Annotated in this window: 48 protein-coding genes and 2 pseudogenes (1 of these 50 only partly in view); 22 read left to right on the top strand and 28 right to left on the bottom strand. The window is 61.9% G+C overall.

Annotation, left to right across the window (positions count from 1 at the left end; all coding sequences use genetic code 11):
* A protein-coding gene (locus C5748_RS13115; RefSeq protein WP_280953482.1) for a recombinase family protein crosses the window boundary here: on the bottom strand, positions 1–810 show its 5' portion. Its footprint begins 762 nt before the window's first position; 810 of the gene's 1,572 nt are visible here — the first part of the coding sequence; the start codon lies at positions 808–810; its stop codon lies off the left edge, out of view.
* A 133-nt stretch (positions 811–943) separates the two neighbouring features.
* Between C5748_RS13115 and C5748_RS13120 the strand changes: the two genes are divergently transcribed.
* The 4 genes from C5748_RS13120 to C5748_RS13135 all read left to right on the top strand — a co-directional run bounded on the left by C5748_RS13120 (position 944) and on the right by C5748_RS13135 (position 4,181).
* A complete protein-coding gene (locus C5748_RS13120) occupies positions 944–1,303 on the top strand; it encodes a hypothetical protein (protein WP_105742380.1) in 360 nt (119 codons plus the stop codon).
* A 201-nt stretch (positions 1,304–1,504) separates the two neighbouring features.
* Positions 1,505–1,744, top strand: a complete 240-nt coding sequence (locus C5748_RS13125; RefSeq protein ID WP_105742381.1) for a DUF4160 domain-containing protein — start codon at positions 1,505–1,507, stop codon at positions 1,742–1,744.
* A complete protein-coding gene (locus C5748_RS13130) occupies positions 1,737–2,141 on the top strand; it encodes a DUF2442 domain-containing protein (protein ID WP_105742382.1) in 405 nt (134 codons plus the stop codon). Before C5748_RS13125 ends, C5748_RS13130 begins: the two co-directional genes overlap by 8 nt.
* Before the next feature lie 573 nt (positions 2,142–2,714).
* Entirely contained in the window at positions 2,715–4,181 is a 1,467-nt protein-coding gene (locus C5748_RS13135) for a hypothetical protein (RefSeq protein WP_105742383.1), read from the top strand.
* An 87-nt stretch (positions 4,182–4,268) separates the two neighbouring features.
* On the opposite strand, the gene C5748_RS13140 is transcribed toward C5748_RS13135, so the two are convergent.
* The 7 genes and pseudogenes from C5748_RS13140 to C5748_RS13170 all read right to left on the bottom strand — a co-directional run bounded on the left by C5748_RS13140 (position 4,269) and on the right by C5748_RS13170 (position 13,550).
* Complete coding sequence (locus tag C5748_RS13140) at positions 4,269–7,403, bottom strand: AAA family ATPase (protein ID WP_105742384.1); 3,135 nt, start codon at positions 7,401–7,403, stop codon at positions 4,269–4,271.
* Positions 7,400–8,095 (bottom strand): ABC-three component system middle component 1, encoded by a 696-nt coding sequence (locus C5748_RS13145; protein ID WP_105742385.1) that lies wholly within the window; start codon positions 8,093–8,095, stop codon positions 7,400–7,402. The genes C5748_RS13140 and C5748_RS13145 overlap by 4 nt, the downstream gene beginning before the upstream one ends.
* Positions 8,092–9,636, bottom strand: a complete 1,545-nt coding sequence (locus C5748_RS29315) for an ABC-three component system protein (protein ID WP_342588360.1) — start codon at positions 9,634–9,636, stop codon at positions 8,092–8,094. Before C5748_RS29315 ends, C5748_RS13145 begins: the two co-directional genes overlap by 4 nt.
* 3 nt (positions 9,637–9,639) lie before the next feature.
* Positions 9,640–10,049: pseudogene (locus C5748_RS13150) on the bottom strand (aminotransferase class I/II-fold pyridoxal phosphate-dependent enzyme); the annotation flags it as partial.
* Positions 10,046–11,044 carry a biotin synthase BioB gene (gene bioB / locus C5748_RS13155; protein ID WP_105742386.1) on the bottom strand — a complete coding sequence of 333 codons (999 nt, stop codon included), beginning with the start codon at positions 11,042–11,044 and terminating at the stop codon, positions 10,046–10,048. The pseudogene C5748_RS13150 and the gene bioB, both read right to left, overlap by 4 nt.
* A 257-nt stretch (positions 11,045–11,301) precedes the next feature.
* Complete coding sequence (locus C5748_RS13160) at positions 11,302–11,928, bottom strand: GntR family transcriptional regulator (RefSeq protein ID WP_105742387.1); 627 nt, start codon at positions 11,926–11,928, stop codon at positions 11,302–11,304.
* A gap of 503 nt (positions 11,929–12,431) precedes the next feature.
* Positions 12,432–13,550: an NAD(P)/FAD-dependent oxidoreductase gene (locus C5748_RS13170; RefSeq protein ID WP_105742464.1), complete on the bottom strand. Its 1,119-nt coding sequence runs from the start codon at positions 13,548–13,550 to the stop codon at positions 12,432–12,434.
* 209 nt (positions 13,551–13,759) lie between these two features.
* Between C5748_RS13170 and C5748_RS13175 the strand changes: the two genes are divergently transcribed.
* The 4 genes from C5748_RS13175 to C5748_RS13190 are packed head-to-tail and all read left to right on the top strand — an operon-like array spanning position 13,760 to position 19,525.
* Entirely contained in the window at positions 13,760–15,847 is a 2,088-nt protein-coding gene (locus C5748_RS13175; protein ID WP_105742389.1) for a hydantoinase/oxoprolinase family protein, read from the top strand.
* Positions 15,848–15,852: 5 nt separating this feature from the next.
* Positions 15,853–17,841: a hydantoinase B/oxoprolinase family protein gene (locus tag C5748_RS13180; RefSeq protein WP_105742390.1), complete on the top strand. Its 1,989-nt coding sequence runs from the start codon at positions 15,853–15,855 to the stop codon at positions 17,839–17,841.
* The gene (locus C5748_RS13185; protein ID WP_105742391.1) at positions 17,838–18,161 is read left to right on the top strand and encodes a (2Fe-2S)-binding protein; all 324 of its coding nucleotides are present in this window, start codon (positions 17,838–17,840) and stop codon (positions 18,159–18,161) included. Before C5748_RS13180 ends, C5748_RS13185 begins: the two co-directional genes overlap by 4 nt.
* Positions 18,158–19,525 (top strand): FAD/NAD(P)-dependent oxidoreductase, encoded by a 1,368-nt coding sequence (locus C5748_RS13190; RefSeq protein WP_105742392.1) that lies wholly within the window; start codon positions 18,158–18,160, stop codon positions 19,523–19,525. The genes C5748_RS13185 and C5748_RS13190 overlap by 4 nt, the downstream gene beginning before the upstream one ends.
* A gap of 28 nt (positions 19,526–19,553) precedes the next feature.
* Here the strand turns inward: C5748_RS13190 and C5748_RS13195 are convergent, their stop codons facing one another.
* Positions 19,554–20,459, bottom strand: coding sequence for a LysR family transcriptional regulator (locus tag C5748_RS13195; RefSeq protein WP_105742393.1), 906 nt, complete (start codon positions 20,457–20,459; stop codon positions 19,554–19,556).
* 62 nt (positions 20,460–20,521) lie between these two features.
* The gene (locus C5748_RS13200) at positions 20,522–21,847 is read right to left on the bottom strand and encodes an NAD(P)/FAD-dependent oxidoreductase (protein ID WP_105742394.1); all 1,326 of its coding nucleotides are present in this window, start codon (positions 21,845–21,847) and stop codon (positions 20,522–20,524) included.
* 235 nt (positions 21,848–22,082) lie between these two features.
* Between C5748_RS13200 and C5748_RS13205 the strand changes: the two genes are divergently transcribed.
* The gene (locus tag C5748_RS13205; protein ID WP_105742395.1) at positions 22,083–22,559 is read left to right on the top strand and encodes an Lrp/AsnC family transcriptional regulator; all 477 of its coding nucleotides are present in this window, start codon (positions 22,083–22,085) and stop codon (positions 22,557–22,559) included.
* A gap of 40 nt (positions 22,560–22,599) precedes the next feature.
* On the opposite strand, the gene C5748_RS13210 is transcribed toward C5748_RS13205, so the two are convergent.
* The 7 genes from C5748_RS13210 to C5748_RS13240 form a co-directional block, all read right to left on the bottom strand.
* Positions 22,600–24,252 (bottom strand): ABC transporter ATP-binding protein, encoded by a 1,653-nt coding sequence (locus C5748_RS13210; RefSeq protein ID WP_105742396.1) that lies wholly within the window; start codon positions 24,250–24,252, stop codon positions 22,600–22,602.
* Positions 24,253–25,101 (bottom strand): ABC transporter permease, encoded by an 849-nt coding sequence (locus tag C5748_RS13215; RefSeq protein ID WP_425350246.1) that lies wholly within the window; start codon positions 25,099–25,101, stop codon positions 24,253–24,255.
* Positions 25,098–26,048: an ABC transporter permease gene (locus tag C5748_RS13220; protein ID WP_105742398.1), complete on the bottom strand. Its 951-nt coding sequence runs from the start codon at positions 26,046–26,048 to the stop codon at positions 25,098–25,100. The genes C5748_RS13215 and C5748_RS13220 overlap by 4 nt, the downstream gene beginning before the upstream one ends.
* 150 nt (positions 26,049–26,198) lie before the next feature.
* Positions 26,199–27,809 carry an ABC transporter substrate-binding protein gene (locus tag C5748_RS13225; protein WP_105742399.1) on the bottom strand — a complete coding sequence of 537 codons (1,611 nt, stop codon included), beginning with the start codon at positions 27,807–27,809 and terminating at the stop codon, positions 26,199–26,201.
* A gap of 81 nt (positions 27,810–27,890) precedes the next feature.
* Positions 27,891–28,604, bottom strand: coding sequence for an HAD-IA family hydrolase (locus C5748_RS13230; RefSeq protein WP_105742465.1), 714 nt, complete (start codon positions 28,602–28,604; stop codon positions 27,891–27,893).
* 250 nt (positions 28,605–28,854) lie between these two features.
* Positions 28,855–30,231 (bottom strand): aspartate aminotransferase family protein, encoded by a 1,377-nt coding sequence (locus tag C5748_RS13235; protein ID WP_105742400.1) that lies wholly within the window; start codon positions 30,229–30,231, stop codon positions 28,855–28,857.
* 13 nt (positions 30,232–30,244) lie between these two features.
* Positions 30,245–31,084, bottom strand: coding sequence for a GNAT family N-acetyltransferase (locus C5748_RS13240; RefSeq protein ID WP_105742401.1), 840 nt, complete (start codon positions 31,082–31,084; stop codon positions 30,245–30,247).
* Positions 31,085–31,413: 329 nt separating this feature from the next.
* Here C5748_RS13240 and C5748_RS13245 point away from each other — a divergent pair, with 329 nt between their 5' ends.
* Entirely contained in the window at positions 31,414–32,082 is a 669-nt protein-coding gene (locus C5748_RS13245; protein ID WP_105742402.1) for a haloacid dehalogenase type II, read from the top strand.
* A gap of 15 nt (positions 32,083–32,097) precedes the next feature.
* Positions 32,098–33,372, top strand: coding sequence for an NAD(P)/FAD-dependent oxidoreductase (locus tag C5748_RS13250; protein ID WP_105742403.1), 1,275 nt, complete (start codon positions 32,098–32,100; stop codon positions 33,370–33,372).
* A 93-nt stretch (positions 33,373–33,465) separates the two neighbouring features.
* Here the strand turns inward: C5748_RS13250 and C5748_RS13255 are convergent, their stop codons facing one another.
* The 6 genes from C5748_RS13255 to argE form a co-directional block, all read right to left on the bottom strand.
* Positions 33,466–34,923, bottom strand: a complete 1,458-nt coding sequence (locus C5748_RS13255) for an NAD-dependent succinate-semialdehyde dehydrogenase (RefSeq protein WP_105742466.1) — start codon at positions 34,921–34,923, stop codon at positions 33,466–33,468.
* Between the two features lie 23 nt (positions 34,924–34,946).
* Entirely contained in the window at positions 34,947–35,987 is a 1,041-nt protein-coding gene (locus tag C5748_RS13260; protein WP_105742404.1) for a tartrate dehydrogenase, read from the bottom strand.
* 13 nt (positions 35,988–36,000) lie between these two features.
* The gene (locus tag C5748_RS13265) at positions 36,001–37,464 is read right to left on the bottom strand and encodes an aldehyde dehydrogenase family protein (protein ID WP_105742405.1); all 1,464 of its coding nucleotides are present in this window, start codon (positions 37,462–37,464) and stop codon (positions 36,001–36,003) included.
* A gap of 172 nt (positions 37,465–37,636) precedes the next feature.
* Entirely contained in the window at positions 37,637–37,987 is a 351-nt protein-coding gene (locus C5748_RS13270) for a cupin domain-containing protein (RefSeq protein ID WP_105742406.1), read from the bottom strand.
* Positions 37,988–38,010: 23 nt separating this feature from the next.
* Complete coding sequence (locus tag C5748_RS13275) at positions 38,011–38,934, bottom strand: 2-hydroxyacid dehydrogenase (protein WP_105742407.1); 924 nt, start codon at positions 38,932–38,934, stop codon at positions 38,011–38,013.
* A 31-nt stretch (positions 38,935–38,965) separates the two neighbouring features.
* Positions 38,966–40,090, bottom strand: a complete 1,125-nt coding sequence (gene argE, locus C5748_RS13280; RefSeq protein WP_105742408.1) for an acetylornithine deacetylase — start codon at positions 40,088–40,090, stop codon at positions 38,966–38,968.
* Positions 40,091–40,325: 235 nt separating this feature from the next.
* Here argE and C5748_RS13285 point away from each other — a divergent pair, with 235 nt between their 5' ends.
* A complete protein-coding gene (locus C5748_RS13285; RefSeq protein ID WP_105742409.1) occupies positions 40,326–41,225 on the top strand; it encodes a GNAT family N-acetyltransferase in 900 nt (299 codons plus the stop codon).
* Positions 41,226–41,284: 59 nt separating this feature from the next.
* On the opposite strand, the gene C5748_RS13290 is transcribed toward C5748_RS13285, so the two are convergent.
* Genes C5748_RS13290 through C5748_RS13305 form a run of 4 tightly spaced genes read right to left on the bottom strand, consistent with a single transcriptional unit; the run spans position 41,285 to position 45,851 of the window.
* Positions 41,285–42,124 (bottom strand): alpha/beta hydrolase, encoded by an 840-nt coding sequence (locus C5748_RS13290; RefSeq protein ID WP_105742410.1) that lies wholly within the window; start codon positions 42,122–42,124, stop codon positions 41,285–41,287.
* Positions 42,125–42,143: 19 nt separating this feature from the next.
* Positions 42,144–43,607, bottom strand: a complete 1,464-nt coding sequence (locus C5748_RS13295) for an NAD-dependent succinate-semialdehyde dehydrogenase (protein WP_105742411.1) — start codon at positions 43,605–43,607, stop codon at positions 42,144–42,146.
* An 18-nt stretch (positions 43,608–43,625) separates the two neighbouring features.
* Positions 43,626–44,825 carry an iron-containing alcohol dehydrogenase gene (locus C5748_RS13300; RefSeq protein WP_105742412.1) on the bottom strand — a complete coding sequence of 400 codons (1,200 nt, stop codon included), beginning with the start codon at positions 44,823–44,825 and terminating at the stop codon, positions 43,626–43,628.
* A gap of 21 nt (positions 44,826–44,846) precedes the next feature.
* On the bottom strand, positions 44,847–45,851 hold the full coding sequence (locus C5748_RS13305; RefSeq protein WP_105742413.1) for an Ldh family oxidoreductase: 1,005 nt from the start codon (positions 45,849–45,851) through the stop codon (positions 44,847–44,849).
* 96 nt (positions 45,852–45,947) lie between these two features.
* Between C5748_RS13305 and C5748_RS13310 the strand changes: the two genes are divergently transcribed.
* From C5748_RS13310 to C5748_RS13330, 5 genes and pseudogenes are all read left to right on the top strand, one after another.
* Complete coding sequence (locus C5748_RS13310; RefSeq protein WP_105742467.1) at positions 45,948–46,640, top strand: GntR family transcriptional regulator; 693 nt, start codon at positions 45,948–45,950, stop codon at positions 46,638–46,640.
* Positions 46,637–48,212: pseudogene (locus C5748_RS13315) on the top strand (sugar ABC transporter ATP-binding protein). Before C5748_RS13310 ends, C5748_RS13315 begins: the two are co-directional and overlap by 4 nt.
* Positions 48,178–49,173, top strand: a complete 996-nt coding sequence (locus tag C5748_RS13320; RefSeq protein ID WP_105742414.1) for an ABC transporter permease — start codon at positions 48,178–48,180, stop codon at positions 49,171–49,173. Before C5748_RS13315 ends, C5748_RS13320 begins: the two are co-directional and overlap by 35 nt.
* A gap of 28 nt (positions 49,174–49,201) precedes the next feature.
* Positions 49,202–50,170, top strand: a complete 969-nt coding sequence (locus C5748_RS13325; RefSeq protein WP_105742415.1) for a substrate-binding domain-containing protein — start codon at positions 49,202–49,204, stop codon at positions 50,168–50,170.
* 62 nt (positions 50,171–50,232) lie between these two features.
* Positions 50,233–50,820 carry a DJ-1/PfpI family protein gene (locus tag C5748_RS13330; RefSeq protein WP_105742416.1) on the top strand — a complete coding sequence of 196 codons (588 nt, stop codon included), beginning with the start codon at positions 50,233–50,235 and terminating at the stop codon, positions 50,818–50,820.
* A 178-nt stretch (positions 50,821–50,998) separates the two neighbouring features.
* On the opposite strand, the gene C5748_RS13335 is transcribed toward C5748_RS13330, so the two are convergent.
* The gene (locus C5748_RS13335) at positions 50,999–51,901 is read right to left on the bottom strand and encodes a GntR family transcriptional regulator (protein ID WP_105742417.1); all 903 of its coding nucleotides are present in this window, start codon (positions 51,899–51,901) and stop codon (positions 50,999–51,001) included.
* Positions 51,902–52,024: 123 nt separating this feature from the next.
* On the opposite strand from C5748_RS13335, the gene C5748_RS13340 reads away from it, so the two are divergent.
* From C5748_RS13340 to C5748_RS13360, 5 genes are all read left to right on the top strand, one after another.
* Positions 52,025–53,047 (top strand): ABC transporter permease, encoded by a 1,023-nt coding sequence (locus C5748_RS13340; RefSeq protein ID WP_105742418.1) that lies wholly within the window; start codon positions 52,025–52,027, stop codon positions 53,045–53,047.
* 77 nt (positions 53,048–53,124) lie between these two features.
* On the top strand, positions 53,125–54,021 hold the full coding sequence (locus tag C5748_RS13345) for an ABC transporter substrate-binding protein (RefSeq protein WP_245429091.1): 897 nt from the start codon (positions 53,125–53,127) through the stop codon (positions 54,019–54,021).
* A 72-nt stretch (positions 54,022–54,093) separates the two neighbouring features.
* Positions 54,094–54,864: an ATP-binding cassette domain-containing protein gene (locus tag C5748_RS13350; RefSeq protein WP_105742420.1), complete on the top strand. Its 771-nt coding sequence runs from the start codon at positions 54,094–54,096 to the stop codon at positions 54,862–54,864.
* A gap of 29 nt (positions 54,865–54,893) precedes the next feature.
* Positions 54,894–55,889: a zinc-binding alcohol dehydrogenase family protein gene (locus tag C5748_RS13355; protein ID WP_425350251.1), complete on the top strand. Its 996-nt coding sequence runs from the start codon at positions 54,894–54,896 to the stop codon at positions 55,887–55,889.
* Positions 55,890–56,212: 323 nt separating this feature from the next.
* Entirely contained in the window at positions 56,213–57,394 is a 1,182-nt protein-coding gene (locus C5748_RS13360; RefSeq protein ID WP_105742422.1) for a Fic family protein, read from the top strand.
* Positions 57,395–57,671: the final 277 nt, after the last annotated feature.

The following is a 57,671-nucleotide window of genomic DNA, read 5'->3' on the forward strand; positions in this document are numbered from 1 at the left end:
GTATTTTTCGTTGATCAGGATTTGGTGCACCGTGCCTCTTGTCCAAGGTCGGCCAAGATCCGTGACGATGCCGCGGGCGTTGAGTTCGTCTGCGATCTGCCGCTCGGGGATGAGGTCTTCGACGAAGCGTCGATAGATCTTACGCACAACGGCGACCTCGGCGTCGGGGCCGGCAATCAGAACGACACGGTCAGTCTGGATGCTCTTGTGTTCGCCATGAGCAAGCTCGGCCTTGAAGGCGCCATTCTGGTCAATCAGTGCGCGGCGCAGCCCGTATCCTGCGGGCCCACCTTGGCGATGGCCCAACTCGATCTGTCGGCCCTGACCGGCAAACACCTTGACCGAGAGCTCACGGCTGTGTTCTCCGGCCATCGCCCGCTTGACGCCTTTGACGATTGTCGCGATCGGGCTGCCGTCGTTCTCGAACTGCTCCGCGCAATATTGAACGCTAATTCCGGCCCGCTTGCAGATGTACTCGTAATAGGCGCCTTCATCTGCGTCCTGAAAGCGGCCCCAGCGACTTACGTCATAAACGAGGATAGTGTTGAACTCGGCCTGTCCGCTTTCGACATCTTCTATAAGCCGTTTCAGTGCGTCACGCCCGTCGAGGCTAAGGCCGCTTTTACCTTCATCGGCATAGGTTTTTACAATGTCGATTGCTCGAGCGGCTGCATACTGGCGGATCGCGTCGGCCTGATTTTGGGTCGAGTATTTCTGGTGGTCGGTCGACATCCGGACGTACTCCGCGGCGCGGACGCGTTTTTCTGGCTGCGCCTCGTTATCGGAGTGATGTCCATTCCGTTCGGCCACGACGTTGCGTCCTCACTCGGCTTTGGTTCCGAGGAAACGCCACGCGACACCTCGACTTGCCACAATGATGGCGGCCAGGGTCGCGCCTGCCGCCTCCGCATCGTCATCAGTCTAACTGCTGAGGAGCGGAAATATGTTTCCGAAAAAGGGCAAGAAGTTGCACCGTGGTCCACAAAGGCAGGGCAGGGACGATGAATTCAGGCAAGCTGTGGCCGCGGCGTTGAAAAACGAACTCGGGACAACACATCAGGCAACCAAGACTGTGATGCGCTGGACCGGTGCGAGCGAGAGGACCGTGAAACACTGGTTTGCAGCAAGTCATGCTCCCAGCGGCTATCATCTGGTAGCCATTGCGCGCCATTCGGATGCGGTGCTGATGTGCTTTCTGCTCGCGGCAGGTCGTCCTCAACTATCGGTAGGATTGCGCTGGAACAGCGTACGACCAATGCTCGTTGAATTGCTCAATGCGATAGATACAAATGGCGCACTGTGAAATACCCAGTCGATAGAGGCGTTCCTGCTTCGTGTCGCTCAGCCGAAAAATCCTTAGGCTTTTCTGCACCGGCAGCAGAAGGGTGCCAAGGCGGTGCTTAAGAACAGTGTGTCGGAGCAATCCATGCCACGATCCTCCGGAGAATCAGCTATTTTTCCGATGAATCCTTGAAAAACCCATCATGATAGGTTATTTGGTTTCATGGTCACGATTTACCGTGCGTACGGCCTGCGCATCGTCATCTTCACCGACGACCATGAGCCGGCCCATGTGCATGTGTTTGGCGACGGTCACGCCAAGGTCAATCTGATCGGTGCCGATGGCGGGCCGGAACTGATCTGGGCCGAAGGCATGAAACGCAATGAAGTACGCCGCGCGATGAATGTGGTGGCCGAGCAGCAGGCCGATTTTTTGGCTCGTTGGAGAGACATACATGGCTGAACTGACTGATACCGCAATCGACACTGCCCTGGAGCGGGGCCGGGCAGCGCGCGCAAACGAGCCGCGTGCTGCCGCAGCGCGCTATGATCGGGTCTCCGGTCGTGTGATCGTCGATCTCGAGAACGGCTGCACCTTCGCCTTTCCGCCGCGTCTGGCTCAAGGGCTCCAGGATGGATCCGACGACCAACTCGCTGCCGTAGAAATCCTTGGCCAAGGCTATGGATTGCATTGGGAGGCGTTGGATGTCGATCTTTCCTTGCCTGGCCTGATGGCCGGTATCTTCGGCACTAAAGCTTGGATGGCCCGTCGCGCCGGACAGGCCAGGTCCGAGGCTAAGGCCGCTGCCGCTCGCGCGAACGGGGCGAAAGGTGGTCGCCCCCGTAAAACGGCAAGCTAAGCTGAGCTTGATCGCTTACGCTGCCAGTTTTGGTATCTCATGTTCGATCAATCGCAGGAATCGGGTGTTGCGAGCCCCCGCAACCACTCTAGAGCACGCCAGACCGCTCTATTCTACGATCCTCTACGACACGCTATCCCCTTGAATCGGTAGGTTCAAATCAGGTTTGGACCGTTTCTAGGCAGCCGCCGACCGACCTCTTGCGTGACCCGGGTGATGGTAGCTCCTCCAAAAAACGAGAACGCCTGACCGCCTCCGCTTTTTCGCCCGGGCCGACGGCAGCTTTGCGCCCAATTTCGGTCGTTCGTACCACAGTAGGCTAACCTCGAAAGCTGCCCTAGGTTCGGCTGGCATCGAAAGTCCAACATTGATGGATTGCGACAGTGTTGGTCGGGGGGCGATTGAGATCGACCGGAATTCCGGTACCCAACCCGTGGGCGATGCCTAGGGCGTAGGCTTACATCGCTGGCGCTGGGCCTGCGTGCGTGCGAATATCACTATATGGGGAGACTTGGTCGGGACATATATCGCAGGAAGCTCGGTCGGTTAATTTCACAGAGCCTTGATGAAGACATGATCTCGCTCATCTCGGCCGTGGTGGCTGTCCAATCGGGCAACCAGAAGGCGCTTCGCGCTGTCCGCGACCTTCCCCCCGAAGCTGTCAGCGCGGAGCTGGGCTCGCCCTACCACATTCCGCTGTGGTCGCTCGAAACGCTGGTCAATGAATTACTAGCGACGCCGAAGCCCAAGGGGTTCGGTGTAGGTCGAACCAGGCTCCTCAACGCGAAATTGTTCCGCACACTCAAGACCCTGCATTCCGTCCTCGTCCATCTCGAGAACGCCGAAGACGGTATATTCCTCGAGAGCCACGATGTGTTCTCCGAGATGGCCCGCATAGCCCAACGCCAGTTCCCATGGCAGCGCGGCGTGGTCAACGCACCACATCTCTACCGCTCGATCCTGCTCTACGGGACTGGGACTGCCCGCGAGTACTTCGAGGTCAATGCCGGCACCTCGCTGCCCGACTTCGTGAAGACCGCAACCTACCTCTACGCAGCTCTGAGCAAGAACGGCTTCATCGACCGCTCCCGCGACTTATCTACGATCGGCGTCACGCCTGCCATGCGCGAGGCGGCGTTAGCGAGGACTGCGATTCTGCACGCTGAGGCGCGCACTCTCACAGCCCGGATGCGACGGGGGAAGCGCCATACTGCCTATAGTCCCAGCATCCTGCGAGACTTCCCGATCCTAGCGTTCGGGGATCAAGGTGAGCGACTCCGCGCACCGATTCCCGACCTAATCATGCACCGCTACACCTCGGGGCTCTACCTTGATGTAGTGCAGGGGGGGCCGTCCGTCTGGACTGACATCGGCAGACGGTTCGAGACCTATGTGCTCGAATATCTGCAGGCGATGCTGGAGCCATATCTAGTCACGGGCGAGAAGGAATATGGCCCGAAGAAGGCGCGGCATAGAACGCCGGATATCCTTGTTGCCAGAGATACGGGAATCGTCGCCGCTGTCGAGTGCAAGGCCAAGCGGATGAGCTTCGACGCCCGGTTCGCGGACGACCCCGTCGCAAGCGCCGCGCTCGGGTTCGACGAGCTCGCGAAAGGCATGTTTCAACTTTGGCGCTTCTTCTCGCACGCAAGGCGCGGACTCACGGGCGACCTGTCGGTCGACCTCGCGTGCCAAGGCGTGATCGTGACAGCGGACAGCTGGCTGACGATGGCGGCGAAGCAGGCCGAGAAGGTCGTCGCTGCGGCCCACATCCTCGCCAATGCCGAAGGCGACATCGAGGATATCGACCGGCGGGACATAGCCTTCTGCCAGATCGACGATGTCGAATACTCATTGCAGAACGGGACCGCCGAAAGCTTCCTCGCGGCGTGCCGCGAAATCGCGTCGGGGGAGAAGAAATGGTTCATGCTTTCAGTCGCAAGCTCTGCCAACCGCGATATCCTGCGGGAATATCCCTTCAAACACCGCATCCCCGAGCTGCTGCCCTGGCTGGATGATCCGAGCCGCCCTTCAGGCTGAGCTGCGCCCGCGCCCCATCTCAGACACTCGGGCAACCTTTACCTTCTCCCGAAAGCGGACGTTCCGGCTCGGCTCGTCTTAGCCGTGTCAGGCGCTGCTGACGCTGGCGGACTGCGAATCCTTGCGCAATATTCGTGTCGCGGCCTTGTTATGTTCCGGCGTGTTCCAGACCACGCCTTTGTCCGAGGGCGCCGTCAACAGGACCGTGGAGCAGGGCAGACCAGCTGCATCGAATTTGCGCGCGATGAACTCACTCTCGCCACGATCATGGCTCGACATGATCAGCTGATAGCCGTTCAATTCGACCATATTGCGCATCACGTCGACAAAAGCGGCAGTGTGGATGATGTCATTATGCTGCAGCGGATCGTCGAGCAGCAGTGCGCGCCAGCGTGACCAAGGATAGGCGGTACTCGCCGCGCACAGGATGCTGAAACCGTTCGCGGCAAGCTGGCCTTCACTCAGCACGACCTGAGGCGGCAAGTCCTTTTTCGTCTCGATCGCATTGTCGACCTTCTCGCGGTAGCGCAGCGCCATGCCGAAACTGGTCGCATCGACCCTGGTGTCGGCCTTGAACTGAACGCTTTCACCGGGCGTGCTCAGCATCGCCTCATTAAAATCGTCGATCACCGTATTGAGCGGGTCTAGCACGCGTGCCGAAAAATCGTCGGCCTGCTTCTGAAGGTCTTCCGAGTAGCGCTTTACCGCACTGCGTGCCGTGGTGGTGAGTTTGACCGCCGCCCGCGCTGCCTCGAGCTTGGTCTTGAGCGCGGCCAGATAGGCCACCGGATCCCGAACACCATCGTCGCCTCCAGTCGCCCGCATCGAAGCGACGATTTCGTCGATCTCGCTCTGGAGAAGCGCATCCTCATTTTCGCGGGCAAGGACGAGCTGGCGTTCGGCCAGTGACCGCAAACCCGCAAGAATGGCGTCGATGGCGGCGAGCCCGCGGTCATATTCAGTCTGGCTCGGAATGTCGTTGAGACCAGCGCGGGTCCAGCGCTGCTGCATCTGCCGCGCCGCCAGTTCCGAGGTTGTGCGGGCTGTTTCGGCCGCGGCAAGGTCGCGCTGTGCGAGGTCGAGCGCGGCCTGCTCGCGCTGGACGTCCGCAGAGGCGGTGGTCGCCGCCTCGCCCAGCTGTGCCAGACGAGCCCGCGCGCCTTCGCCGCGCTCGCGCTCAGCCGTCAATCTCGCCTCAATGTCGCCGATCGTTGCGTTCGACAGATTGCGTGCGGCGATGCGATCGGCGCAGGCCTTGTCCTCTGCCTGATACTTTGCCAGCCGGGTGCCAAGCTGATTGTCTCGCGCGATTAGTTCGTCGAGATTAACCGCAATGCTCAGCCGCTTTTCGGTTGCTGCCGCCGCGTTCGCAGCCAGCGGTTCCAGCGCTGCCTCTGCCGCTGCCAATGCGGCATCCGCATCGCGTGCCCGGCTTGCCGCAAGCGCGGCAAGGTCGCTATCGGGGTTGGTAGCGAGGGTTTGGGCAACGCTGGAGCGTGCATTTGTCACGGCGTGAGCGGTTGCCCTCGCGTCCCGTTCAAGCCCCTCGACCGCCGCCACGATCCCGCGAAGGCGACGGATTTCGTCGCTGAGCGCGGATCGGTTGCTCCGCAACGCCTCCAGCGCGTCATCGGCTTGCGCGAGACGATGGTCGCTGCCTGATGCGGCAGCATCGGCTAGCGCCTTGAGCGCGCCCGGTTCGAACCGCGTCTGACACACCGGGCAGTCGGTATCTTCCTCATGGATATGGCTGGCAAGCTGCGACAAAGCCGCGCTGATCGCCGATGCATGGCGATCGGCCTCGGCGCGTTCGCGTTCGGCGTCGGCAATCTTGCTGTCGAGATCGGAAAGCCGCGCTTCGAGCGGCGCCAGTTCGATTGCTGCGTGCGCGGCGGCTTCGCGTCCCTGCGTCAGTGCGGCCTGGGCGGCCCCGGACTTGCCTTCGAGATCGAGACAATCCGCCATCGACTCGTTGAGCGCGCGGGCGGATGCGGCGAGGCTTCGCAGCCGCGCGACTTGGGCACTGGCCTCGCCATGCTGGCTGATCGCCCCGTCGGCTTCCGCGATCGTCATGCGGTGCGCCGAGATCGCCTCGGTGAGCGACGCCCGATCCTGCTGCTCGGTCGAAATCGATACGGCCAGCTGGTCACGGTAGGCGAGATCGATACGCGCGGCGTCAAGTACGGCGATATTCTGGTCGATCGCGGCGATCGCGGCGTTCTGCGCGGTCACCGCGTCGCTGGCCGAGCTTACCAGCGGAGAGGCCCGATCTAAGCGCGCCTGCGCATCGTTCACCACGCTGCGCAGCCGCACGAGACTCGGGTGATCTAGCCGACCTTCGGCCTGACTGACCAGGAACTGCACCGGCAGCGCCGAGAGCCCCTCCAGCTCTGCCTTGCGTTCGCCGGTGGTACGCAGCGCCTCACGGATCATATCGCCAAGCGCCGCGAGGCGCTGCCCGACGCCTTCTATGGTGACAACTAGCGGCTGGCGCGCTGCGAGTTGCTGAAGGTCATTCTCGAGCTGATCGATCCGCGCAGCGACCTCGTCAGCCGTCAGCACTCCGGTGGCGCGGGCAGCCGCGCGAAGCCGCTCAAGGCGCGTCATCCATCCCTGCCAGTCCGCGATCTGCCGATCGAGCGTGACGACGACGCCTTGTTCGGCGTCGAGCCGGCGCGTGAATGCAGCGATGGTCGGTCGCCCGCGCAGTCCCGCGCGAATACGCTCGAGTCGATCAATGCCACTCGGCCCCTTGAGCGCCTGCCACTGGTCCTGCGGGTCGCGGCTGGTGAACCGCTGCTGCGCTGCCTGGCCAAGGAAATGAGTGAGGGCGAGATAGGTCCCAAGATCGTTAATTGTGCGGCGGTCGGGCCGCGCAAGTTGCGCGACGATGTTCGCCATCGCCGTACCGCCGGTGGCGCTGCGCTTGACGGCGTTGCCGTCCGAGAAGGTCAGCGTGACGCTATGCGAATCCGGCTCGGCGCCCCGGCGCGTAAGATAGTCCTTCTCGACGAGTTTTTTGCGGCCGTTGCTAATATATGGTTCGAACCGCCGAATCTTACTGGTCAGTCCCCATTCGATCGCATCGAAGAAGCTGCTTTTTCCCAAGCCGTTGGTGCCGGTGAGCAGAACAAGACCGGGCGCCGCCGGAATGTCGATCGCAAAGTCGCCGAAGGTCCGGAAATCATGGATCGCGATGCGGGAGAGGAAAATATCGCTCATGCCTGACCCCTCCGCCCCCAGGACTTGACTAACGCCGCAACAATATCATCCGGCGTCTTCTTCTCGTTGAGCGCGATACGCTCCCATTCGTCCGCCGTTGTCCGCGGTAGACCCGGCGCCGTCGCACCGGTGCCGCTCAGCTCATCAAGCGCCACGTTCTCAAACTGACCTTCAGCATGAACCCATGGTCGGGCGAGGAAGGTGCGCTTGAGAAAGTCGGCGAAACTCTCGTCGTCATTCAACGGGTCTTCGGGTCGCAGCCACGCCAGCTTGCGAGCAACACGGTCATCGCGCTCGACCATCAACGCCATCGCGCGCCAGGCTTCCTGCCGCTCGCTCGCACGTGGTCCCAACAGCATCAGCTGGAGATCCAGCGTCTCGTTGGTCCCAAGGAACGAGCGCGCGACGACGCATTGGTTGCGGCAACGCCTCAGCGTCTCGATCACCGCTTCCATGGCAGCGACGTCGGGGAGGATACCCAGCACGATGTTGAAGCGATCGATCCGGATCGCATGGCTCTCCGCCGGCAGATCGGTCGGACTGAGCGTCGTCGACTTGGTCGATCCGCCGTTGAAGGTTGCGCTCGCCAGTTCGGGCCGATCCTCAACCTCGAGCTCGAGCGCCAGCGCCGCCTTGCGCAGCCGGTCAGAGAAATCCGCCAGCCCAGGTGACTGAGTCGCAGTATCCGTCATGCCGCGCCTTTCATGATCCTCTTTTCGAGCGCCTCGAAGTGCCGTGCCTCTACCGTTGCTAGCAGAGCGCGTAGCTCGGTGAGGCCCGCCGCCGCCGCGTCGATGAAATCGCGACTGATCGACATGATCACCGGACCAGAGCCATCCGTATCGCTGAGCCCCGGCTGGTCAGTTTCAATCTGCGCGAACGGCCGCTCGGCGACTCGGCTGATCTCAATGGCATTTTTAACGACGAGAATGACGAATTGGGTTTGCCACATGAACGATGCGGCACACAGTGACATCTCGTCACCGTTGATCATATCGGCCGCGCAGCCATGACCGGCCCATTCGCTGTCACCGTTGCGCAGACGAACCAGATTGCCCGGCCTCGCGCCTTTCGGCGATGTAGCGTCCCAGGCTGCAGCGATGGCTAGCGCGACCGCGGTACCGCGCAGGATCACTGGCCATTTGCTGGGTCCGACGAGAATCTGCGCCGCATCGCGATGATCGTCCTCATCGACCGCACAGATCATCAGGCGTAGGAAATGGTTCAACAGCGCCGGGTCGTCGGTGAACGACGCATGCCATACCGCCCAGGTTGCGGCCATGGCCGCCCGAAGATCCTGCGCGATCTTCACGTTGATTGGCCGGCCGGGATCGGCATTGCTGGCGAAGAACGGCTGGAGATGCGCGTCCAAACGTTCTAGCAGCCAGCTGTCGAGCGACCGGTGGATACGACGCGCAAGAATATCGGGCGGCAGCGAAACCGGATCTTGGGCTGCACCGCCGGGATTGCCGTCGACGATCGCCGGCATCGCCATGCCTTCGGCATGCGGCGATTCTAGGCTGAGCTCGCGGACAAGCTGACTCCACAGGCCAGGCGCGGCGTGGAGCCGGCAATTGCTGCTGTGGCATGCGACCCGCAGCGCAGCACCGGCGACAGTACCAAGCGCCTCGGGACCATCCGGCAGGATGATCTCAAAAGGCTGTTGCTCGCTCCAAGATCGTATGAGCTGGTCCGCCGCGATCGCGCCCGACCAGCGAATGTTGGCGCCTTCGCGTAACAGCTGCACCGATATGGGAAGCTGGTTGGCCGCCAGTCGCTGCAGCCGCGGCGCGAGGACATTCGCGCTACGCGCCGCCTCCCGGAACAAAGCACGTGCCGGTCCTGACAATTTCGGGACAAGTGTCGCCTCGCCGTGTCGAGCGAGCCATTCCTTATGCGTCACATCAAAGCTGGCCAAGTGCGGCGCAAAGGGTGCCCGCACCACATCCCGCTGGGGACCGCGCCGAATGATCACCGCATCCGCCGCTACCGTCTCCCCGGCGCAATCGAGCCAGAAGGGGGCGACCACCGGTGCTGGATCCGGCGCGTCAATCCGGGCGACGACACCGCAATGCAAATGCCGGAAGGAGCGCCGGGCGTCGCCCGCACAAGCCTTGATGGTGAGATAGGCGGCGAGCCTGTTGATCGTTGCGGTGGAGACGTCGAACAGCTCTGCATGCTGGGTCTGAAACGTCAGCTGCACGCCGGGACGGAGTTGCTGCGCAACCTCCACGACGTCGGCCCGGCCGGCACGCGCGCCTTCATGGGCGCTGGCGTGGATCAATTCGTCGAGCACGATCAAGTCGCCCTTCTGAGGCAGGGTGGTCAGCACGGCGAAGTTGGCGAGATAGCCGCCGCCGAAGAACAACGCGCGCTCGGAGCCGAAGAAGCCGGCGGCCTTGGCCTCCAACGCCTCGTGCTCGGGGTCGTTGCCGCGCAGCAGGCGCGAGCCGGTGGCGCCGACAGGCGTGCCGTTGGCGATGCGGTTGCAACCGCATCGCCCATGCGCTCGCTGCTCGCCAGGGCGAGATAATCGTTGGAAGCGAAATCGAGCCCGGCGCGGCGGCTCAGCGAACGCAGCCGGTTCTTGCGGGCCAGCCCGCGCAGGCTGACCTCGTAGCGGTCGAGCAAAGCTTGCCTGTTCACTGGGCGTCGCGCTCCATCGGCTGGATGCCGAGACGGCGGAACAGAGCGCTGTCCTTGTCTTCCTCGGGGTTTTCAGCGGTCAAGAGCGTGTCGCCGACGAAGATGGAGTTGGCGCCGGCGAAGAAGCACAGCGCCTGCATCTCGTCGCTCATCGCCGTGCGCCCGGCCGACAGGCGCACATGCGACTTCGGCATCGTGATGCGGGCAAGCGCTATGGTGCGCACGAACTCGATCGGCTCGATCGGCTCGGCCGCGCCCAGCGGCGTTCCTTCGATCGGGATCAGCATATTGATCGGCACGCTGTCGGGGTGCTCGGGTAGGTTGGCCAGCGTCACCAGCATGTCAATGCGGTCAGCCTTCTCCTCACCCATGCCGACGATGCCGCCGCAGCAGACCTTGATGCCGCTGTCGCGGACATTGGCGAGTGTGTCCAAGCGATCGGCGAAGGTGCGGGTGGTGATGATCTCGTTGTAATAGCGCTCAGAGGTATCGATATTGTGGTTGTAATAGTCGAGGCCAGCCTGCTTCAGGCGCTGCGCCTGGCCGAGATCCAGCATGCCGAGCGTCATGCAGGTCTCCATGCCGAGATCCTTGACACCCTCGATCATCGCGACCACGGCATCCATGTCGCGGTCCTTGGGGCTGCGCCAGGCGGCCCCCATGCAGTAGCGCGTGGCGCCGGCGGCGCGCGCTTTCCTGGCTTCGGTCAGAACGCGCTTCACTTCCATCAGCTTCGAGGCCTTGAGGCCGGATTCGTGATGCGCCGATTGGCTGCAATATCCGCAATCCTCAGGGCATCCGCCCGTCTTGATCGAAAGCAGGCGAGATAGTTGCACCCGGTTCGGATCGAAATTCGCGCGATGGATGGTCTGCGCTCGAAAGATCAGGTCGTTGAAGGGCAATTCATAGATCGCCTCGGCGTCCTCGCGGCTCCATTGGCGTCGTGTCCTATTGAGCGGTTCTACGTTGGGGTGCGGGTCCAATCCGGCGTTCATGCGCTCTCCATTGTGGGGACGTTTTACCGGCCATCCCGCTCGAGGCGAGCCATCTGCCGCACCGAAGGACGAAGTCCGGTCCGATATTGAAGCGAATGGATGGGCGGTCCATTTGCCCACCTTCGCCGCATCGGCTTTCAGAAATTATCTATAATTTCGATTCTCTATCGCTAAAATAATACGTAGAAACGCGGTCGTGGCAATAGCTAGCGCGGAGACGGCGGGATTCGTGGTCAGTCGTGGGTCGAAGCAGCCGCCTATTGGGGTTTTTTTTGTCCGATCGTTTGGATGTGGCGGGCGAGCGCGGACGCCGCGATTTCCGTCTGGCCAGCCCTTAAGGCATCGAGGATCGTGCGATGATCACGATCGGTGGGGGCTTCCCATTCAGCCCGCCAGCCAGAGAAGAGGAAGCGCGCGCTTGCCGTATGCAGGTCCTCAATGGCCTTGAGCAGTCGCGGCATCCCACAAGGACTCAGGATCGTTCGGTGGAAGCTTCTGTTTGCCGTTTCCCATGCCTGAACGTCACGGGCGCGGTCGCCGGTCCTGTTGGCTTCCTCTGCCTGGTCGAGAATGGCCCTTGTCAAATGCGGCATGGCGTTGCGCAGGGCCAGGACTTCGAGCGCCGCGCGCATCTCGGCGACTTCCCGGACTTCCTCAAGGCTGAAGTCTGCTACACGAACGCCTCGGCGGGGCTCGCTGACGACCAGCCCTTGGGATTCCAAACGCCGGAATGCCTCCCGGACCGGCACATGGTTCGCGCCGAATTCCTCGGCGATATGCTCCTGCCCGAGCCGGGAACCCGGTTCGAGTTTCCCTGCGATAATTCGATCTGCCAGCACCTTGCTGATCTGCACGGCGATCGTGTCGTCTTTCGCTTTTATCATGTTTTATAGATAATTCGGATGGATGGCGCCGTCGAGCAGTAAAGCGGCGACGAAACCTGCTCGATGAGACCGCGCTCGAGATCGCACTCCAGCATTTCTGGACGTAGCGAGAGGAAGTCGAACGTATAGGGGTCTTTGAGAATCTGGTGGGCAAGCTCGGATTGCTCGGCCAGGAGGGCCGCGAGAAGTCGGTCAGAGCATTGCCTTGCCGACGAAAGATTGCTGTCAATCTGGTGGACGTGAACGTTCCGGCTCCAGCCGTACTCGCTACGAAGCCAGCGGAAAGATGGGCGAAGGGCAGGGTGCGCGCGCCGACATCACCTACCGCCTCCGACGGTCGCATGATCTATGTGCCTGAGAATACCGGGAAACCACCCGAGTAAGTGTGGCTGCACTACTAAAAGGTTGGCGGTCCTTTTTGGCTTCAGGTCATGCGGCGTTCCGTTCCCAACTTGCGTCCGTCGGCCTCATACTCAGAACAGATTGCTCGAGGTTTCACTGCATTAGCAGGAGGTCTCTGCAAAGCGCTCGATGCGAAAATCATGTAGCGGCGTTTCGGTCCGCCCCTTGGCGATAAGCTCGGCCATCACGTCGCCGACACCGGGGCCGAGCTGGAAGCCGTGTCCGGAGAATCCGAAGGCGTGGAATAGACCGGGCGTGGTCGCCGACGGTCCCATCACAGGGAGGCCGTCGGCCACATAGCCCTCGCAGCCGGACCAGGTGCGAATGACGGAAACCTTCGCCAGTGCGGGCAGAAGCGGCAGCAGCACGAGAAGCTGTCGCGGCAGGCTGGCCGGATCGGCTTTCGCGTGGCCTGGGTCGAGCGCGACCTGGGTGCGCTCGACCCCGCCGCCGAACACGATGTTCCCCCGCTCGACCTGACGGAAATAGCCTTCGATGCCGTCTCCGCCCCAGACGCCGACAACGGGCATGATGCGGTGTGGCAGGGGTTCCGTGACACCCATTTGCGGACCGCGCGCCTCGATTGGCACCGGCTCCCCGAACGCGGCGGCGATCTGCGCACCCCAGGCCCCGGCGGTGTTGAGCAGGACTTCCCCGCCGATGCTGCCCCTGGAGGTCTCCACCTCGAACCCCGAGGCGGTTTTCGTGATCGAACCGACCTCGACCTGTTCGACGATCTCGGTGCCGAGACTTCTTGCCGCTGCAGCAAAGGCGGGTGCTATCAGACGGGGATTGCCGCTGCCGTCGCCGGGTGAGAAGGACGCACCGATTGCATCCGGGCCGATGCCCGGAAAACGGGCGCGGACTTCACGCATCTCCATCTCGTCGAGGACCAGTCCCCAGGGCCTCGCTGCATCGATGAACGAGCGCATCGATGCAAGCCCATTTTTACCGAAGACGAGGCGCAGGTGGCCGGTCGGGCGAAACTCGACATCCTGCCCCAGCATCGCTTCGGCCTTGCGCCAGAGGGACAGCGAGCGGTGCGCCAACGGAAGCTGCGGCAGATAGCGGCCGCTCCTGCGGATGTTGCCGAAGGAAGCGACGGTCGCCCCGCTGCCCACCCGATTGCGTTCGACAAGTGTCACCTTCAAGCCGCGCCGGGCAAGAAAATAGGCCGAGGCGGTCCCCATCAGCCCGCCGCCAAGCACGATGACGTTCACGCAGAATTCCTCCGGTTTCATGCCCTCCTCAGACTGTGTGCGGATGGGCGATGGAAGTCAAAGTCGGGAATGCATGCCGCCCATAAGTGCGGCCTATGGGGCATCGACCCAAGAGTATAAGCGGGACTTATGGTCGCCCACCGTTTCGATCTTGGACCTCGGCCGCCAAGCCGTGCCAGCTTTTTGCAAGAGCAGCGAAAGGACTGGACATGACAAGCGCTACGAATGCGGCCTCGACAGACCGGGCCGGTGGCGAGGACTGGAAGGTGGGGGTAGACATCGGTGGAACCTTCATCGATTTCTGTGCGCTGGAGGCACGATCCGGCCGCGTGACCTCTCTGAAGGTTTTGACGGCGCCCGACGATCCGGGCGCGGAACTGATGATCGGGCTGACGCTCCTCGCCGAACGTGAGGGCCTGGACCCGGCGGCAATCAGCCGCTTCGTGCATGGCACGACGGTCGGCATCAATACCGTCATCCAGCGGCGCGGCGTCTCGCTTGCGCTCTTGACCAATGCCGGCTTCGAGGATGTCATAGAGTTGGCGCGCCTGAGAATGTCCGATGTCTATTCGCTGTTCTGCGCGCGTCCGGATCAGCTCATCTCGCGCGACATGATCTTCGGCATTCCGGCGCGCCTGCGGGCCGACGGCAGCGAGGCACGCGCGCCGGACATGACAGCCGTCGCAGAGGCCGTCGCGGCCGCGAAGGCGAGGGGGGCTGCCGGCATCATCGTCTCTTTCCTGCACGCCTGGCGCAATTCCGCCCAGGAAATCTCCGTCAAACATGAGGTCGAGCGGCTTGCCCCGGAGCTGTTTGTCTTCACGTCGTCGGAAGTCTGGCCGGTGATCCGCGAATACGAGCGCACCACGACGACGATCCTGAACGGCTATGTCCATCCCCGCATCTCCGGATATCTCACCGCTCTCGAGGAGAGGCTGACGTCGCGCGGCGTCACGGCTCCCGCCCTTCTCACCAAGTCGAACGGCGGGCTGATGAATGCGGCGGAGGGCAAGCGCTCCTGCGTGCAGATGCTTCTCTCTGGAACGGCATCGGGCGTGATCGGAGCAGCGTGGCTTGCCCGGCGAGCTGGGGAGCGGCAGGTGCTGACCCTCGACATTGGTGGCACCTCCGCCGACTTCGCACTCATCATTGACGGCGAGCCGCAATTCGGCACCGGAGAGTTGATCGGCGAATTCCCGCTGCATATTCCCTCGGTATCGGTCAGCTCGATCGGCATCGGCGGCGGTTCGATCGCCAGCGTTGATCAGCACCGCGTGCTGCGTGTCGGCCCGGAATCGGCGGGCTCGGTACCCGGCCCCGCCTGCTACGGCCGCGGCGGCAGCGAACCGACGGTGACGGATGCGATGACGGTCTGCGGCTGGCTCGGTCACAGTGAGATGGCCTATGGTCAGCTGCAGATCGACGTGAGTCTGGCGCGTGCGGCGGTTGCCAGGCTTGCGGCCCGGATCGGCCGCCCGGTGGAGGCGGCTGCCCGGGCGATCCTCGATGTGGCGATCTCGGAAATGTTCGTCGAGGTCGAAAAGCTCGCCTCGCGCGCAGGCGTCGATCTCCGGGACTTTACGCTGATACCCTTTGGCGGCGGCGGCCCGATGCTGGGCGCATTCCTCGCGCGCGAGTTCGGCATGGCAAAGGTCATTGCTCCGCCCCGGCCCGGCGTCGTCTCGGCACTGGGGGGACTGGTCGCGGACCTGCGCGGCGATTTCATTCGCACGGTCTTTGTCCAGCTCGCAGAAGAGGCGGCTCCCGTGCTGCGCGAAGCCCTCTACGCTCTCGTATGCGAGGGCCGGGTCTGGCTTGCCGCACAGGGGCACGAGGGCCCGGCCGACCTCAGGATATCGGCCGACATGCGCTATTTTGGACAGAGCTTCGAGATCGAGGTGCCGATCGAGCCGGCGTGGATCCACGACGGCAATCGTCCGGCAATGGAGGCGGCGTTCCACGCCATGCATGCCCATCTCTACGATTTTTCTGATCCGGAGGGCGAGGTCGAACTCGTCAACCTGCGGCTTTCGGCGATCGGCGCGGGCCCTGTCCTCGAATTTCCGGTGGCGTCGAAAGAGGTGGCGAGCGTTGCCTCCCCCGAACGGATGATCCCGGTCTACATCGGTAGCGCTGTCGAGGAGATAGGCCTCTTTCGTCGCGATGGGCTCAACCCCGGAGATCACTTCAGCGGTCCGGCCGTGGTGGCACAGGACGACACGACCTTTGCTATTCCCGCCGGCGCCGAAGCTCGCGTCGACCGCCACATGAACATTCATCTCACCTTTGCGGAGTAACGCCCATGTTCGACCAGATCAACCTGCGTGTTTTCGCAAACCATGTGCGGGCGGCGGCCGAGAACATGGCCTATACGCTGCAGCGCACGGCGCATTCGGCCTTCGTCAAGGAAACGGAGGACTTCACCGTCATGCTGATGAACCGCAGGGGCGAGACCTTCGGCGTGCCAATGGGGCTCGGCGCCACCTGGTATCCGGGCCTCACCTGGGGCCGGGTCATCGATATGGTGGAGGACTACCGGCCAGGAGACGTCGCCTTCACCAACGATCCCTATTCCGGCCATGTCGCGACCCATGCGCCGGACACCCATCTCTGGAAGCCCGTCTTCTACGACGGCGAGATCATCGCCTGGACCGGCGGCCATATCCACAATACCGACATGGGCGGCGCCGTGCCTGCGTCGTTATCGCGAGCCCTGACGGATATCCATCAGGAGGGTATCCGCTTTCCGCCGATGAAGCTGGTCAGGGAGGGAATCTTCGATGAGACCATCCTGAGAATCATGACGACCAATGTGCGCAAGCCCGACCTCAATCTCGGAGACATCAAGGCGCTGGTCGGTGCGCTCAACACCGGCGAGCGCAAGATCCTCGCCATGGTGCAGAAGTTCGGAAAACAGGTCTTTCTCGAAGGCGTCGAGGCGCTTTTGGACCACGCCGAGGCGCAGGCGCGGGCCATCTTGCGGTCTATACCGGACGGAACGTGGGAGTTCGTTGACTATGCGGACGAGGATTCGGTGGAAGCCAATCCGTGCCGCTTGAAGCTGACATTGACAATCAAGGGAGACGAATCGGTTCTCGATTTCACCGGTTCCGATCCGCAGCTCGGCTCCTCGCTGAACGTGCCCTCTGGTGGTGATCCACGCCATACGATGCTGCTGGTCGGCGTTTATTACGTCCTCTACACACTGAACCCGAACATCCTCCTCAATACCGGGCTCACCCGCCCCTTCACCTGCATCGCGCCCAAGGGCAGCGTGCTCAATCCGGTGCAGCCGGCTGCGGTCGGCATGCGTTCGCTCACCTGCGCGCGGCTGCGGTCCGTCATCTTCGGCGCTTTCAGTCAGGCCGTGCCGGAGCGTCTGCCGGCCGCGCCTGCCGGCAACAACTGCATCGTCAACGTCATGACGACGGACGAGAGGTCAGGGCGCAGTGTGCTGGCGGCAGTCAACCCGGTGGTCGGGGGTGGCGGCGGCATGCCGCATCGCGACGGCACCAACGGCTCGGGCGCGGATGCCGCCTATCTCAAGAACACGCCAATCGAAATCACCGAGACGGAGGTACCGATCGAGTTCCTGCGCTACGGGCTGGCGCGCGACAGCGGCGGGGCTGGGCGCTGGCGCGGAGGTCTTGCCACAGAAATGGCCTTCAGGGTTTTTGCGCCGGGAAGCCGGATCACCGCACGCAACCGCGACCGCAGCTTCTTCCGCCCATGGGGCGTGCTGGGCGGCTGCGCTGCGGGCCTGTCCGACATGGTGCTCAACCCCGGAACGGATCGCTACCGGCGGCTCGGTAATATCGACACGGCCGTCCTGCAACCGGGCGACGTGCTGGAGATACGATCGGCCGGAGGCGGCGGGCGAGGCAATCCGCAGGAACGCGAGATCTGGCGTGTCGCAAGGGACGTGGAGCGGGGCTATGTGTCCGTCGAGGCTGCCGAACAGGGCTACGGGGTCGTGATCCGTCAAGGCGTAGTCGACGAGGCCGCGACGGCCAGCCTGCGCTCCGTGGCTGCCGCACCTGCCGGGCATTTCAACTTCGGTCCCGAACGCGAGGGCTACGAGGCGCAATGGACGCCCGCCTCCTATGCCCTGTTGACGGATATCCTTGCGGGGCTTCCGATCCATTGGCGCTTCTTCGCCAAGACGGAGATTTTTCGGCGCATGAAGAACAGGGCTGGACATGACGGCGTCGCGGCCGCCTTCGCGGAAGTCCGGGCACGCTTTCAAGAGATGCCCGAGCCGGCTCTGGCCGGCCGGCAGGCCGCCGAATGAAACCGGATATGCGACAAGACTTCGGCGGCGGGCGGATCGTCCGCCTTGCGGAGTTTGAGAGGCCTCGGGTCCGATTTTTCCTGAATGGCGTCGTATGCGAAGCGTTGGCCGGCGACACGGTTCTGACGGCCATTCTTGTTTCCGCTCCGGCGCTTCGGCGCTCGGAGTTTGGACCGGAGGCGCGCGCAGGATTCTGCCTGATGGGCGCCTGCCAGGACTGCTGGATCTGGCAGGAGGACGGGATGCGCCTCAGGGCGTGCTCCACCCCGATTGCGGAGGGAATGCGGCTTGCGACCGAGGTGCCGGAGTGCTGGCCATGACCGTGCCAAAGGCATCAACAGTGGTGATAGTTGGCGCCGGGCCTGCCGGAATCCGTGCCGCAGGGGTGCTTGTTGCTGCTGGCATCAGGCCGGTCGTCCTTGATGAAGGGCAAAGGGTGGGTGGGCGGATCTACCGCCGCCCACCCCAGGGCTTCATGCGTCCGCCGGAACTGCTCTACGGGCCGGACGCTGGCAAGGCATGCGCCCTGCACGTGCTGTTCGATACCATGGTGGCGGAGGGCCGGGTTGACTATCATCCGCTGAGCTCCGCCGTCGCCGTGGCGGACGGTGCGCTTTATGCCATGACGCCCGGTGGCCGCAGGACATTCGCATATGACCGCCTGATCCTCGCGACGGGTGCCACCGATCGCCTGGCACCGGTGCCAGGCTGGCAGTCGGCCGGTGTGTACAGTCTGGGTGCGGCGCAGATTGCGCTAAAGGCGCAGGGCGTGGCACTCGGCCGGAAAATCGTGCTGGCCGGATCCGGGCCGTTGCTGACGCTGGTTGCCTCTCAACTACGGAAGGCGGGCGCGAAGGTTGCAGCCGTGCTCGACACCGCGCCGCTGTCCGCGCAGGTGTTGGCTTTGCCGGGCATGCTGGCCCGGCCCGGGCTGGTGCTTAGGGGCTTGCGGATGCGCCTTCGGCTCGGCCGGTGCTACCATGCCGGTGTCATGCTGGACGGGATCGATTGCAACGAGCGCGGCCCGGTCAGCATCCGCTGGCGCGACATGCGGGGCAGATCCCGCGTCACCGCCTGCGACATGGTGGGTCTCGGCTGGCATCTGCGCGGCGAGATGCAACTTGCTGGACTTGCCGGCTGCGCCTTCGATTATGATGAAGGGTGGGCGCAATGGTTGCCCCGCACTGACAGGCTGGGCCGCGCGGCGGAAGGACTTTATCTCGCCGGCGACGGTGTGCGGATCTTGGGGGCAGATGGCGCCGAGCTTACGGGGCGGCTGGCAGCAACTGCCTGCCTGTCGGATATGGGCCTGCCTGCGCCTGATGTCACACCCGACCTGTGCCGGCTGGCGCGCTACGAGCGCTTCGCCCGCGCTCTGGCCCGGGCCTTTCCCTGGCCGGACGCCATGCTGCGCACTGTCCCCGACGAAACGATCGTCTGCCGCTGCGAAGGGATCACGGCCGGAGAGGTGCGCGAGACCGCCGCCTGCAGCGGTGCGGAGGCCAACAGGGTGAAGTCGCTTGCCCGCATCGGCATGGGCCGCTGCCAAGGGAGGTATTGTCAGTTGGCTGGTGCTGAACTGATCGCCGCGCGGGCCGGCATCGCGGTCTGTGCGGCCGGGCGCCTACGCGAACAGGCCCCGGTGCGTCCCGTCCTCATCGGGGCATGGATCGGTGAGGGATAGGTTGCCCGAAAAATGAAGGGGTTGTGCCCTATCTTGCCACGCTGCCGACCCGCAGCACCTTCAGGCAGGCATCGCGCAGGCAGTCGCGCATGGCGGCATGATTTCCCGTGAGCGGCCGGTCCTTGCTGGTAAGCAGGGCCACCGGGACCGTCAGTCGGGGCAGGAAGGTGCGGCGAACCAGACCCGGAAACTGTTCCCACGGCAGTAGACCGTCGACGATTGCGATGCCGAAACCGTCGCGCACGAAAGGCAGCGCGGTGATGGAAATGTCGATCTCGATGGCGGGGTTGAAAGCAAGGGTTTCTGCCTCTGCAGCACCTGCGAGCAGTTGGCCGGGAAGCGTGTCGGCGCGATAGGAAATCAGGGGCTCGTCCTGGATGTCGGCAAAGCCGATCATGTCTTGGCTGGCCAAGCGATGGTCTTCGGGCACGACGCAGATCAGCTCGGCATTGCCGAGCGTCTCCACCTCGATCCCATGCCGGGGCATGTTGTTCATGACGATGCCGATGGGGGCGTCGCCGCTTCGCACCATATCGACCACATTGTCGAGCGGGGCTATCAGCGAGCGCACGACAATGTCGGGATGGACATTGCGGAAGGCCGAAAATGCCTTCGGTACAATGGCCATGGCCGGTGGAGCGGAGGCAGCGATCCGGATCAGACCGGTGCGGCCGAAGCGCATGTCCATCGTGCGTCGTCTCAGTGCGCCGATCTCGGCAAATATGCGCTCCGCTTCGGGATAGAGTTCTTCGGCTTCGCGCGTCGGAACCAGCTTTCCGCGTACACGGGTGAACAGTTTAAAACCGAGTTGATCTTCGGTGTGCATGAGTATCTGGCTCAGCGCCGGCTGCGAGATGTTGAGCATTTTGGCGGCGCCTGTCACGGTTCCGCGGCGCATGACCATGCAGAAGACTTCGAGCTGGCGTGCTTGCATCGGGACGTCCGGTCTTTATGGCACATGGGCGGCGGAGGCAGCCTATCGCCAAATGCGGTGTTTCAAAAGTCTGTGACTTTACCCCATGCGGATTGCGAGAATCGGTCCGGATGATAGGGGCGGGGGTCGACCAGAGGGTCAGATCCCATGACGATATCCGCGATAAGATGACCGGCACCAGGGCCAATACCGAAACCGTGACCGCTGAAGCCGGCGGCCAGGATGAAACCAGGCACTGCCGGTGTCTCCCCGATGGCCGGTACGCCGTCCGGGGTCGAGTCGATGTAGCCAGCCCAGCTCGCAGTAACGCGGCGGCCCTTCAATGCCGGCAGCAACTCTGCGGCGCGATCGAAAGTCCGTCGGATCGTACCGCGATCGACGGCAGGATCGAGGATCCGCATGTGTTCCATTGGCGTTGGACGGTCGATCTGCCAGCGCGTCAAGCTCTCGTGGCCGCTGCGTATGCCTTCGAGGCCGCCCGGCGATAGGGAGCGCCAGCGGCGCAGGAACATCGGCAGGAATTGAGGAGCAAAGCGGATTTTCTGGAGGGTGGGGTCCACCCGGCCACGGCCGCTGATGGCAAGCGTATATCCGCCGTCGCTGCGGCGTGTTACCGAGACGCGGGCCGTATGCAGCGCATCGGGAAGCACAGCTTCTCCCGGAGCGACGGAAAGGATCGATGATCGGATGGACGCCTGGGGGAACCGGATGCCGAGTTGGCGGCAGAATGAAGAAGCCCAGGCACCACCGGAAAGGATTGCCGTGCCGGTGCGGATGGCACCATGCTCGGTGACGACGGCGGAAAGCCGCCCGCCCTCCGTCTCGATGCCGCGGGCGGCGCAGTTCTGGAGCACGGTTCCGCCAAGCTTGAGGATGGCGCGAGCGACAGCCGGTGCGGCGCGGGACGGGTCGGCTGTCCCGTCGCTCGGTGAAAAGACGCCGCCCTTCCAGGCGCGGCCGGTCGCCGCCCCCCGCTCGCTGGCAGCGGCGCTGTCCAGCATATGGGTCGTCACGCCGACGGTGCGCGCGAAATCCCGCCACCGCGCCCAGCCGGCCAGTTCTTCCTCGCTGTTGCTCAGATAGAGAAGCCCGCAGCGGCGAAAGTCGGTGTCCTCGCCGCTCTCTTCGGCGAATTGCTCCCAGAGATCGAGGCTCTTCGTCGCCATGGGCAGTTCACGTGCATCGCGGTTTTGCTGGCGGCACCAACCCCAATTGCGGCTCGACTGTTCCGCACCGACGCGCCCCTTCTCCACCACGACAACTTTCAGGCCTCTTCTGGCGAGATAATATGCGGTAAAGACCCCGACGATGCCGGCACCGATGATGACAGCATCGGCCGAGCGGGGGAGTTCGTCTGAGCTTTCCACAAGCGTGAGCGGTGCAGGCATGGGTATCGGTCTCCTTGTCGCGCAACCAGCATAACGGCTCGTCCGTGCCAAGGGTGCCGCACATACCTGTTGCGCAGCAGAATATTCCGTGACGGTGCATCAATGCCGATGGTTGTGCGGAGGGCTTCTGGGCAGAATGGAATAGACAAGCTTCGCCATAGTGTTAAGCTTGATCGAGGACTTCCGCAGCATATAATTCCGCCGCTTTTTCGGCGCTTATCGGAGAGCAGCGTAGATGAAACTCGACAGGATCGACATCAAGATTCTCTATGAGTTGCAAAAGAACGGCCGCATCGCGAATGTTGAGCTAGCCGGGTTGGTGAACTTGTCTCCCAGCCCGTGCCTGATGCGTGTCAAGAAGCTTCAGCAGGAAGGCTACATCAAGGGTTATTCCGCGCAGATCAATGTCGGCAAGCTCGGTCAGACACTGACCGTTTTTACCGAAATCACCTTGAAGAACCACCGGCAGATCGACTTTGCCCGATTCCTGGCGGTCGTGGAGAAGATCGATCAAGCGATCGAATGCCATCTGGTGTCGGGCGGTTACGACTATCTGATCAAGTTCGTCACCGCCGGTATTGGCGAATATCAGGGGATCATGGAACGGCTGACCGACATGGATATCGGCATCGACAAATATTTCAGCTTCGTCGTGCTGAAATCGCCGATCGTCAAGGCTCATATGCCGCTGACCAGCCTGTTCCCGCTTTAGGGCAGTTGCTCGATTTCAAGTGTGCCGACAGCGGCCGATGTCAGTTCTGGCCGTAAGTCCTGACCAACTCCGGATCAAGTTCAAGAGCATCCAGCCAACCAGGATCGAGCTTCGGAACCGAAGAGAAGAGCAGTTTCGCATAGGGATGTTGCGGTATCTTCATCTGTGCCGGCGTGATCTGCTCGACCTTGCGGCCGCCATACATCACCACGATCTCGTCGCAGATTGCCTCGACCACCGACAGATCGTGGCTGATGAAGATGTAGGATAGCGAAAGCTCCCGCTGCAGTTCCTTCAGGAGATCTATGACGGCTGCTGCGACCACTGTATCGAGAGCCGATGTGACCTCATCGCAAATGATGAGCTTCGGCTCGGCGGCGAGTGCGCGCGCGAAGTTGACGCGTTGTTTCTGGCCGCCTGAAAGCTCTTGCGGCCGCCGGTGACGGAGCGACTTCGGCAGATGCACCATGTCGAGCAACTGCCCGACGCGGGCCTCTCTCTGTTTGCCTCTCATGCCGTGATAGAACGTGAGCGGCCGACCGAGGATTTCTTGGATAGACTTTTCTGGATTGAGCGCGGTGTCGGCGTACTGGAAGACGATCTGCATTTGGCGCAGTTGGTCGCGGCTGCGCTGCCGGACTGCCGCTGCAAGCTCGCGTTTTTCGAAGATGATGGTGCCGGAGGAGGCAGGCAGAATGCCTGCAATGGCACGGGCCAGCGTGGACTTGCCACAACCGGATTCGCCGATGATACCGAGGTTGCGGCCCTTCTCCACGGTCAGGCTTACCTCCTGGACTGCGCGTATCAGCGGCAATCCGTCGGCCTGGATCGGGCCGTAGCCGGCGGACAGACAGCAAACTTCGAGAAGGACTTCGCTGTCCTCCACCACCGTCTCATCGCCACGCGGCTTGGGCTCGTACGCGGCCAGGAGTTCGCGTGTGTAGGGATGTTGGGCACGGGTAAGGATGTCAGCCGTTGTGCCCATTTCCTGCATTTCGCCGTTGCGCAGGACCACGATGCGATCGGCGATCTGGGCGACGACGGCGAGATCGTGCGACACGTAGACGCCGGAAATGCCCCCCTTTTTCATCACCGACTTGAAGGCGCGCAGGACCTCTATCTGGGTTGTGACGTCGAGCGCGGTCGTCGGTTCATCGAAGATGACAAGCTTCGGATCGCCGATCAGCGCCATGGCAGCCGAGAGACGCTGCAACTGGCCGCCGGAGACCTGATGCGGATAACGGCCGCCGATGTTCTCGGGATTCGGCAGCGAGAGCGCGCGAAACAGCTCGACGGCTTTCTGTCTGGCTGCGTCGGCGGGCATTAGTCCATGGATCCGGGTGACTTCGATCACCTGGTCGATGATCCGCTTGGCCGGGTTGAATGCCGCCGCAGCAGACTGGGGGACATAGGCGACTTCGGTGCCGCGAATGGCGGCGCAATCACGTTCACTGAGCGTAACCATGTCCTTGCCGGCGATCCGGACATTACCACCGGAAATGCGACAGCCCGCGCGGGCGTAGCCCATAAGCGTCAAGGCGATGGTGGTCTTGCCCGATCCGCTTTCGCCGATGAGCGCCACGATCTCTCCCGGGGCGATGTTGAGGCTCACGCCCCTAATGATTTCGACGCGGCGGCCAGAATCCGTGGTGGCCTCGACTTTCAGATCACGAACTTCGACGAGGTTTTCCATTCAGGCGCTCCGGTCGCGGATTTTTTGCGGCAGGTTGTCGATCAAGAGGTTCACGCTGATCGTCAGGCTTGCGATCGCCAGCGATGGAACGATGACGGCGGGCGCGCCGAAAGGGAGGCCGCCAACGTTTTCATGCACCAGCGCGCCCCAATCCGCATAAGGCGGCTGCACGCCGAGGCCGAGGAAGGAAAGGCCGGACAGCAACAGCACGATGAAGACGAAGCGAAGGCCGAGATCGGCGAGCACGGGGCCGGTGATGTTCGGCAGGATCTCCGAGCCGATGATGTAGAAGATGCCTTCGCCGCGCGTGCGCGACACCGTGATGTAATCCATGGTGTTGATGTTAACGGCGAGCGCGCGGGCGAACCGATAGGCGCCGGGCGTGTAGATGACAGCGAGCGTGACGATCAGCACGGTGATGGACGAGCCGACCGCCGCGACCACAACCAGTCCGGAAAGCTTACTCGGAATGGAGTTCATCGCATCGAGAAAGCGGCTCAGCGCGGTGTCGAGCCACCCGCCGACAACCGCCGCCGTCATGCCGAGGACGACGCCTGAGAAGCAGGCGATGGAGACGGCGGCAAGCGAGATGCCGACGGTGTAGCGGGCGCCCATCAAAACCCGGGCAAGCATATCGCGGCCGAGATAGTCCGAGCCGAGCCAGAACCGGCTGCTGATCGCGCCGAAATAGTCTTCATCCACGATCTCGCCGACTGGGTGGGGAATGATATGCGGTGCAATCAGCGCGATGATTCCCCAAAAGAGCACGATCGACAGGCCGATCATTCCGACCCAGCTGAAACGGTAGCCGAACTTTTGTGAAAGAGTGATGGATGGTGTCATGATCAACGCAGCCTCGGGTTGGCAAGGATGGCAATGATGTCTGCAAGTGTGATCAGGCTGAGATAGGCGACGCAGAAGATCATGGCGCAGGACTGGATGAGCGGCAGGTCGCGGGTTGCCACCCCGTCGACCATCAGCTTTGCAATGCCTGGATAATTGAAGATGGTTTCGACGATAATCACGCCGCCGACGAGATAGGACAAGGAAAGGGCGACAGCATTGACGATCGGCCCAATGGCGTTTGGCAACGCATGACGCAACACCATGCGCGGGCGGGAGGCTCCCTTCAAAAGAGCGGTTTCGACATAGGGCGTGTTGATGGTGTCGATGACGGCGGCGCGGGTCATGCGGATCATCTGCGCCGCGACAACGAAAGTCAGGCTGATCACCGGCATGGCGTAGACTTTAAGCATCTGCCAGACGGAGGTGACATCATTGGCAAAAGAAAGCGCCGGCAGCCATTTGAGGTAGACCGAGAACACCAGCACCGCCGACGTTGCGACCATGAATTCCGGGATCGAGATGACGCCGATGGTAAGGATGGTCACTGCGCGGTCGTAGAGCGAACCGCGAAACATCGCCGCCGTGATGCCGAGCGTCAGTGCAAGCGGCACGGAGAACAAGGCCGTGATGCCGGCAAGTCTCATCGTATTGACGAAGCGGCCGCCGATCAGGTCCGCCACTGCGACGTTGTTGACATAGGACGTTCCGAGATCACCACTCATGAGCCCACCAAGCCAGCGCAGGAAGCGCAGATAGGCGGGTTCATCAAGGTGCATGGCGCTGCGCAGTCCGGCGACGGCTTCCGGCGTTGCGGCCTGGCCGAGCAGTATCGTCGCAGTATCGCCCGGCAGCATCGCGGTGGCGAAAAAGACTGCAAAGGACACGATCAAGAGTGTCAGGGCAGCGATCAGCAGCCGAACCGTGATGAGATTGAGTACATACGTGCTCAAGAATAGGCCCCCTGCTGGACAGAGTTTTAACATGACGGACAACGCCGCGGGGCGAAAGTCCGGCGGATGGTAATTTGTCAAGCAAGTACCGACCCGCCATGGACGAGGAAGGGAAGGCGCAGCAGTGGCACCTTGCCGCTCCAGCGCGTGTTAGGCCTCCAGCCAGACATATTCGGCGAAGGCGTAACCCATCTGGCCGCCCAGCGGACTGGCCTCCAGGCCCTTCAGGTTACCCGAGAGGGCGTCCACATTGGAAAGAAAGACCGGGATCACTGTACCGGCTTCTTCGGAGATCATGACCTGCATTTCGTCGTAGATCGCCTTGCGTTTCGCCTGGTCGAGAAGACCACGAGCCTCGACCAGCATCCCGTCGAATTTCGCGGACTTGTACTGGCTTTCGTTCCACGGTGCATCGGAGGAATAGAGCAGCGAGAACAGGATGTCGGGCGTGGGGCGCGGGTTGATGTTGCCGAAATGCACAGGCGCCTTCAGCCAGTAGTTCGACCAGTAACCGTCGGAGGGCACGCGCTGGACGTCGAAATTCATGCCGATCTCGGCGCCTGCCTGTTGAACTAACGTGGCCATGTCGACCGAGGAGGTCGCCGCATCGGACGCGACGACTGGGATGGACTGGCCAATCAGGCCTGCCTTTTCGAAATGGAACTTCGCTTTTTCGGGATCGTGGGTCTTCGGCTTCAGTTCGGCATTATAGTAGATGCTCGCGGGCGAAACCGGCTGGTCGTTGGCCAGTTCAGCCAAGCCGCGCATGACCGATTTCCGGATCTGCTCGCGATTGATCAGATGCTTCATGCCAGCCACGAAATCGGCCTTGTTGCCCGGCTCCATGTCGAGGCGCATGTTCAGGTTGGTATAGTTTCCAGACGTGGTCTGCGACAGGACGAAACCGGGTTGGCTTTCCACTAGCTTCATCGAACGGGGCTTGATGGACGCTGCCAGATGAATGTCTCCCGAGAGTAGCGCGTTGACCCGGGCATTGTCGTCGCTGATGGCGAAATATTCGAAGGAGTCGATATATGGCCCTTGGGATTTGAAGTAGTCGGCATTCTTGACAGCAACGGACTTCACACCCGGCTCGAAGCTCTCGAGCTTGAAGGCGCCTGTACCTATGCCCTTGGAAAAGTCTGTCGTGCCATCCTGGACGATCATGAAGTGGTGCATCGACAGGATGGTCGGCAGGTCGGCATTGGGGTTGGCCAGGGTGATCTCTACCGTCAGTGGGTCGACAGCTTTGACGCCGGCGATCTGCTTGGCGATCGAATTGACCTTGGAGCCGACATCGGGATCCAGGTGCCGCATCAGTGAAAAGACGACGTCTTGCGACGATAGTGTCTTGCCGTCATGAAAGGTGACGCCAGAGCGCAGCTTGACCGTCCAGACCTTGGCATCCGAGCTTTCGATATTCTCTGCAAGCTCCATCTGGGTCAGGCCGCTCTTGTCGAGGAAGGTTAGGCGATTGTAGAGCGCGCAGCAGCGCACATAATCCGTCGAGAGTGAGGCCTTGGCCGGATCCAGCGTGTCGGCGGTCGATGACGACCAGCCGGCAGCCTTCAGGTGTCCGCCCGATTTCGGCGTTGCGGCATAGGCGCTGGCGGCTCGCCCGAGAATGGCTCCACTGGCCGTAAGCGCAACGCCCCCGGCCAGCAGCATGTGGAGGAGCTCACGGCGCGTGGCGCCGCGGTGAATGGCATTTTCGACCATCGCGTCGTCTGACGGGGTCCAATTGAGAGTTTTATCGTTCATGTCATTCCCCTTTTTTTGTTGTCTGGTTATCGGGCTGCCTGTCTTGAAGCAGGCTTGGCTCGTCTTTGAGGTGATCGCCGATCAGCTCCGCGCCGCAGTTGCGGCTTCGGCAAGGCCGGCCATCGAGGTAAAGTGGTAGTCCGGCTTGGTGAACTCGGCCGGTTCGATCGTACCGCCATAGCCCTTCTGCGCGTGGCGGCGCTCGATCCAGCAATTGGTCATGCCCAGGTTCCGCGAGACGCCGATGTCGTGATACTGGCTCTGGGCCACGTGCAGGATATCATCTTTGCTTGCGCCCTCACCGGACACGAAATTGAAGACTTGATGAAAGAAGGCCGGGTCGGGTTTCTCGGCACCGGTATCGTCTGCGGTGAAAGCGGCATGGAAGGGATTGCCGAGCTCCGCCGAGAAATGTTCGAACGCCCAGCGGCGGGCATTCGTCATGGCGATCAGCCGGTAGTCTCGGGCAAGCCGCGCCATGGCTTCGGCGCTGTCGGGAAAGGCTTTCCATTTTTTTGCGGAATCGCGCAGGCGCTCGCCATAGGCCTTGTCGACGGGCAAGCCGAGCTTCGGAGCGATGGCAAGGTAGACGCGCACGAGATCGTCCGGGAAAAGATCGGCATCTTCGGCATAGCGGGCGGCGCGATAGAGGCTCAGCGCTTCCTCGCCGTCAATGGTCACGCCCGCTTCGGCCGCGATCCCGTTGAGGCAGGATGTCAGGCCGCCTTCGAAATCGATCAGCGTTCCGACGATGTCGAAACTCATGTATTTGAATTCAGGCAGAGACTTGCTCAATTTCATATCCCCGGTTTCGAACGCACAGGGCGCCACCTCGGCATGCTCGACGAAAGATTATGCTGTTCCTGGTCCCAAGTTTTCCGGGCTCTGTGTCAAAAGCCCCAAATTTTAAGGGGTACGGGCCTTTGCTGTCTTCGAGTTTGGCATCTTGACCACATCGTTTGCGCCGAATCGATGGCATGGTGCGGCACAAAATTCTAAAATGCAGCGCTCCGCGATATTTCAGGAGCACCTATTGGTGGCCGTTTCAGTCCTTCAGCGCCCGACGGACATCCGGATCCTCCAGTGTTTGGTCGAGCGTCTTGGCGGTTCGTTCGAGAATGGCGTCGATGTCCTGATCGGTGCAGCAAAGCGGCGGGGCATAACCCAGCACGCCATTGGCGAAGGCGCGGATGACCAACCCGTTGTCCCAGGCCCGATCGAAGATGCGGCGCGACGGCTGTGCTTCGGCAGGCAGAGGTGTCTTGGTCTTCTTGTCCGAGACCAGTTCGATCGCCGCCAGCATGCCACGGCCGCGCACGTCGCCGACCAGCGGGTGATCCCGCAGTGCCTCGAGGCCCGCCATCAGCCGCCCACCCGCCTTCACTCCGTTTTCCAGCAGGCCGTTTTCGTAAAGCCTCAGCACTTCGAGGCCGACGGCTGCGCTGACGGGATGGGCTGAGTACGTATAGCCGTGGCCGACCGCAGATGCGCCTGCGCCATCGGCAATCACCTGATAGACATGGTCCGCCATGAAAACCGCGCCCATTGGCACGTATCCCGAGGTCAGGCCCTTGGCGGTCGTCATGAAATCGGGGACGATCCCATCGTCCGAGCAGGCAAACAAGGGACCGGTACGGCCAAAGCCGGTGATGACTTCGTCGGCAACAAAAAGGATATCGAGCTCCCGGCAGAGATCACGCATGGCCTTGATCCAGCCTTTCGGCGGAACGATGACGCCTCCGGAACCCTGGATCGGCTCGGCGTAAAAGGCTGCGACCCGATCGGGACCGATCGCCTCGACTTTGCCGCGCAGTGCTGCAAGCGATGCCTCGATGATTGACTTTGCATCCTCCCCGACGGGGTTGCGGTAGGGATAGGGGGACGGAATCTTGTGCTGCCAGTCGAACGGAACGCCGAAACCGGCGTGAAAATTGGGAAGTGCGGTCAGGCCCGCGCCGACCGTGGAGGAACCATGATAGCCCTGTTCGATCGAAATGAACTGGTCGCGCTGCGGTTGGCCCTTGGCGATCCAATAGTAGCGGATGAAGCGGATCGTGCTGTCGATGGCGTCCGAGCCGCCAAGGGTGAAGTAGATGTGATTGAGGTCGCCCGGCGCCCGGTCGGCAAGCTCGGAGGCAAGACGAATCGCCGGTTCGCAACCGAGGCCGAAATAAGCCGTCGCATAGGGCAGTTCACGCATCTGGCGCGCCGCAGCCTCGACGATCGATTCATGACCGTAGCCTGCGTTGACGCACCAGAGGCCAGAGAAACCATCGATAAGCTGATGGCCGGACGCATCTGTAACCATCGCTCCCTTGGCGGAGGCGAGAACACGAACGCCCTGCTGCTCATGGCCGCGATAGGAGGCGACGGGATGGACGAGGTGAGCGCGATCGAGCTCGATGAGGGAATTGCTGTACATTGTCGTCTCCGGTTCAGCCGAGGGCCTGGTTGGCAAGGGCGAAGGTGGTAACCGCAATTACGGCGAGCGGAATGATGGCAGGGCGGCCCATGGCGATGCCGCCGCCAACATGGGCGAGGCCCTGATCGGCAAGCCAGGGGGCAAGGCCGGTTTCAGCGCCGGTGTCGACACGCAGGAAGGCCCCCTGCCGGCGGCTGATGAAGTGGGAAACGAGAGCCTTGGCGTCATTGAGATGTGGCGCGACGACGGGGCCTATCACCTCGCCCCGGCCGAAGTTGCGTATGGCGGCAAAGGCCGAAACGCCGCCGTCGCTGCGGACTACGGCGAATTCGCCGACATCGGCAAGCCTGCGAATGAGCGCGGTGCGGTCGGCGCCGTAAGCCTGCCTGTCGAGGTCGATAATGGCAGGAAGGTCGTCCGCGGTGGCAACGTGTGTGTTTTCAGGCGCTGCGATGGCCAGGGCAATGCCTTGATGCTGAACGATGGTTCCGGTTTCCCGGAAGCCCAGCCGTTCATAAAGTGGCAGTCCATCAGCCGTGGCGACAAGGCGCAGCGGCCGGTCACCGGCGCGCGCCATCGCTGCATCCATGAGCCGCCGCCCAAGGCCGCGCCCGCGCATGCCCTCGTCGACTATCACCATGTTGATCGTTGCGCACTCCTGGCCGTAGGGCGTGAGCAGGATGGTGCCGGCAACCGCGCGCGCGCCAGTGATCGCGACGAAGCCTTCGCTCAGGTCCATCATCAGCCGCCAGTCTTCCGGCCGATGCGGCCAGCCGGCCTGGCGGGACAGCCGGACGGCACCGTCGAGATGTTCCGGACCGATGGGCACGATGGCGATGTCGATCGTCTGCATGGGGCAATACCTTCATTTTCTGACCCCAAGTGTTACGGGCAACGCGCCGGAAGATTGTCTGAAGGCAGTGCCAACGGCGATATCTTCCGCCGTAGCTTCCGGTGGCCGCCGCATCTTATGCCGTGGGGTGGTCGGCAGCACGACCGGAACGGGCTCCAACGTGCCCCCGGCATGGCCGTACTCCGCAACCAAATACCATTACGGCCGGGTGATACGGAACTTTCTGCTTTCAAATTGCGCAATTCAGTCGGCGTGGGCGCCGGAAGCCGACCTATGATCTAACCAACACCAAACCGGCTCTAAGGCCCGCCATATCGAGGACGACGCGCATGACGACCTTCCGCCCGAAATATATCACCTTCGACTGCTACGGCACCCTGACCAATTTCCAGATGGCGGAAGCAGCGCGCGACCTCTATGGAAACCGCATGGATGAACCGAAGATGCTGGAGTTCATCAAGAATTTTGCCGCCTACCGGCTCGATGAGATCCTGGGTGACTGGAAGCCTTATGCCGACGTGATCCACAATTCCCTAGAGCGGACCTGCAAGCGCAACGGTGTCGCCTTCAAGGACGAGGACGCCCGGTTTGTCTATGAGCGCGTGCCGACCTGGGGGCCGCATGCGGACGTGCCGGCCGGTCTCGCAAGGGTTGCCAAGGAAATTCCGCTCGTCATCCTGTCCAACGCCATGAATTCGCAGATCATGTCCAATGTAGAGCAGCTCGGGGCGCCCTTCCATGCCGTCTATACGGCCGAGCAGGCCCAGGCCTACAAGCCGCGCTTCCAGGCTTTCGAATACATGTTCGACATGCTGGGCTGCGGTCCGCAGGATATTCTGCATTGCTCCTCCTCGTTCCGCTACGATCTGATGTCCGCCCATGATCTCGGCATCAGGAACAAAGTCTGGGTCAATCGTGGTCATGAACCGGCCAATCCCTATTACGGCTATGTGGAGATCGCCGACATCACCGGCCTGCCTGGCGTCGTCGGGCTCTAAGGAAAGAAAAAACCCATGAAATACCTGTCCTATTGGCACGATACGGCACCCGGGTTCACGGGCGCAGTCGAGGGGCCGATCGAGGGTCACTACGACGTCGCGGTGATCGGCGGCGGCTTTACGGGCCTCGGCGCCGCGCGGCAACTTGCCAAGGCCGGGACGAAGGTGATCGTGCTGGAGGCGGAGACGGTCGGTTGCGGTGCGTCGGGACGCAACGGCGGCCATCTCAACAACGGTCTGGCGCACAGCTATCTGGCGGCGAAGGCGGAAATCGGCAAGGAGCGTGCCATTGCGCTCTATCATGCGCTGGATGCCTCGATCGACACGCTGGAGGCAATCATTGCCGAGGAGGGTATCGACTGCAATTTCCGCCGGGCCGGCAAGCTGAAGCTCGCCTCCAAGCTGCAGCATTTCGAGAGCCTTGCCAGGAATTTCGAAGCGGTGAATGCCGAAGTGGATGCCGATACGGCGCTGCTTTCGCCCGCCGACCTCAAGAATGAGGTCGGCTCGCCTTTCCACGGCGCGTTGCTGTCGAAGAAGAGCGCGATGATGCACATGGGGCGTTATGTCGTAGGCCTCGCAGGGGCGGCAGGTCGGAGCAGCGCGGTCATTGCCGAAAAGGCGGCGGTCAAGGAGCATCTTCAGAGGGATGGCCGTCATGTGCTGAAGACGGCCAGGGGCATCGTGACGGCAGATCAGGTTCTGGTCGCAACCGGCGCTTACACCACATCGAATTTCAGCTATTTCCGTCGCCGCATCATCCCGGTTGGAAGCTTCATCATCGCCACCCGACCGCTGACGGATGCGGAGGTTGCCGCGACCATGCCCGGCAACCGCACCTGCGTGAACTCGATGAATATCGGCAATTACTGGCGTCTTTCGCCGGACAACCGGCTGATCTTCGGCGGGCGGGCGCGTTTCTCGGCCACGTCCGACCAGCGTTCAGATGCCCGGAGCGGCGCGATCCTGCGCGAAAGCCTCGTGCGGATATTTCCGCAGCTTGCCAAGGTCGAGATCGACTATTGCTGGGGCGGTTTGGTCGACATGACCAGCGACCGTTTCCCGCGGGCGGGCTATCACGATGGGGTTTGGTACGCGATGGGTTATTCCGGCCATGGAGCACAGCTCTCCACCCATCTCGGCATGACGATGGCCGATGCCATGCTCGGACGGCCCGACCACAATCCGCTCAAAGGCCTCGAATGGCCGGCGGTTCCCGGTCATTTCGGCACGCCCTGGTTCCTGCCTCTGGTTGGAATTTATTACAAGGCGCTCGACCGGCTTCAGTAGGGGACCAGTCCGGTTCCCGGCTGGTTCCGCCAGGCAAGCAAAAGGGGGAATTGTTTTCGTAACTCCCCTTCTTCATTCCTGCGGATGGAGGGTTCAGGCGAGCCCGCCGATGTGGAAGGACTTCATTTCCAGATATTCCTCGATGCCTGCCCTCGCACCTTCGCGACCGAGGCCGGACTGTTTGACGCCGCCAAACGGGGCGACTTCGGTGGAGATGGCACCGGTGTTAAGACCGACCATGCCGAATTCGAGCGCCTCGCCGACACGCCAGGCGCGCCTCAGGTTTTCCGTGTAGAAGTAGGCGGCAAGGCCATAGGGCGTACCATTGGCGGTTGTCAGCGCCTCTTCCTCTGTTTCGAAGCGGAAGAGCGGTGCCACCGGGCCAAAGGTCTCCTCGCTGGCAAGCTGCATGTCCGTAGTGGCGCCCGTCAGCACGATTGGCGCGGCATACTGCCCGCCGGCCGGCATGTCCGTGCGGGTCGTGGCAATCGTCGCTCCCCTGGCCAGCGCGTCTTCGACATGGCGATTGATCTTGGCGATGGCGGCCTCGTTGATCATCGGCCCGATCGAAACGCCGGATTCGGTGCCGGGGCCGACCTTCATGGCATTCACGCGGCTGCTGAGCTTTTCGGCAAATGTGTCGTAGACCCCGGCCTGGACGAGCAGGCGGTTGGCGCAGACGCAGGTCTGCCCGCCATTGCGGAATTTCGAGGCGATCGCACCCTCGACAGCAAGGTCAAGGTCCGCATCGTCAAAGACGATGAACGGCGCATTGCCGCCAAGTTCGAGCGAAAGCCGCTTCACGCTGTTGGCCGCGCCGCGCATCAGCAGCGAACCGACCTTGGTCGAACCGGTGAAGGAGATTTTCCGGACCGTCTCGTTCGCCATGATCTCGTTGCCGATGTCCGTCGGCATGCCGGTGACGATGTTGATAACGCCGGCGGGAATACCGGCTCTTTCCGCGAGCCAGCCGATTGCAAGCGCTGAAAATGGCGTGAATTCGGAAGGTTTGATGACCACTGTGCAGCCGGCGGCAAGGGCAGGGGCGACCTTGCGGGTGATCATCGCATTGGGGAAGTTCCAGGGCGTGATGATGCCGCAAACACCGACCGGCTCCTTCAGCACGACGATCCGCCTGTCGGGTGTCGGAGACGGGATGGTGTGGCCGTCTATGCGTCGGGCCTCTTCGGCAAACCATTTGACGAAGGATGCGCCGTAGCGGATTTCGCCGCGTGCTTCGTCCAAGGGCTTGCCCTGTTCCGTCGTCAGGATCAGCGCAAGATCCTCGATGTGCTGGAGCATCAGCCCATGCCAGGCTTCGAGCAGTGCGGCCCGCTCGGCATGGGTCTTCTTCTTCCAGGGGGTATAGGCGGCGGAGGCCGCCTCGATGGCCGCGCGTGTTTCAGCCGTGCCCATGTCCGGCACGGTGCCGACCGCGGATTGAGTGGCTGGATCGATCACGTCGATATTGTTGCCTGACGCCGCCTGTGTCCATTGGCCACCGATCAATGCCTGCTGGCGGAAAAGGCCCGGTTCTTTCAAGGTCTGCATTTTTGTGTCCTGTCCCAACTGGATCATAATGCGGCGAGAATGGCGGTGGTGATCGCCTCTGTCCGGTCCTTGCCCGGAATGGTGCCGATGCCGCTCGCGGTCGTGCGCTCGAGTGCCGCCATTATGGCGGTCGCCGCGTCCGTTTCACCCAGGTGGTCGAGCATCATCGCTCCGGACCAGATGGTCGCGATCGGATTGGCGATGCCGAGGTGGGCGATGTCGGGCGCAGAACCATGCACCGGCTCGAACATCGAGGGCGCGCTTTTGTCCGGATTGATGTTGGCGGACGCGGCAAAGCCGAGCCCGCCCTGGATGGCCGCCCCCAGATCGGTGAGAATATCGCCGAAGAGGTTGGAGGCGACGACCACGTCGAGCGATTCCGGTGTCATGACCATGCGCGCGGCCATCGCGTCGATATGGTAGCTGGTGGCCTCGATATCCGGATACTCGGCAGCGAGTTGATGGGTCACCTCGTCCCAGAACACCATCGAGTATTTTTGCGCGTTCGACTTGGTCACCGAGGCGAGCTTTCCGCGGCGGGCGCGCGCCTGTTCGAAGGCGAAGCGCAGGATACGCTCCACTCCGGTACGGGTGAAGATCGAGGTTTCGACCGCCACTTCATTGGCTGTACCCTGATGGATACGGCCGCCGGCGCCGGAATATTCACCCTCCGTGTTTTCGCGGATGCAGAGGATGTCAAAGGCCTCGGCCTTAAGCGGACCTTGTACGCCCGGCAGCAAGCGGTGGGGTCGGATATTCGCATACTGTATGAAGTTCTTGCGGATCGGCAGCAGAAGGCCGTGCAGCGAGACCGCATCGGGCACCTGTGTCGGCCAACCGACCGCGCCGAGCAGGATGGCGTCGAAACCGCGTAGCGTCTCGATGCCGTCCTGCGGCATCATCGCGCCGGTCTCTCTGTAGAAGGCGCAGGACCAGGGGAATTCGGTACCTTCGAGGACAAAACCGGCCGTATCGGCGGCCTTCCGGAGCACCGACCAGGCGGCGGCTGTGACATCGCGCCCGATGCCGTCGCCGGGAATGAGGGCAATCCTGTGGGTTTTCATGGCGGTCGTGTCCTCAAAGGCTGATCAAGACGCTCTTGCTCTTGCGGTTGGCATGAAAGGCTTCGCGGCCAAGATCCTTGCCGATGCCTGATTGCTTGTAGCCGCCGGTCGGCAGGATATGGTCGCGCGAGCGGCCGTAGCGGTTGACCCAGATGGTTCCGGCCTGAAGGCGACGGGTGAGCCGGATCGCGCGGGATAGATCGCGGGTGAAAAGGCCGGCGGCAAGTCCGTAGGTGGGATGCTCGGCCAGCGACAGCGCCTCCTCCTCCTCACGAAAGGTCTGGAGTGTCAGCACAGGGCCGAAGACCTCTTCGGTGACGGCCGGCGATTTTGCGTCGACCCCGGCAATAAGCGTCGGCGCATAGAAATAGCCAGGTGCATCCATCGGCGCGCCGCCTGTCAGGCATTCGCCACCAGCAGTCACCGCGGCCGAGACGATCGAATGGATGCGCTGGCGCTGTTTGTCTGAAATGATCGGCGAATACTGTGCTGCCGCATCCCAGGTCGGCATGGGATGAACCGTCTTCATATGACGCAGGATCGCTTCGACAAGCGGAGCTACAGCGCTTTCTTCAACGATGAGGCGCGAACCGGCGACGCAGGCCTGGCCGGCATTGCTGATGATGCTGGTGGCGATCGCTGCCGCCGCCTTGTCGAGATCGGCGTCGGCGAAGACAAGCTGCGGGCTCTTGCCGCCGAGTTCCAGCGTCATCGGCTTGATGCCGGTGCGGGCGATGTTTTCCATGATCGCGGAGCCCGCGCGGGTCGAGCCCGTGAAGCTGACCTTGGCGATGTCGGGGTGACCCGTGATTGCATTCCCCGTTACCTGGCCGTCGCCGAGCACGACATTGATCAGCCCGGCCGGCATGCCGGCGCGCACAGCGAGTTCGGCGAGGTAGATGGCGGAAAACGGGGTCATCTCGGACGGCTTCAGCACCACGGCGTTGCCGGCGGCGAGCGCCGGGCCGAGCTTCCACACAGCCATGGAGACGGGGAAGTTCCACGGTGTGATGGCGCCGACCACGCCATAGGGCTCGGTCAGGATCATGCCGAGATTGCCGTCATCGGTCGGCACGAGATCGCTGCCTTCCTTGTCGGCGAACTCGGCGAAGAAGCGGATCTGCTCGGCGGAAATAGCGATGTCTCCGTCGACGAGATGGCCGACCGGCCGCGTCGAGGAAAGGGCTTCGAGCCGGGCCAGCGTCGCGGCTTGCTTCTGGATCAGATCCGCCCAGCGGTGCATCACGTTCAGCCGTTCGCGTGGGCGAATGCCGCCCCAGTTGCTTGTCTTGAGCGCGGTCTTGGCGGTCTCGACCGCATGGTCGACCATGTCGGCGTCGGCCAGTGGGCAACCGGCATAGGCCTTGCCATCGGATGGCCGTCGCATGGGGATGACGCCATCCGCCGGGACGCGGCGATCTCCGATGAAATGTCCAATGGGAAGGGATAGGCTGTCTGGATCGAAACTCAGGGTCATTCGGATTACCTCGGATCGCTATCTGGCAAGGCTAATGGATCGGCGGGAGTAGCTTGATCCGATCGCGGCCGGGGCGCCGGCCGAAAAATCCGTTTTGCAGCCGTCGCGCAGCTTATTCTTCGGCGCTCCGTCTGGGCAGCGGCAGGCTTGAATGTGCGCCGCTGCCGCGCATTTACGCTGTCACGTAAATCTTGCGGACCGTCTCGATGGTCTTCCAGATTCCGACAAAGCCGGGCTTCATGACGAAACTGTCGCCGGCCTTGTAGATCACTGGCTCGCCGCCTTCCGGTGTAATTTCCACGAGGCCGGAGAGAATATGGCAGAACTCGAAGGTCTCGCCCTTGATCGAGTGGGTAAGTCCGGGCGTGGCTTCCCACGCGCCGGTATGGATCGTCTCGTTGCGGGCGGCGTCCTGCGCCCAGGTCTTGAAGCCGGGGTTTCCGGAGATCAGCCGTTCAGGAACCGGCACGGCCTCGCGCGGTGCAAACGAAGGGTTGGGTTCAATGGTTTTCAGTAGCGACATGGTTTTCCTTTCGGGTTGAAACGTCAGTATCCGCGGCTGCGGTCGACAAGGCCGACCGGATCAATGCCGGCGCGATGGCGCTTTATGTTGTCGATGACGGCGCGGGCTGCGGTGTGCGGCTGGGTGACGCTTGCCACGTGGGGCGTCAGCAGGATGTGGGGATGGCTCCAGAAGGCATGGCCAGCCGGAAGCGGTTCGGGATCAGTCACGTCGATCACGGCGCCGGAAAGCCGGCCGCTGTCGAGGGCTGCGACGAGATCTTCGTGGTCGAGCTGCGGTCCTCGGCCTGCATGGACAAGGCCGGCACCCTCCGGCAGGCGGGCGAAGAGATCCGCATTGAGGAAACCGCGCGTTTCGTCCGTCAACGGCAGAAGACAAATAAGGATGTCGGTTGCCGATAGCATGCCGGTCAGAGCACTGTCTCCTGCGTGGCATGTCACGCCTTCGATCTCGCGCTGCGTGCGGCTCCAGCCTGAAAGCTGGAAACCGAAAGGCTTCAGCCGCTCGAGCACAGCCTGGCCGAGCATGCCGAGGCCGAGCACGCCGACACGCCGCTCGGACGCCTGTACCGGGGGGAGGGCCTGCCAGATCCGATCCCGCTGCTGGCCGAGATAGGCTGGTAGGTCGCGGTGGAGCGAGAGCACGGCGAGCGTCGCATATTCCTGCATCATGCGCACAATACCTTCTTCCACCATGCGCACCACCTTCACGTGGTGCAGGACGTCAGTGATGCGGAACTGGTCGACGCCCGCGCCGATGGAAAACAGCACCTCGAGATTGCGGTAGCGTCGGAGGTCTTCGGGAACGGTCCATGTGATCAGGTAACGCACGGAATCGGGATCGACCGCCGCAGGGGCCGTGGAAAAAGGCAGATCCGGCAAATCCCTGGCAAAAGCCTCACGGAAGATAGCGCCGCGGCGGGCATCGGAGTGAAAGAGAAAGGTCATGGTCGGGGTCCGTTTCGCAATCTGTCTGAGCTCAGGCGCGACAGTGCATGCCGAGCGCCTCGATCATCGACTGGCAGGCGGAAAGCTCGCTTGCCAGGATGTATTCGTCGGGCTTGTGGGCGCGGCCGATATCGCCTGGGCCGCAGATGATGGCGTCGATGCCGGCTGCCTGGAAGAGGCCTGCTTCGGTGCCGTAGCTGACGGCAGCCAGGGGCTCCTGGCCGGTGAGTTCCGTCAAAAGGTCGGCAAGGGCGGTCTGCCGCGCCAATGAGAGGGCGGGATAGGCGCTCAGTTCTTCCCATTCGACACCGATCCCGGATGCTCGCAAAACCTCGGCGGCGGAGCGGATCGGCGCCAGCAAGGTGGCGGGATCGACGTCCGCGATGGCCCGTGCCTCGATGTCCAGGGTGCAGCGATCGGGAATGATGTTGAGCGCCTGGCCGCCCTGGATCAGGCCGCCCTGCAACGAGGAATAGGGCGGTTCGAAGGTTCGGTCGTACGGCCCGTTGGCAAGGTCGTGGGCGGTCGATACCGCTGCCTGCAGCACGCTTGCCATGGCGTGCACCGCATTGAGGCCAAGATCCGGACGGGAGGAGTGACCGGAGCGGCCCTGCAGGGTGACACGGGCTGCCGCCTTGCCCTTGTGCGCGAGGATCGGCCGCATGCCGCTCGGCTCGCCGATCACCGCGCCCGCCGGCGGCGCACACAGATCGGGCAGCAGGGCAAGGAGATGAGGCACGCCGCGGCAACCGGCTTCTTCGTCATAGGAAAAGGCGAGATGGACGGGCCGCGCAAGAGGCGAGGTGGCAAGCGCGGGGACGGATGCCAGCACTGCGGCAAGAAACCCCTTCATATCCGTGGTTCCGCGGCCATAGAGCCGTTCTCCGTCGCGCCGCAGGGCGAAGGGATCACCAGTCCAGTTCGTCTCTTGCGCGGGGACGACGTCCATGTGGCCGGACAGGATATAGCCGGCTTTATCCGAAGGGCCGATGGAGGCGAAGAGATTGGCCCTGTCGCCCTCGGGCCCGGGAAGAATATGGGCGATGATGCCGAAACCCTCGAGATAGGATCTGATCCACTCGACGATGGCGGCATTGGGCGTGCCGACGACCGACGGGAAGCTCGCCAGCGCTTTCAGGATGTCGGTGGCATTCATTGCGCTGTCCCTTATGCGGCTTTTGGCACCCGCTTCGGCCCTTGATTTCGGTTCGACTTGAAAGATTAAGTGCGAACGGCATGAATGGCTGCCGAAAGCGACCGCCATACGGTCAATTCTTGTGCAGGAGCGGGCCGTAGAAGCGGAATGTTCTGTAAAGGGCCGGCTAGGATGCTCTCAAGAGAGCTCGTTGCGCGATCGATGGGCAAATCATGTGGCATCGGAGAGGCGGACGATGGATTTGAAAGTGCCGGAGACGTTGCATGTCGACGCATTTCAGATGCGTTTTGCCCACGTGGCCGATGTCGATCTGGAGCAGTTGCATGCGCTGTCCATCGCGGTTGGCTGGCCGCACCGGGCCGAAGACTGGCAGTATCTGCGGGAACTCGGCGACGGTTTCGTCGCTCTGGACGATATCGGCCGGGTCATGGGATCGGCCATGTGGTTCCGGCACGGCGAGCATTTCGCGACCCTTGGCATGCTGATCACATCGCCGCGGCTGCAGACGAACGGGACGGCGAAATGGCTGATGCAGCGCGTCTTGGCCGAGTGCCCCGGGATGAGCTTCCGGCTGAATGCGACGCGCGCGGCACGCCGGCTGTATCGATCGCTGGATTTTGTGACGCAGCAGACTGTGTTCCAGTGCCAGGGAAAGGCCCGCAAACCGGACGGGGCGGACGAGCCGCCAACCGGGCACGAGATCAGGCAATTGCGGGCAAGCGACCTCGATGCGGTGATCGCGTTCGATGCGCCGGGATTTGCTGTTCCCCGCCCTGTCCATCTTGCCCGCTTGTTCGTGAGTTCGCTCTGCTACGGGCTATTTCGAGGCAGGGAGTTGCGGGCCTGCTCCATGAGCCGCGCCTTCGGGCGGGGCCACGTCCTAGGTCCGATCGCCGCATTGTCCGTGGAGGAAGCGATCGCGGTTGCGCGGCCGCAGGTGGCAGTTCATGCCGGTCGTTTCCTGCGCGTCGATACCCATTTTGAGGGCGGCCCCTTCGCGAGCTTTATCCAGCGATGCGGCCTGCCGATCTTTGACACCGTGACGACGATGACGCTCGGTGACGGCGTCGATTACGGCACCGCCGGCGACGAGAGTGCCGTACTTTTCGCTCTTGCCTCGCAATCGTTGGGATGACTGGGGCAATCCGTTCAAGACCGCGGGGGCGGGCCATCTTCACCCCACGAACATACGGTCTAATCCGACGCGACAAGGTCGGCGAGCCGTTTGCCTAAAGTGCCATCGATGTCTCCCAAGTCTAGCACAATGCTCATATGGTTGAGGCCGGATGCTGACAACACTTGGCTATCCTCTCCTTTGGATCGCAATTTTTCATGCAATTGAGCCGCCTGATCGTGGAACGGTGCAGTCTCATCCCCGCCGTAGGCAATGATGCGTTGTAGGCAGGGGGTCTGGGTCGAGGAGAGTGGTGACCACGTGGCGGCTTCCGCACGAGTCATCTCGGCTTCGTGACGAAGGAAGCTGTCGGGAATATCGGACAAGTCGTAAATTCCGCTGACGAGAAGCAGTCCTCGAAGCGGTGGGAGCGATGGCGCAGGAGACTCCTCCGGGCCCGTCGCTGCCAGGAACGATGCCAAATGCGCCCCGGCCGAATGGCCGCTGACGGTCATGCGATCCGGGTCTGCACCGAAGTCTTTTGCATGGCCCTGTAGCCATCGCACCGCCCGGCGGACCTGATCTACGAGAACTGGCAAGCGCTGGCCCGGCATGAGGTCATATTCGATGAGCGCCGCCACCCCGCCTGCAGCCAATACTGGTGCTGCAACGAAGCGGTAGTTGGCCTTCTCGCCGGAACGCCAATAGCCGCCATGCACGAACACGTGCAATGGCATGTCCGCTGTTGGGTGCTCGGGCATGATCACGTCCAGCGTCTCGCGCGGTCGCGTGCCATAGGCCATGTTGGCGCGCATCGTCATGCGCCCCGACAGCGCCCGACTGCGTTCGGCAAACTCGGCCGCGATCGCGTCGAAGTCCGGCACGAAATCGCGAATGCAATAGGGATCTTGCCCTTTCATCTTCTCTCCTCCTGCTGCGTCAGAATTCAACGGCGTAGTATTTTGCCTCCATGAATTCCAGGATGCCCGTTACACCACCCTCGCGACCAAGCCCGCTTTGCTTGACCCCGCCAAAAGGCGCAGCCGGATCGGACATGAGACCGCGGTTGATCCCCAGCATGCCCGTTTCGATGCCTTTGCCAACCCGCATCGCGCGTTTCAGGTCACGCGAATAGATATAAGCCGCCAAGCCATACTCGGTGTCGTTCGCTAGTCGTATGGCGTCCTCCTCGCATTCGAACTTGTAGACGGCCGCGACGGGGCCGAAGATTTCTTCCCGCGCGATAGCGGAATTGGTGGGCACGTTTTCAAGAACCGTGGGAGGATAGAAGTTCCCCGTTCCGGCAAGCGGCGTTCCGCCGGTCGTGGCGCGGGCTCCCAGTTCGATGGCGTTTGACACGAGTTGGTCGATCTTACGCACGGCGTTCTGAGTGATCATGGGTCCGCATTGTGTTGCCGGATCGTAGCCTGGGCCGATCTTCAGGGCTGCCATGCGGGCGGTGAGGCCCGCGACGAAGGCGTCGTGGATCCCCGCCTGAACATAGAAGCGGTTGGCGGCGGTGCAGGCTTCGCCGGCATTGCGCATTTTTGCGATCATCGCGCCGTCGAGAGCGGCCTCAAGATCCGAATCGTCGAAAACGAGGAAGGGTGCGTTTCCGCCGAGTTCCATCGAACAGCTGACGACCGACTTGGCTGCTTCGGCAAGAAGAATACGGCCGACGCCGGTCGAGCCGGTGAAGGAGAGCTTGCGCACGCGGGGATCGGCGAGCATAGCATTTGTTACCCCGCTTGGGTTGCGCGTGGTGAGGACATTGACCACGCCGGGCGGCACGCCCGCCTCCTCGCCGAGACGGACCATGGCGTAGGCCGTCAGCGGCGTCTCGGAGGCGGGTTTCAGGATCACCGTGCAGCCGGCGGCAAGGGCTGGACCGATCTTGCGGGTTGCCATGGCGGCGGGGAAATTCCAGGGCGTGATGAGGACAGCGATGCCGATCGGCTCATGGTCGACAAGGATGTTATGCGAGCCGGAAGGGGTGTGCCGATATTCACCCGGAATGCGCGTTGCTTCCTCGGCATACCAGCGGAAGAACTCGGTGGCATAGGCTACCTCGCCGCGCGCGTCGGGCAGGGCCTTGCCGTTTTCCAGTGCGATGAGCATTGCAAGCTCCTCGGCGTGCTGTGTCATCAACTGGAACCAGCGGCGCAGGATTTCCGAGCGATGGCGGGCCGGGGTTACACGCCATCCGGCAGCAGCAGCCTCGGCGGCATCGACCGCGCGCAACGCGTCTTCGACGGAAGCGTCCGGCACCTCGGCCAATACGTTGCCGGTCGAGGGATCGAGGACGGGAATCCCACCGCCTTTGTGCCATTCGCCGCCGATATAGAGGCCATGGGTGTGAAGGGCGGGATCGGCATAGCCGGAAATGTTGGCCTGGAACGTCATTGGGGTGCCCTCTTCATTTCAATTCAGGCTGGACAGGTTGCCGCTATGGGCCGCGGCGACGAGGTTGCGCATTTCGTGCGCATTCAGCGGGCGGGGATTGTTCTGGATCAGGCGCGCAATACCCAAGCTCTGCTCGGCCACCCAGTCGATCCGGTCTTCCGCAAGACCAAGATTGCGCAGCGTTGTGGGAATGCCGATCCGTTCGAAAAGCAAAGAGAGCGCGGGTATGACTTCATCCGCACCGCCAAGCCCGGCAGCTTGCGCGATCTCGGCAAGTTCGCCGCGGATCACCGGCGCATTCCAGGTCATCACGTAGGGCATGAGGCAGGCAACGCCGAGGCCGTGCGCCGTATGTGTCAGGGCGCCTACCGGATACTGGATGGCATGGGCGGCGGCTGTGCCGGCCACGCCGAAGGCAAGGCCGGCGAGGGTGGCGCCAAGCATCACCTTTTCACGCGCCTCATGGTCGGCGCCATTCATGCAGGCCCGCTCCAGACCCTGCCACAGGAGGGTGATGGCGGTGAGCGCAAAATGGTCCGAAAGATCATTCTTGCCGACGAAGACACGCTGTTGGGTTATTCCGGGTACCGGATCGCGCCGGATCGCGGTGAAGGCTTCAATTGCGTGCGTCAGGGCGTCAGCTCCGGCGATCGCCGTCAGCCCAGGCGGGCACGAAAGGGTGAGGTCTGGATCGCAGATTGAAACGGTCGGGATCAGATGGGGGCTGGAAATGCCGACTTTCAGGCTGCGTTCGGCATCCGAAAGGACGGCGACAGGCGTGACTTCCGAGCCGGTGCCGGCGGTTGTGGGAATGGCGATGAGCGGCATGAGCGGTCCCGGCACGTTGTGCTCGCCGTAGTAGTCATGCGGTCGGCCGCCGTGGGTCAAGAGCAGGGCGACGCATTTCGCCATGTCGAGACATGATCCGCCGCCGATGCCGATCACAAGGTCTGGAGCGAAGCTTTTCGCGCTAGCGGCACTGGCGATGGCCGATTCCACAGGGACGTCCGGCAAGGTGGAACTATCCACGTTCACCGCCAATTGCGCGTCTTCGAGTTGCCGGACCAGCGCGTGGAAGTCGGCGTCCGTGGCAAGGCGCGTGTCCGTCACGATCAGCGCGCGCCGGCCGAGCTTGCTGGCAATGCCGCCGAGGGCATGGCGCTGGCCGACGCCGAAGAGCAATTCGCGCGGTGCCCTCATTGTGCCGAATAGGTTCATTCCGTGGTTCCTCCGATGAATTCAGGCAGCCTCAAGGGCCGTAAGGTGTTCGAAAAGCGACTGCGGCAACTCGATTCCCGCTTCCATGGCGGCAGCCCGTCTTGCCCGTGCGCCATCGCCGGGAATTGCCACCGGGTGGCTGGGATCAAGAGGATGGGAAAGGCGCAGGCAATCGAGATAGGCGGCAAGCGCCTTGCTGCTGCCCGTGCCGGCTGACGGATCGATGAGGATGAGAATGTCGCCTTTGTTGGCAGGATGGGTCTCGTCGAGCGTGCCATGCACATCCGGAGCGAGATCGGACCCGGCTAGCGCGGAGACCAGAAGCTCGATCGCAAGGCCTAGCCCGTAACCCTTGGCATCGCCAAAGGGCGCGATCGCCCCCGACTTCGCCGCGTGTGGATCGGTGGTTGGGCGGCCTTCGCGATCCACGGCCCAGCCAGACGGAATGGGAATTCCGCGCAGGGCATGGTTGTTGATCTTGCCCATGGAGACGACGCTGGTCGCAAGGTCCAGGACGAAAGGGTGGTCGCCTGCGGGAATGCCGATGGCGATCGGGTTGGTGCCGAGCATCGCCTTAGTCCCTCCGAACGGATGAACAAGAGCCTCGCTCGTCGACAGGATCATGCCGATCAGGCCATCTCTGGCCGCGGCTTCCGCATAATAGGCCAGCATGCCGATGTGGTTGGCGTTGCGGATCGCCGCAATGGCGAGACCCGTCTCCGTCAAGGCCCCCCGCAGCATTTCCATCGCGTTCATTATGACGACCGGACCAAGTCCGCGTTCGCCGTCGATGCTCAGAAACCCCAGCCGTTGCCACGTCCCGGTTCCGCTCGTGCGAACATCCGCCAATCCCTTGTCCAGTCGGGACAGAAGCAGCGGCAGCCGTTGCAGGCCATGAGACGGCAATCCCCGTAATTCCGCCTCTATGAGAACGTCGGCTTGGAGACGAGCGGCGGCGGCGGCAGCGCCGCGCCTTTCGATGAGGACGGTCGCCAGGTTCCGAAGATATTCTGGTGACAGCTTCATTTTCAAAATCCTATATCGGATCGTATACGATATTGTATTTGACATACGATATCTTATTTGCAACAAAAGCGCACATGTCAACAAATAGATCGGAGGCTGAGTGTGGCATTTGCGGCGGAGCGAGAAGGAAAGGCGGCGAGCATTCGCCCGACCAGCGTCGTGGATGGCGTCTACGACGGCATCTATCACCGGTTGATGTCGCTGGAGATTGCGCCCGGCGCCCGCATCCGCATCGACGTACTCGCTCGCGAGCTTGGCGTATCCCAGACGCCGATCCGCGAGGCTTTAAGTCGTCTGGAACGCGAGGGTCTGGTGCTTAAGGAGCATCTGATCGGTTACAGCGCCGCACCCCAATGGACGCGCAAACAGTTCGAAGACCTTTATGTTTTCCGTCTGCTGATCGAGCCGGAAGCGGCCAGGCTCGCCGTCATCAACATGACGCCGGAAGCGCTCCAGCAGCTCGAGGATTCCGCCGCGGATATGGGGCACGGCGAGCCGCCTGTCGATCGCAACACGCGCTACTCCCGCTTTGCCCGCGCCGATGCGCAATTCCATGACGCGATCCTGAAGATCGCGGGCAACGACGTGATCCGCAGCACGCTGTCGAACCAGCATGTCCATCTGCACATCTTCCGGCTGATGTTTCACACGCGCGTGACGCAGGAGGCGCTCGAGGAGCACGAGAATCTGCTCGCCGCCTTCCGCGCGGGTGACCCGCAGGCGGCGTTCGATGCCATGCGCGACCACATCGAGCGTTCGCGCGATCGTCTGCTTTCGGCTTTCGAATGAACGCGGTCCTGTCTCCCTATACGGCGGTGGCGCCGCCGATTCCAGCCATCGCTGTGCTGGGGGTTGAAGGGTTAGGCAAGGCCTATGGCCCGATCACCGTCCTGTCGGACGTTTCGCTCGATGTTCGCGCCGGAGAGGTTCACGCCATCATCGGCGAGAACGGCGCAGGCAAGTCCACGTTGATGAAACTTCTCTCCGGCTACGTCGCACCGACGGTCGGCCGGCTGATCATGAAAGGTGAGCCGGTCGCATTCCGCAACGCCGTCGATGCGGAGAATGCGGGCATCGTTCTCGTTCACCAGGAAATTCTGCTTGCGGCAGATCTGACGGTGGCGGAAAACCTCTTTCTCGGGCGCGAGATCGGTCGCGGCTTGCTGGTGGACGACAGGGCGATGAACCGTCGCGCCGCCGAACTCCTGGCGCGTATGGGTTCGACCGCCCGGCCGCGCGACCGGCTGGGTGCGCTACCGCTCGCCCAGCGGCAACTGGTGCAGATCGCGCGTGCCCTTCTCGACGACCGCAAGGTCGTCATATTCGACGAGCCGACTGCTGTTCTTGCTAATAACGAAGTGGCGGCGCTGCTGGATATCGTACGCAACCTGCGTGATCACGGCGTTGCGGTGCTCTACATCTCGCACCGTCTGGATGAGGTGCAGGCGCTTGCGGACCGCATCACCGTTCTTCGCGACGGCCGCATGATCGGCACCTGGCCGGCGGCCGGCCTCGGCCAGCGCGAAATGGCGGAACTGATGGTAGGGCGGGAACTGGATGTGCTCTATCCGCACAAACGGCCTGCCGCCACCGCCGCGCCGATCCTGTCGGTTACGAATCTCGCCGTCGATCACAGCTCGCAGAAAGTCTCCTTCAGCGTCAGCCCCGGCGAAGTTCTGGGCATCGGCGGCATGATCGGCGCGGGGCGCACGGAATTGATCGAAGGGCTTATGGGGCTTCGTCCGTCCGACGCTGAAAATGTCGTCCTGAACGGCAACGAGATCAAGAACCGGTCCGTCCGCACGTTGATGGACGCCGGTCTCGTCTATCTGACTGAGGATCGCAAAGGCAAGGGGCTGCTTCCCCAATCTGACCTTACAGGCGCTGGATACCCTTAATCCGGGGATATTCCTCAACCGGCGCCGCGAGCGATCCTGCCTTAAGAGCGCCGTCGCCGGCTACGACATCCGCGTGCGCTCCCTGCGGCTCGAAGCCAGTAAGCTATCGGGCGGCAATCAGCAGAAGCTGCTCCTTGCCAAGGTGATGATGGCCGATCCGTTGGTAATCATTATCGACGAACCGACGCGCGGTATCGACATCGGCAACAAGAGCCAGATCTACGACTTCATCGACACGATGGTACGCGCCGGAAAGGCCTGCATCGTCATCTCGTCGGAAATGCCGGAACTCGTGGGGCTCGCCGACCGCGTCCTCGTGATGCGGTCCGGAAGGATCGTCGCCGAGCTTCGTGGCGAAGACATCAGTGAGGGAAACGTCGTCTACGCCGCCACGACGGGCGAGCGTGGAGCGGTGGAGGAGGATGAAAATGACTGCAGCGACAGCGACCGTCGCGCCTGTTGACGAAGGAAGCCGCATCCGGTGGGCTGATTTTGCGCCATTCATCGCGCTTGCGGTGATCATGCTGTTCGGTGCGCTGGTCAATCCCAGCTTCGTGTCGGCAGACAACCTGATCAATGTAATCACCCGCAGCGCTTTCATCGCGATCATTGCGGTAGGAGCAACTTTCGTGATTTCATCCGGTGGGCTCGACCTGTCGGTGGGGTCGATGATGGCCTTCGTCACCGGCATCATGATCATGGTAATGAATCATCTGGTGCCGGCATTCGGAAACTGGGCCATCCCGATGGGAGCGGGCGTGGCACTCGTCGTGGGCTCGCTTTGTGGCCTCTTCAACGGCCTCATCGTGACGCTTGGACGTATAGAGCCCTTCATCGTGACGCTCGGCACGATGGGCATCTTCCGCGCCTTCATCACGTTTATGACGAACGGCGGCTCGCTGTCGATCGACCGGAGCCTCAGGGAAGCTTACCGCCCGGTTTATTTCGGCAGCGTTCTTGGAATTCCCTATCCGGTGCTCATTACTTTTGTGGTCGTTATGCTCGGCGCCTTCTTGCTCTACAAGACAAAGTATGGCCGCCGTCTGACATCGACGGGATCCAATGTCGAGGTGGCGCGCTTTTCCGGCGTCAATGTCGCAGGCGTTCGCACGGTCGCCTACGTCATCCAGGGCTTTTGCGTCGCCGTCGCGGCCATCTGCTATGTGCCCCGCCTCGGTGCTGCGACACCTACGACAGGTCAGCTTTGGGAATTGCAGGTCATCACCGCGGTCGTGATCGGGGGCACCCTGCTTCGCGGGGGCAGGGGCCGCATCGGAGGAACCGTTGCAGGCGCCCTCATTCTCGAGGTGATCGCCAACGTCATGGTCCTTTCGGATCTGGTGTCCGAGTACCTCGTGGCCGCCGTGCAGGGCGGGATCATCATCATAGCCATGCTGGCACACCGCTTTACCGCCAACCGTTGAAACAACGCAGACTTCAAAGGAGGAGAAAATGAAGTCCATGTTACATAAGACGAGAATACTTTTATCCACGGCTGCCATCGCCTTGGCTCTGCCGCTCGTCATCGCTAATGCCCAGGAGAGGAGTGTCACCATCGCCGTGTCCATTCCTGCCGCCACACATGGGTGGACGGGAGGCGTGGTCTACCACGCAGAGCAGGCCGAGAAGGAGATCGAGGCTGCGTTTCCGAACATTGACGTCGTCCTGTCAACGGCGTCCTCAGCGACTGCACAGGTGTCCGCACTGGAGGATCTCTCGGCAACCCGCAAATTGGACGCGCTGGTTATCCTACCGTTCACTTCTGAGGAACTGACTGGTCCAGTCCAGCAGATCAAGGCGAAGGGTACGTTCATTTCCGTGGTTGACCGTGGCCTTACCGATCCTGCGATCCAGGATCTCTATGTCGCGGGCGACAATATCGCCGTTGGTGCGAACACGGCACAGTGGCTTTCCGATAAGCTTGGCGGCGAGGGGCAGATCGTCGTGCTTCGTGGCATTCCGACCGTCATCGACGATGAGCGTATCAAGGGCTTTTCTGACGTCATTAACAAGACGGGCATCAAGATCCTCGACATCCAGTACGCCAACTGGAATCAGGACGAGGCCTTCAAGCTGATGCAGGACTATCTTGCGAAATATCCCAAGATCGATGCTGTCTGGGCGAACGACGACGACATGCTGCTTGGCGTCATCGAGGCCATCGACCGTGCGGGGCGTAAGGACATAAAGTATGCGCTTGGCGGCAATGGTATGAAGCAGGTCATCGAGATGGTGAAGGAAGGCAACGCGCGCACGCCGATCTCGACGCCCTATCCGCCGTCAATGATCAAGTCGGCCATCTACATGACGGCGGCACAGTTCGACGGACAGGCACCCATGCGCGGTACCTTCTTGCTTGGTGCACCGCTGATCACGCCGGAAAACGCCGACCAGTTCTATTTCCCCGCTTCCCCATTCTGATCCGATTGGGTGCCCGGCCGCCCGCCGGGCACCACGAATTTCATGATAACAGGAGATATGACATGAGCGGCAAGAAAATCCTCATGCTGACCGGCGAGTTCACCGAGGAATACGAGATCTTCGTTTTCCAGCAGGGAATGGAAGCGGTCGGCCACACGGTGCATGTCGTCTGCCCGGACAAGAAGGCGGGCGACCGCATCAAGACCTCGCTGCACGACTTTGAAGGCGACCAGACCTACACGGAAAAGCTCGGCCATTACGCCGACATCAACAAGACGTTTTCCGAGGTGCGGGTCGAGGAATACGACGCCGTCTATGCGGCGGGCGGTCGCGGCCCGGAATATATCCGTACCGACAAGCGCGTGCAGGATATGGTCCGCCACTTCCATGAAACCGACAAGCCGATCTTCACCATCTGCCATGGTGTGCAGATCCTGATGGCGGTCCCGGGCGTGCTAAAAGGCCGGAAAGTCGCCGGCCTTGGCGCCTGCGAACCCGAGGTGACGGCCGTCGGCGGCATCTATATCGACGTGAAGCCGACCGAGGCCTATGTCGACGGCAACATGGTCTCGGCCAAGGGTTGGACCGGCCTTGCCGCTTTCATGCGCGAATGCCTGAAGGTTTTGGGTACGAGAATTACGCATAGCTGATCCCCCGCGATCCGCAGCGCGGAGTTTTCCGAAGCTTCGCGCTGTGACCGCCGGCAGCGATATGTCTGCAATAATAAAAAACATGCAGAACTGGAGGCTCTCGGGCTGATCGCGGTGGTCCAGTCCAGCGGGGAGGCAGTACTGTATGAAATGAGATCGGCAAGACCGCGCGGTGTCGTTAGACCAGTGCGTGGCTGCGCAGCGACGACAGGAGCGTCTGCTTGGATGTGCGCAGATGATCGCGCGCGGCGGCCATTGCGCCCGCCTCGTTACGATCGGTAAGTGCCTCAATCAAGCGAAGATGTTCGCCGATAGCCGCAAAGTTGCGCTCACGTTCATCCTTCTTGTCCCACTGATAGTGGTAATGAAAAATGAGGGTGATGACCTTCTGGAATTCAGCCACGAAGCGGTTGCGAACGACGCTGCCGATCGCCGTGTGGAACCGCTCGTCGAGTAGAGAGAAATCGTGGTAACGCTTGTCGATGTCCTCAGCCAATCGATGGTGCTCGACTTCGAGCGCCGCCAACTGGCTCCAGATGGGATGGTCGGTGGATAGTGCTACGAGCTGCGATACGGCGTTCAGTTCCAACATGATGCGGAAGTCCGACAGCTCGATGGCGAAGTCGCGGGTGAACCCGCCCAGTTGCCATCCTCCGCGGGGCCGGCGCTGCACCAGGCCGAACCGGCTAAGCGAAGCCAGAAACTCCTGCAGGCTATGGGCCGGCACGCGGAACTTGCGGCTCAGTTCTGTCACGTTGAGCGGAGTGCCGGGCGGTACATCGAAGCGCAGAACCCAGTTGAGGAATTGACGTTCCAATTCTTCGGTCGATACCTGGTCGGGCTCAACGGATAGCCAATCCTGTGGGGCGGGCTGACGAAGCAAGGTTTTCTCGCGCCCTTCCCACTTGATGAACTCCTCTGTCCGCAGCCTATTGAGAGCGGAGCGGACCACTGTGCGACTAACCTCCAGATACTTGGCCAGCGCCACCTCCGAGGAAAGTTGGGCACCTGGGACCAGCGTCCCGCAATAGTCCAGTAATGCATTGTAGGCTTCGCGAAAGCGTTCGTCCGTTCTGGCCAAGATTTCACCTGCGTTGTGCCAGCAAAGCTGGGTTTCAGACAATAATTAAAAACAATTGACAGTAGCCTTCGTGCAGGTCAATCCTGTTCTTAATAATTCTAAACCGAAACGAGGGGGAGCGTTATGTCGGTTGTTTCAGGCGAAGTGCGCGCCGTCGCCAGCGCAAGCGGCCCCAGTGGCGAGACACTGCATAAGCTTTCGGCACTGCTGACACTGGCGTTGCTGATTGCGATCTTCGCCTTCGGAAATGCCGCCTTTCTGTCGGTCAATAACGGCCTGACCGTTCTGCTTCAGACTTCCGTCATCGGCGTGCTGGGGATCGGCATGACGATGGTGATTATCACCGGCGGCATCGATTTGAGCGTCGGCTCTGTTCTGGCCCTGTCGGGAACGGTAACGGGCATGCTCGTGAAGGCCGGTATGCCGGTTCCGGCAGGCATGGCAGCGGGAGTTGCCGTGGGCGCGCTATGCGGGCTGGCGAACGGACTGGTCATCACCAAGATGCGGATCACGCCATTCGTCGCGACGCTTGGAATGATGCTCATCGCGCGTGGCACGGCCCTGCAACTGACCGGCGCCGCCCCCATTTCGCAACTGGGCGAGGCTTTCGGGCGCCTGGGCAATGGCGCGCTGTTTCGCCTTGTCGAAAAGCAGCCGAACGGCCTTTCGAAGGTGATCTTTCCCGGCATACCTTATCCGGCGATTGTGCTTCTGATCGTAGCCGTTGCTGCGGCGTTCATGCTGCGCCGCCGCGCACTCGGCCGTCATCTCTACGCTACGGGCTCGAATGAAGAGGCGTCGCGTCTCTCCGGCGTCAACGTAGACCGTACCAAAATCGCTGCTTATGTCCTATCAGGTGCGCTGGCGGGGCTTGCAGGCAACATCTTGATGTCGCGCCTCGTCACCGCGCAGCCGAACGAGGGCGTGATGTATGAACTCGATGCAATCGCATCCGCGGTGATCGGGGGAGCCTCGCTGATGGGCGGCGTAGGTACGATCTCCGGCACCATGATCGGCGCCTTCATTATCGGAGTGCTCCGCAACGGTTTGAACATGGCCGGCGTCTCGGCCTTCATCCAGCAGATCATCATCGGCTTCGTTGTCATTCTGGCCGTATTCGTCGACCAGTTGCGTAGCCGCAGATGAATTCAGCAGCAGTCTTCAACCTGGGAGGAGAAACCATGAAGATTACCTTGAAAACCGTGTTTGCCATTGGGGCCGTTATGGCGCTTCCGGCCGGAGCGATGGCGGGCGAGATAGCCGTCATCGTCAAGACCACCAACTCCAACTTCTGGCAAAACGTAAACAAAGGCGCCTCGGCTGCCATCGAGGGAACCGGGCACACGCTGACCTTCGACGGGCCTGCAGCGGAATCTGCCGTTGCCGACGAGGTGAACCTTGTCGATAATGCGGTGAACCGCGGCGTCGCAGCTATTGTCTTGGCGCCTTCCGATCCGGACGCGCTGGTCCCGGCCGTGAAGCGTGCCAACGAGGCAGGCATCCCCGTCGCCATCATCGACTCGGCGCTCGGGAAAGATGGGGCGGGCACGTTCCAGACCTTTTTGTCCACTGACAACTGCGCGGCGGGCAAACTGGCCGCCGACGCCATGATCAAACTGACCGGCGGTGAAGGCAAGGTAGCCGTCATGTCCTATGTCGCAGGCGTTGGCTCGGAAATTGGGCGCGTTGGCTGCTTTGTCGAGCAGATCAAGGCGAACTCGAAGATCGGGATCGTCGGCCCCTATTATTCACAGTCGCAGATGGCAACCGCACTGAACCAGACCACAGACGTGCTGGCCGCGAATCCTGACTTGAAGGGCATCTTTGGCGCCAACGAGCCCACGGCAGTGGGCATGGGGCGGGCGCTCCAGCAATCGGGCAAGGCCGGACAGGTCGCGGCCATCGGCTTTGACGGCAATGAAGACCTTCAGGCCTTTGTCAAGGACGGTGTGCTGAATGGTACGCTTGTCCAGGGCTCGTTCCAGATGGGCGAATTGGGTGTCAAAGCCGTGGTCGACTTGATCGCCGGTAAGAAAGTCGAGCCTCAGATCGATACCGGCGTCGTCTATGTCACCAAAGAGAATCTCGACTCGGCTGAAGCGAAGAACGTTCTTTACTGACGGGCCATCCGGGCGGTTGCACGCGCCGCCGCCCGGACTTTTTCGACTGAGATGAGGACAAAGAGCAGGACCATGACGCCTTTGGTGGAAATGATCGCGATCGAGAAACATTTCGGCGGAATTCATGCGGTGAACGGGGTGTCGCTGGATCTTCATCCGGGCGAAGTGGTTGGTGTTCTAGGCCACAACGGCGCGGGGAAGTCGTGCCTGATGCGCATCCTGTCGGGCGCCATGCGACCGAGCGCAGGCGAGATACGGGTGGGTGGGAAGACGGTTGAGATCAATTCGCCACACGATGCGCGCGATTTTGGAATAGAAACGATCTACCAGACCCTTGCCCTGGCTGATCATCTGGATGCGCCGGCAAACTTGTTTCTTGGGCGGGAGTTGCGGACCCGTTGGGGCAATTTGGACGACAAGCGGATGATGGAGGAAACCCGGAAGGTGCTTGCCCGGCTAAATCCGAATTTCCGCAACCTGAGCGACGCGGTTTCGCGTCTGTCCGGCGGGCAGCGTCAGGTGATCGCCATAGCCCGCGCGATCTATTTCGATGCCAAGGTTCTGATCATGGACGAGCCCACTGCAGCGCTTGGTCCGGCGGAAACGGCGATGGTCGGCAAATTGATCAAGCAACTGCGGCAGGAGGGCGTAGGCATTTTCTTGATCAGCCACGATATGCACGACGTTTTCGACCTATGCGACCGCGTCGTCGTCATGAACCGCGGCCACAGTGTGGGATCGTATCGCATAGACGACGTTTCCAAGGACGACGTGCTCAGCCTGATCATCAAGGGGGCGCTGCCCGAGGACTGGGCGCTGCGCAATCGAGAGAGGCTGCAATGACAATTATCGATCAGATTGAGGCGCGCACTATGACTACCGGCACCTGTGTCGAGCCAGGGACGTTCGAGTTGCGCGAGGCGCCGCTGCCTCAGGTCGCGCCCGAGGGCTGGACCTTGGTCGATATCTGCGCCGTGGGGTTGTGCGGCACGGATTACCATATCTTTCAGGGCAAGCATCCCTATCTCGAATATCCCCGTGTTATCGGACACGAGCTTTCCGGCCGCGTTGTGGAATCTACCGCGGAGCTGAAATCCGGGACACTGGTCGTTATCAATCCTTATGTGTCCTGTGGCACTTGCCGCGCTTGCCTTCGGGGCAAGCCTAATTGCTGCACGCGGATTCAAGTGCTTGGCGTGCATTGCGATGGTGGGCTTTGTGCGCGAATTGCAGTTCCTCACAACAATCTCTACGCAGCCGAAGGGCTGTCGGAGGTTCAGGCCGCGATGGTGGAGTTCCTGGCGATAGGTGCACATGCCGTTGCGCGCTCCGGAATTGCCCAGGGTGACCGGGTTCTGGTCACGGGCGCGGGGCCGATCGGCATTGGAACGGCCCTGTTCGCGCGGCTGCAAGGGGTCGAAGTTCATCTGTTGGACCTCAGCCGAAAGCGCCTTCAACTGGCCTCGGACAAATTCGGCTTCAAGCATCTGCATGAGGACTCTGCTGCGGTTCTGGCCGGCGATCTGGCTGATGGTTTCGATGTGATCTTCGATGCCACCGGCTCCGCGCGCGCCATTGAGGCCGGCTTTCCACTGCTTGCCCATGGATCGAGCTATGTGCTGGTTAGTATCGTGAAGGACCGGATCAGCTTTGAGGATGCCGAATTCCACAAACGGGAGGCCCGGATCATCGGCAGCCGCAATGCGTTGAAATCCGATTTCGAGCGAGTCATGGACGCAATCCGGACCGGAGCCATCGACACCGACGCTCTCTTGTCGGCAGAACTTTCCCTGGCTGATTTGCCCACCCGGTTCTCTGCCCTGGCCGAGGACCGCGAGGCCTTGATCAAAGCTATTGTGCGGCCGTGATGGACTCCTGCTCAAGCGCAATACAGAGCCGGGGTGAAGTTGCGCCGGATCCAGGTCTGGTCAGACGCTCGTTGCCGGACCGTCGTCGAATGTCGGTCCTTTTTCTCTCCCAACTCTGTTGGCTCTTGATCGCAGCCGAGTGACGCTTTCGGTACCCATGGGATGCGATGGATCAAGACTGCTGAAGGCGAACAGCTGGTGGTGCCGGATGCGCCGCACTGACCGAGAGCGACGAGCCTATTTAAGCCCGCTTAAGTTAGTGAATTCGTTATTAAAGTATTGGCGGGATTGTTTAAATAGTGTCGCGCTGACATAATGGCCCCATGAGCGATTCTGAACCCAATCAGCGTCTTGGTCGATACGCCGAAACCCCCGTGGCGGGTGAGATCGTGCATGCCTTCGTTCCGCCGCCACTACCGCCGAAACCGCAGATCGACGTGCTGGGGCTTCTGGACCGGCTGAGCCTCGCCGAACGCGCGCTCGGGCGACTGGACGGCATTACCATGCTGCTGCCGCGCCAGGAACTCTTCCTCTACATGTATGTGCGCAAGGAGGCAGTGCTTTCGTCCCAGATTGAGGGGACGCAATCTACACTGACCGATCTTCTGCGCTTCGAGACCGAGGCTCAGGCTGGGGAGCCGATCGACGACATCCGCGAGGTGTCGAACTACGTCGATGCGATGATGTATGGGCTGGAGCGACTGGAAGAGTTGCCGCTGTCATTGCGCCTGATCCGCGAGATGCATGCGCGGCTGCTGCAAAGCGGACGCGGCGGCACAAAAAGCCCTGGCGAGTTTCGCCGCACACAGAACTGGATCGGAGGTTCGCGCCCAGGCAATGCGCTCTACGTGCCGCCGCCCGTCACCGAACTCGATGCCTGCCTCGATGCGCTGGAGCGCTTCATGCACGAGGATACCTCGCGTCTTCCGGCATTGATCAAGGCCGGGCTGCTGCATGTCCAGTTCGAGACCATCCACCCGTTCCTCGATGGCAACGGCCGCATCGGCCGTCTACTGGTGACGCTGTACCTTTGCGTCAACGGAGTGCTGCGCAAGCCGCTGCTCTATCTCAGCCTCTATCTGAAGACGCATCGTGCCGATTACTATCGATTGCTACAGGAGGTGCGGGAAAACGGCAACTGGGAAGCCTGGCTCGACTTCTTCCTCGCCGGGGTGGCCGAAACGGCGAACCAGGCTTTCGAGGCCGCCACCCGAATTGTCGACCTCTTCAAAGAGGACCGCGAGCGGATCACGACCGAAAGTGACCGTGGCGGATCCGCGCTGCGCATCCACGATCTCTTCCAGCAAAACCCGTTCCTGAGTTCCAATCAGCTTGTCCGGCAGACGGGCCTGTCGGCACCGACGGTAAATGCGGCCTTGGCTGATCTGGAGAAGATGGGCATCCTTGAGGAGATCACCGGTCGCAAGCGGGGCAGGGTGTTCAGCTACCGTCGCTATCTTGCAATCCTCAGTGAGGGGACCGATCCTTTGCCGATTGGCTCCTGAAATTTCCTGTGGCTGCCTCGCCCCTCGGATGACAGGGGTCAAATCAGCGTATTGATTCGTAAGTCCTGACGGTACTTTGTTAGAAGTGCTAGCTTCGATTGTTGCCGCTTACGGTGCCCGCGAAATGGCCGATAGGTATCGATAGTTCACAGAATTTTTTCTGGCCGACGGTTGCTAAAAACCCAGTAAAATCAATAGGCCAACTTTTTGACGGCCTCATTCGCGGCGCCTGGTGCGAAAATGAAAATTTTCTACAATAAAATCAAACGCTTATGGC

Source organism: Phyllobacterium phragmitis, from assembly GCF_002980495.1.
Taxonomy (GTDB): domain Bacteria; phylum Pseudomonadota; class Alphaproteobacteria; order Rhizobiales; family Rhizobiaceae; genus Paramesorhizobium; species Paramesorhizobium phragmitis.

Bases quoted from the DNA above. Each gene is read 5' to 3' on its own strand.
- C5748_RS13345 (WP_245429091.1), top strand. From the start codon at position 53,125: ATGGCGCTTCCGGCCGGAGCGATGGCGGGCGAGATAGCCGTCATCGTC.
- C5748_RS13120 (WP_105742380.1), top strand. From the start codon at position 944: ATGTTTCCGAAAAAGGGCAAGAAGTTGCACCGTGGTCCACAAAGGCAG.
- C5748_RS13195 (WP_105742393.1), bottom strand. From the start codon at position 20,459: ATGCAAGCACGCCAGCTCGAAGTCTTCTGCATGGTCATGCGCCGCGGA.
- C5748_RS13255 (WP_105742466.1), bottom strand. From the start codon at position 34,923: ATGCAGACCTTGAAAGAACCGGGCCTTTTCCGCCAGCAGGCATTGATC.
- C5748_RS13355 (WP_425350251.1), top strand. From the start codon at position 54,894: ATGACTACCGGCACCTGTGTCGAGCCAGGGACGTTCGAGTTGCGCGAG.
- C5748_RS13235 (WP_105742400.1), bottom strand. From the start codon at position 30,231: ATGTACAGCAATTCCCTCATCGAGCTCGATCGCGCTCACCTCGTCCAT.
- C5748_RS13210 (WP_105742396.1), bottom strand. From the start codon at position 24,252: ATGGAAAACCTCGTCGAAGTTCGTGATCTGAAAGTCGAGGCCACCACG.
- C5748_RS13205 (WP_105742395.1), top strand. From the start codon at position 22,083: ATGAAACTCGACAGGATCGACATCAAGATTCTCTATGAGTTGCAAAAG.
- C5748_RS13225 (WP_105742399.1), bottom strand. From the start codon at position 27,809: ATGAACGATAAAACTCTCAATTGGACCCCGTCAGACGACGCGATGGTC.
- C5748_RS13330 (WP_105742416.1), top strand. From the start codon at position 50,233: ATGAGCGGCAAGAAAATCCTCATGCTGACCGGCGAGTTCACCGAGGAA.
- C5748_RS13130 (WP_105742382.1), top strand. From the start codon at position 1,737: ATGGCTGAACTGACTGATACCGCAATCGACACTGCCCTGGAGCGGGGC.
- C5748_RS13300 (WP_105742412.1), bottom strand. From the start codon at position 44,825: ATGAACCTATTCGGCACAATGAGGGCACCGCGCGAATTGCTCTTCGGC.
- C5748_RS13290 (WP_105742410.1), bottom strand. From the start codon at position 42,124: ATGAAAGGGCAAGATCCCTATTGCATTCGCGATTTCGTGCCGGACTTC.
- argE (WP_105742408.1), bottom strand. From the start codon at position 40,090: ATGAATGCCACCGACATCCTGAAAGCGCTGGCGAGCTTCCCGTCGGTC.
- bioB (WP_105742386.1), bottom strand. From the start codon at position 11,044: ATGAACGCCGGATTGGACCCGCACCCCAACGTAGAACCGCTCAATAGG.
- C5748_RS13180 (WP_105742390.1), top strand. From the start codon at position 15,853: ATGTTCGACCAGATCAACCTGCGTGTTTTCGCAAACCATGTGCGGGCG.
- C5748_RS13260 (WP_105742404.1), bottom strand. From the start codon at position 35,987: ATGAAAACCCACAGGATTGCCCTCATTCCCGGCGACGGCATCGGGCGC.
- C5748_RS13125 (WP_105742381.1), top strand. From the start codon at position 1,505: ATGGTCACGATTTACCGTGCGTACGGCCTGCGCATCGTCATCTTCACC.
- C5748_RS13340 (WP_105742418.1), top strand. From the start codon at position 52,025: ATGTCGGTTGTTTCAGGCGAAGTGCGCGCCGTCGCCAGCGCAAGCGGC.
- C5748_RS13285 (WP_105742409.1), top strand. From the start codon at position 40,326: ATGGATTTGAAAGTGCCGGAGACGTTGCATGTCGACGCATTTCAGATG.
- C5748_RS13245 (WP_105742402.1), top strand. From the start codon at position 31,414: ATGACGACCTTCCGCCCGAAATATATCACCTTCGACTGCTACGGCACC.
- C5748_RS13360 (WP_105742422.1), top strand. From the start codon at position 56,213: ATGAGCGATTCTGAACCCAATCAGCGTCTTGGTCGATACGCCGAAACC.
- C5748_RS13325 (WP_105742415.1), top strand. From the start codon at position 49,202: ATGAAGTCCATGTTACATAAGACGAGAATACTTTTATCCACGGCTGCC.
- C5748_RS13160 (WP_105742387.1), bottom strand. From the start codon at position 11,928: ATGATAAAAGCGAAAGACGACACGATCGCCGTGCAGATCAGCAAGGTG.
- C5748_RS13145 (WP_105742385.1), bottom strand. From the start codon at position 8,095: ATGACGGATACTGCGACTCAGTCACCTGGGCTGGCGGATTTCTCTGAC.
- C5748_RS13135 (WP_105742383.1), top strand. From the start codon at position 2,715: ATGATCTCGCTCATCTCGGCCGTGGTGGCTGTCCAATCGGGCAACCAG.
- C5748_RS13240 (WP_105742401.1), bottom strand. From the start codon at position 31,084: ATGCAGACGATCGACATCGCCATCGTGCCCATCGGTCCGGAACATCTC.
- C5748_RS13190 (WP_105742392.1), top strand. From the start codon at position 18,158: ATGACCGTGCCAAAGGCATCAACAGTGGTGATAGTTGGCGCCGGGCCT.
- C5748_RS13200 (WP_105742394.1), bottom strand. From the start codon at position 21,847: ATGCCTGCACCGCTCACGCTTGTGGAAAGCTCAGACGAACTCCCCCGC.
- C5748_RS13350 (WP_105742420.1), top strand. From the start codon at position 54,094: ATGACGCCTTTGGTGGAAATGATCGCGATCGAGAAACATTTCGGCGGA.
- C5748_RS13140 (WP_105742384.1), bottom strand. From the start codon at position 7,403: ATGAGCGATATTTTCCTCTCCCGCATCGCGATCCATGATTTCCGGACC.
- C5748_RS13305 (WP_105742413.1), bottom strand. From the start codon at position 45,851: ATGAAGCTGTCACCAGAATATCTTCGGAACCTGGCGACCGTCCTCATC.
- C5748_RS13265 (WP_105742405.1), bottom strand. From the start codon at position 37,464: ATGACCCTGAGTTTCGATCCAGACAGCCTATCCCTTCCCATTGGACAT.
- C5748_RS13175 (WP_105742389.1), top strand. From the start codon at position 13,760: ATGACAAGCGCTACGAATGCGGCCTCGACAGACCGGGCCGGTGGCGAG.
- C5748_RS13320 (WP_105742414.1), top strand. From the start codon at position 48,178: ATGACTGCAGCGACAGCGACCGTCGCGCCTGTTGACGAAGGAAGCCGC.
- C5748_RS13185 (WP_105742391.1), top strand. From the start codon at position 17,838: ATGAAACCGGATATGCGACAAGACTTCGGCGGCGGGCGGATCGTCCGC.
- C5748_RS13275 (WP_105742407.1), bottom strand. From the start codon at position 38,934: ATGACCTTTCTCTTTCACTCCGATGCCCGCCGCGGCGCTATCTTCCGT.
- C5748_RS13250 (WP_105742403.1), top strand. From the start codon at position 32,098: ATGAAATACCTGTCCTATTGGCACGATACGGCACCCGGGTTCACGGGC.
- C5748_RS13295 (WP_105742411.1), bottom strand. From the start codon at position 43,607: ATGACGTTCCAGGCCAACATTTCCGGCTATGCCGATCCCGCCCTTCAC.
- C5748_RS13270 (WP_105742406.1), bottom strand. From the start codon at position 37,987: ATGTCGCTACTGAAAACCATTGAACCCAACCCTTCGTTTGCACCGCGC.